53 protein-coding genes and 2 pseudogenes (1 of these 55 running past the window's edge) are annotated in these 57,671 nt (G+C 68.1%); 43 read left to right on the forward strand and 12 right to left on the reverse strand.

All coding sequences use genetic code 11. From position 1 onward, the window contains the following. From ACF08M_RS31975 to ACF08M_RS31985, 3 genes and pseudogenes are all read left to right on the forward strand, one after another. A pseudogene (locus ACF08M_RS31975) lies at window positions 1-309 on the forward strand (ISAs1 family transposase); the annotation flags it as partial. 264 nt (window positions 310-573) lie between these two features. Further along, window positions 574-651, forward strand: a pseudogene (locus ACF08M_RS31980) (IS5/IS1182 family transposase); the annotation flags it as partial. A gap of 278 nt (window positions 652-929) precedes the next feature. Beyond that, window positions 930-1,448, forward strand: a complete 519-nt coding sequence (locus tag ACF08M_RS31985) for an amidase family protein (RefSeq protein ID WP_392188755.1) — start codon at window positions 930-932, stop codon at window positions 1,446-1,448. A 302-nt stretch (window positions 1,449-1,750) separates the two neighbouring features. Here ACF08M_RS31985 and ACF08M_RS31990 read toward each other — a convergent pair whose 3' ends face one another. Further along, on the reverse strand, window positions 1,751-1,975 hold the full coding sequence (locus ACF08M_RS31990) for a DUF397 domain-containing protein (RefSeq protein WP_392188756.1): 225 nt from the start codon (window positions 1,973-1,975) through the stop codon (window positions 1,751-1,753). A gap of 138 nt (window positions 1,976-2,113) precedes the next feature. Then, window positions 2,114-2,980: a helix-turn-helix domain-containing protein gene (locus ACF08M_RS31995; protein ID WP_392188757.1), complete on the reverse strand. Its 867-nt coding sequence runs from the start codon at window positions 2,978-2,980 to the stop codon at window positions 2,114-2,116. A gap of 421 nt (window positions 2,981-3,401) precedes the next feature. Between ACF08M_RS31995 and ACF08M_RS32000 the strand changes: the two genes are divergently transcribed. Then, a complete protein-coding gene (locus ACF08M_RS32000; RefSeq protein ID WP_392188758.1) occupies window positions 3,402-3,548 on the forward strand; it encodes a hypothetical protein in 147 nt (48 codons plus the stop codon). 79 nt (window positions 3,549-3,627) lie between these two features. On the opposite strand, the gene ACF08M_RS32005 is transcribed toward ACF08M_RS32000, so the two are convergent. The 3 genes from ACF08M_RS32005 to ACF08M_RS32015 form a co-directional block, all read right to left on the reverse strand. Then, entirely contained in the window at window positions 3,628-4,122 is a 495-nt protein-coding gene (locus ACF08M_RS32005; protein WP_392188759.1) for a TrmO family methyltransferase, read from the reverse strand. Between the two features lie 351 nt (window positions 4,123-4,473). Beyond that, on the reverse strand, window positions 4,474-4,680 hold the full coding sequence (locus ACF08M_RS32010) for a hypothetical protein (RefSeq protein WP_392188760.1): 207 nt from the start codon (window positions 4,678-4,680) through the stop codon (window positions 4,474-4,476). 42 nt (window positions 4,681-4,722) lie between these two features. Continuing rightward, on the reverse strand, window positions 4,723-5,247 hold the full coding sequence (locus ACF08M_RS32015; protein WP_392188761.1) for a hypothetical protein: 525 nt from the start codon (window positions 5,245-5,247) through the stop codon (window positions 4,723-4,725). 752 nt (window positions 5,248-5,999) lie between these two features. Between ACF08M_RS32015 and ACF08M_RS32020 the strand changes: the two genes are divergently transcribed. Continuing rightward, window positions 6,000-6,452, forward strand: a complete 453-nt coding sequence (locus ACF08M_RS32020; RefSeq protein ID WP_392188762.1) for a roadblock/LC7 domain-containing protein — start codon at window positions 6,000-6,002, stop codon at window positions 6,450-6,452. A gap of 395 nt (window positions 6,453-6,847) precedes the next feature. Here ACF08M_RS32020 and ACF08M_RS32025 read toward each other — a convergent pair whose 3' ends face one another. From ACF08M_RS32025 to ACF08M_RS32040, 4 genes are all read right to left on the reverse strand, one after another. Next, complete coding sequence (locus ACF08M_RS32025) at window positions 6,848-7,369, reverse strand: NUDIX hydrolase (protein ID WP_392188763.1); 522 nt, start codon at window positions 7,367-7,369, stop codon at window positions 6,848-6,850. A 1,200-nt stretch (window positions 7,370-8,569) separates the two neighbouring features. Next, window positions 8,570-9,001 (reverse strand): NUDIX hydrolase, encoded by a 432-nt coding sequence (locus ACF08M_RS32030; protein ID WP_392188764.1) that lies wholly within the window; start codon window positions 8,999-9,001, stop codon window positions 8,570-8,572. Window positions 9,002-9,142: 141 nt separating this feature from the next. Then, window positions 9,143-10,018, reverse strand: a complete 876-nt coding sequence (locus ACF08M_RS32035) for a phosphotransferase family protein (protein WP_392188765.1) — start codon at window positions 10,016-10,018, stop codon at window positions 9,143-9,145. Next, a complete protein-coding gene (locus tag ACF08M_RS32040) occupies window positions 10,015-11,469 on the reverse strand; it encodes a helix-turn-helix domain-containing protein (protein WP_392188766.1) in 1,455 nt (484 codons plus the stop codon). Before ACF08M_RS32040 ends, ACF08M_RS32035 begins: the two co-directional genes overlap by 4 nt. A gap of 822 nt (window positions 11,470-12,291) precedes the next feature. On the opposite strand from ACF08M_RS32040, the gene ACF08M_RS32045 reads away from it, so the two are divergent. After that, window positions 12,292-12,738, forward strand: coding sequence for a DUF6415 family natural product biosynthesis protein (locus ACF08M_RS32045; protein ID WP_392188767.1), 447 nt, complete (start codon window positions 12,292-12,294; stop codon window positions 12,736-12,738). A 266-nt stretch (window positions 12,739-13,004) separates the two neighbouring features. Here ACF08M_RS32045 and ACF08M_RS32050 read toward each other — a convergent pair whose 3' ends face one another. Together ACF08M_RS32050 and ACF08M_RS32055 are read right to left on the reverse strand one after the other, a co-directional pair. Further along, window positions 13,005-14,186, reverse strand: coding sequence for an XRE family transcriptional regulator (locus ACF08M_RS32050; RefSeq protein WP_392188768.1), 1,182 nt, complete (start codon window positions 14,184-14,186; stop codon window positions 13,005-13,007). A 6-nt stretch (window positions 14,187-14,192) separates the two neighbouring features. Further along, window positions 14,193-14,630: an NUDIX domain-containing protein gene (locus ACF08M_RS32055; protein WP_392188769.1), complete on the reverse strand. Its 438-nt coding sequence runs from the start codon at window positions 14,628-14,630 to the stop codon at window positions 14,193-14,195. A 213-nt stretch (window positions 14,631-14,843) separates the two neighbouring features. On the opposite strand from ACF08M_RS32055, the gene ACF08M_RS32060 reads away from it, so the two are divergent. From ACF08M_RS32060 to ACF08M_RS32210, 31 genes are all read left to right on the forward strand, one after another. After that, window positions 14,844-15,587: a TauD/TfdA family dioxygenase gene (locus ACF08M_RS32060; RefSeq protein ID WP_392188770.1), complete on the forward strand. Its 744-nt coding sequence runs from the start codon at window positions 14,844-14,846 to the stop codon at window positions 15,585-15,587. Next, window positions 15,584-16,189 carry a hypothetical protein gene (locus ACF08M_RS32065; protein WP_392188771.1) on the forward strand — a complete coding sequence of 202 codons (606 nt, stop codon included), beginning with the start codon at window positions 15,584-15,586 and terminating at the stop codon, window positions 16,187-16,189. The genes ACF08M_RS32060 and ACF08M_RS32065 overlap by 4 nt, the downstream gene beginning before the upstream one ends. 789 nt (window positions 16,190-16,978) lie before the next feature. Further along, entirely contained in the window at window positions 16,979-18,430 is a 1,452-nt protein-coding gene (locus ACF08M_RS32070; protein ID WP_392188772.1) for an ATP-binding protein, read from the forward strand. 44 nt (window positions 18,431-18,474) lie between these two features. Then, the gene (locus tag ACF08M_RS32075) at window positions 18,475-18,930 is read left to right on the forward strand and encodes a roadblock/LC7 domain-containing protein (RefSeq protein WP_392188773.1); all 456 of its coding nucleotides are present in this window, start codon (window positions 18,475-18,477) and stop codon (window positions 18,928-18,930) included. A gap of 1 nt (window position 18,931) precedes the next feature. Next, window positions 18,932-19,300: a DUF742 domain-containing protein gene (locus ACF08M_RS32080; RefSeq protein WP_392188774.1), complete on the forward strand. Its 369-nt coding sequence runs from the start codon at window positions 18,932-18,934 to the stop codon at window positions 19,298-19,300. 28 nt (window positions 19,301-19,328) lie between these two features. Continuing rightward, window positions 19,329-19,907: an ATP/GTP-binding protein gene (locus ACF08M_RS32085; RefSeq protein ID WP_392188775.1), complete on the forward strand. Its 579-nt coding sequence runs from the start codon at window positions 19,329-19,331 to the stop codon at window positions 19,905-19,907. After that, complete coding sequence (locus tag ACF08M_RS32090; protein WP_392188776.1) at window positions 19,904-20,422, forward strand: GAF domain-containing protein; 519 nt, start codon at window positions 19,904-19,906, stop codon at window positions 20,420-20,422. The genes ACF08M_RS32085 and ACF08M_RS32090 overlap by 4 nt, the downstream gene beginning before the upstream one ends. A gap of 55 nt (window positions 20,423-20,477) precedes the next feature. Then, window positions 20,478-21,683 carry an acyl-CoA dehydrogenase family protein gene (locus ACF08M_RS32095; RefSeq protein ID WP_392188777.1) on the forward strand — a complete coding sequence of 402 codons (1,206 nt, stop codon included), beginning with the start codon at window positions 20,478-20,480 and terminating at the stop codon, window positions 21,681-21,683. Continuing rightward, the gene (locus tag ACF08M_RS32100; RefSeq protein WP_392188778.1) at window positions 21,680-22,609 is read left to right on the forward strand and encodes an SAM-dependent methyltransferase; all 930 of its coding nucleotides are present in this window, start codon (window positions 21,680-21,682) and stop codon (window positions 22,607-22,609) included. The genes ACF08M_RS32095 and ACF08M_RS32100 overlap by 4 nt, the downstream gene beginning before the upstream one ends. Before the next feature lie 121 nt (window positions 22,610-22,730). Beyond that, window positions 22,731-23,555 (forward strand): hypothetical protein, encoded by an 825-nt coding sequence (locus ACF08M_RS32105; RefSeq protein WP_392188779.1) that lies wholly within the window; start codon window positions 22,731-22,733, stop codon window positions 23,553-23,555. 305 nt (window positions 23,556-23,860) lie between these two features. Beyond that, window positions 23,861-24,427, forward strand: a complete 567-nt coding sequence (locus ACF08M_RS32110; RefSeq protein ID WP_392188780.1) for a hypothetical protein — start codon at window positions 23,861-23,863, stop codon at window positions 24,425-24,427. A 147-nt stretch (window positions 24,428-24,574) separates the two neighbouring features. Beyond that, entirely contained in the window at window positions 24,575-25,495 is a 921-nt protein-coding gene (locus ACF08M_RS32115) for a DUF3825 domain-containing protein (protein ID WP_392188781.1), read from the forward strand. A gap of 70 nt (window positions 25,496-25,565) precedes the next feature. Beyond that, window positions 25,566-27,461, forward strand: a complete 1,896-nt coding sequence (locus tag ACF08M_RS32120) for a glycoside hydrolase family 15 protein (protein WP_392188782.1) — start codon at window positions 25,566-25,568, stop codon at window positions 27,459-27,461. A 361-nt stretch (window positions 27,462-27,822) separates the two neighbouring features. Beyond that, window positions 27,823-28,854, forward strand: coding sequence for a helix-turn-helix transcriptional regulator (locus tag ACF08M_RS32125; RefSeq protein WP_392188783.1), 1,032 nt, complete (start codon window positions 27,823-27,825; stop codon window positions 28,852-28,854). A 245-nt stretch (window positions 28,855-29,099) separates the two neighbouring features. Continuing rightward, window positions 29,100-30,800, forward strand: coding sequence for a DEAD/DEAH box helicase family protein (locus ACF08M_RS32130; RefSeq protein WP_392188784.1), 1,701 nt, complete (start codon window positions 29,100-29,102; stop codon window positions 30,798-30,800). Next, window positions 30,797-32,719, forward strand: coding sequence for a type I-E CRISPR-associated protein Cse1/CasA (locus tag ACF08M_RS32135; protein ID WP_392188785.1), 1,923 nt, complete (start codon window positions 30,797-30,799; stop codon window positions 32,717-32,719). Before ACF08M_RS32130 ends, ACF08M_RS32135 begins: the two co-directional genes overlap by 4 nt. After that, on the forward strand, window positions 32,716-33,945 hold the full coding sequence (locus tag ACF08M_RS32140) for a type I-E CRISPR-associated protein Cas7/Cse4/CasC (RefSeq protein ID WP_392188786.1): 1,230 nt from the start codon (window positions 32,716-32,718) through the stop codon (window positions 33,943-33,945). The genes ACF08M_RS32135 and ACF08M_RS32140 overlap by 4 nt, the downstream gene beginning before the upstream one ends. Window position 33,946: 1 nt before the next feature. Then, entirely contained in the window at window positions 33,947-34,705 is a 759-nt protein-coding gene (gene cas5e / locus ACF08M_RS32145; RefSeq protein WP_392188787.1) for a type I-E CRISPR-associated protein Cas5/CasD, read from the forward strand. Next, window positions 34,705-35,382, forward strand: a complete 678-nt coding sequence (locus tag ACF08M_RS32150) for a type I-E CRISPR-associated protein Cas6/Cse3/CasE (protein ID WP_392188824.1) — start codon at window positions 34,705-34,707, stop codon at window positions 35,380-35,382. The genes cas5e and ACF08M_RS32150 overlap by 1 nt, the downstream gene beginning before the upstream one ends. Window positions 35,383-35,788: 406 nt before the next feature. After that, complete coding sequence (locus tag ACF08M_RS32155) at window positions 35,789-36,352, forward strand: NUDIX domain-containing protein (RefSeq protein WP_392188788.1); 564 nt, start codon at window positions 35,789-35,791, stop codon at window positions 36,350-36,352. 276 nt (window positions 36,353-36,628) lie between these two features. Continuing rightward, window positions 36,629-37,648 (forward strand): hypothetical protein, encoded by a 1,020-nt coding sequence (locus ACF08M_RS32160; RefSeq protein ID WP_392188789.1) that lies wholly within the window; start codon window positions 36,629-36,631, stop codon window positions 37,646-37,648. Window positions 37,649-38,058: 410 nt separating this feature from the next. Then, entirely contained in the window at window positions 38,059-38,370 is a 312-nt protein-coding gene (locus ACF08M_RS32165) for a hypothetical protein (protein WP_392188790.1), read from the forward strand. A 772-nt stretch (window positions 38,371-39,142) separates the two neighbouring features. Beyond that, window positions 39,143-40,381, forward strand: coding sequence for a hypothetical protein (locus ACF08M_RS32170; protein ID WP_392188791.1), 1,239 nt, complete (start codon window positions 39,143-39,145; stop codon window positions 40,379-40,381). 162 nt (window positions 40,382-40,543) lie between these two features. Beyond that, a complete protein-coding gene (locus ACF08M_RS32175) occupies window positions 40,544-42,094 on the forward strand; it encodes a condensation domain-containing protein (RefSeq protein ID WP_392188792.1) in 1,551 nt (516 codons plus the stop codon). A gap of 56 nt (window positions 42,095-42,150) precedes the next feature. Then, window positions 42,151-43,170, forward strand: a complete 1,020-nt coding sequence (locus ACF08M_RS32180; protein ID WP_392188793.1) for a sugar phosphate nucleotidyltransferase — start codon at window positions 42,151-42,153, stop codon at window positions 43,168-43,170. After that, on the forward strand, window positions 43,167-44,702 hold the full coding sequence (locus ACF08M_RS32185; RefSeq protein ID WP_392188794.1) for an AMP-binding protein: 1,536 nt from the start codon (window positions 43,167-43,169) through the stop codon (window positions 44,700-44,702). Before ACF08M_RS32180 ends, ACF08M_RS32185 begins: the two co-directional genes overlap by 4 nt. A gap of 35 nt (window positions 44,703-44,737) precedes the next feature. After that, entirely contained in the window at window positions 44,738-46,633 is a 1,896-nt protein-coding gene (locus ACF08M_RS32190) for a thiamine pyrophosphate-dependent enzyme (protein WP_392188795.1), read from the forward strand. Further along, on the forward strand, window positions 46,630-47,775 hold the full coding sequence (locus ACF08M_RS32195; protein ID WP_392188796.1) for a 3-dehydroquinate synthase family protein: 1,146 nt from the start codon (window positions 46,630-46,632) through the stop codon (window positions 47,773-47,775). The genes ACF08M_RS32190 and ACF08M_RS32195 overlap by 4 nt, the downstream gene beginning before the upstream one ends. Beyond that, entirely contained in the window at window positions 47,772-48,806 is a 1,035-nt protein-coding gene (locus tag ACF08M_RS32200) for an N-acetylglucosamine kinase (RefSeq protein WP_392188797.1), read from the forward strand. The genes ACF08M_RS32195 and ACF08M_RS32200 overlap by 4 nt, the downstream gene beginning before the upstream one ends. After that, window positions 48,803-49,615, forward strand: coding sequence for an inositol monophosphatase family protein (locus tag ACF08M_RS32205; RefSeq protein WP_392188798.1), 813 nt, complete (start codon window positions 48,803-48,805; stop codon window positions 49,613-49,615). Before ACF08M_RS32200 ends, ACF08M_RS32205 begins: the two co-directional genes overlap by 4 nt. A gap of 22 nt (window positions 49,616-49,637) precedes the next feature. Then, window positions 49,638-50,978 carry a hypothetical protein gene (locus ACF08M_RS32210; RefSeq protein ID WP_392188799.1) on the forward strand — a complete coding sequence of 447 codons (1,341 nt, stop codon included), beginning with the start codon at window positions 49,638-49,640 and terminating at the stop codon, window positions 50,976-50,978. Here ACF08M_RS32210 and ACF08M_RS32215 read toward each other — a convergent pair. Beyond that, on the reverse strand, window positions 50,962-51,516 hold the full coding sequence (locus ACF08M_RS32215) for an NUDIX hydrolase (protein WP_392188800.1): 555 nt from the start codon (window positions 51,514-51,516) through the stop codon (window positions 50,962-50,964). The two genes, ACF08M_RS32210 and ACF08M_RS32215, sit on opposite strands and share 17 nt — an antisense overlap. A 928-nt stretch (window positions 51,517-52,444) precedes the next feature. Here ACF08M_RS32215 and ACF08M_RS32220 point away from each other — a divergent pair. The 6 genes from ACF08M_RS32220 to ACF08M_RS32245 form a co-directional block, all read left to right on the forward strand. Next, window positions 52,445-53,476 (forward strand): radical SAM protein, encoded by a 1,032-nt coding sequence (locus tag ACF08M_RS32220; RefSeq protein ID WP_392188801.1) that lies wholly within the window; start codon window positions 52,445-52,447, stop codon window positions 53,474-53,476. Further along, window positions 53,473-54,879 (forward strand): B12-binding domain-containing radical SAM protein, encoded by a 1,407-nt coding sequence (locus ACF08M_RS32225; protein ID WP_391788743.1) that lies wholly within the window; start codon window positions 53,473-53,475, stop codon window positions 54,877-54,879. The genes ACF08M_RS32220 and ACF08M_RS32225 overlap by 4 nt, the downstream gene beginning before the upstream one ends. An 89-nt stretch (window positions 54,880-54,968) precedes the next feature. Continuing rightward, window positions 54,969-55,928, forward strand: a complete 960-nt coding sequence (locus tag ACF08M_RS32230) for an LD-carboxypeptidase (protein WP_392188802.1) — start codon at window positions 54,969-54,971, stop codon at window positions 55,926-55,928. Next, a complete protein-coding gene (locus ACF08M_RS32235) occupies window positions 55,925-56,929 on the forward strand; it encodes an amino acid--tRNA ligase-related protein (protein WP_392188803.1) in 1,005 nt (334 codons plus the stop codon). Before ACF08M_RS32230 ends, ACF08M_RS32235 begins: the two co-directional genes overlap by 4 nt. A 19-nt stretch (window positions 56,930-56,948) precedes the next feature. Further along, entirely contained in the window at window positions 56,949-57,359 is a 411-nt protein-coding gene (locus ACF08M_RS32240) for a hypothetical protein (protein ID WP_392188804.1), read from the forward strand. Continuing rightward, on the forward strand, window positions 57,356-57,671 hold the 5' portion of the coding sequence (locus tag ACF08M_RS32245; protein WP_391788747.1) for an SDR family NAD(P)-dependent oxidoreductase. It continues 428 nt past the right edge of the window; the window shows 316 of its 744 coding nt (coding positions 1-316); it begins with the start codon at window positions 57,356-57,358; its stop codon lies off the right edge, out of view. Before ACF08M_RS32240 ends, ACF08M_RS32245 begins: the two co-directional genes overlap by 4 nt.

Below are 57,671 nucleotides of genomic sequence, written 5' to 3' on the forward strand. Positions count from 1 at the left end.
ACATCGAAGTGGCAGACCGAGACTGTCTACGCCGTCACCGATCTCGCGGCCCACCAGGCATCTCCAGCTGAGATCGCTGCCTGGGTACGCGGGCAGCGGATCATCGAGAACACCGTCCACTGGACGAAAGACGTGACCTTCGCCGAAGATGCCAGTCAGATCCGCCGACACCGCGCCCCCGCCGTCATGAGCGCCCTGCGCGACCTCGCCCGCGCCACCCTCCACCGCTCCGGATGGGCCAACATCGCCAGCGGCCGACGAGCCCACACCCACCCCTCAGCCACCCTCGCCCTCCACGGGATTCCGTGATCAAACCGGGCGAACGCGACTCTCCCCGGGGCCCTGGGGGCAATACGCATCCGCCCCTGTGGGCCTGCCTCACACACCTGGCAGCAAAGAGGTGAGAACGACCGGCTACGGCCATCGAGTCACGCCCCTTACCCGTGGCGCCAATTATGCCGAAAGTACCTTTGCGTACTACAGACTGAATTGGGAGGTTTCGGACGGCACTCTTGGCGTGCCGATCAGCGCGCGAGGTCCGCCGCGAGCAACTGGCCGCTCTGATTGAGCTTCTTCCGCAGATCCCGGTGCAGCCCCAACCGCATGACGTCAATCGCCAAGGCCGTCCTCACCCTGGAGCGGCAACGCTGAAGAAGCTCATTGAGCGCCGGATCATCAACCGTGAGCTGTTGGATCAGCACCTCGAACACATCGCCAAGGCGAACCTGCACCTGAGCGCCGTCGTCGCTCTCGACGCCGACGGCGCCCGCGCGGCCGCCGACAAGGCCGACCCCGTCTCGCCGAGACCGGCAGACGCTCGGCTCGCTCCATGGCCTGCCGATGACGGTGAAGGACGTCCTCGGGGTCGAAGTGATGCCCGGTCCCCCGCCCTGAGCGACCACGTTCCCGACCGCAACGCTGATGTCATTGTGCTCCTGCGCAACGCCGGCGCGATCATCATCGGTCACACGGACACGCCGCCCATGTGCCAGGACATCCAGGCGTCGAACCCGGTCGTCGGTACGACCGCGAACCCCTTCGACGCCCCGCAGGCCGTCGGCGGCTCCTCCGACAGTCCGGCGGCCGTAGACCTCCCGACTCTTTGCGCCTGCCCGCAGGCGTGTCCCCGCCTGCCCGGCTGGGCCACCAGCAGTTACATGATCGCCCTCGGTCCGATCGCCCGCTCCTTCGAGGACCTCGCCCTCCTCCTGGACGTTATCGCCGCCCCTCCCTGCGGACCGGGCCTGCTGGAAGATCACCCTGGCGGCCCTGGCCAAGTCCGGCCTCGCCCCTACCGGTCCCCACCTGGGTCGTTGACGCATGCTGCCGTATCGACGGCCAGAAGCGCTCCTTCTGCGACCAGACCAGCTGGCTCAACCTCACCAGCTCCGTCGGCCTGGCCTCTCTGGTTCATCCCGCTGCCACGACTCGCACCGGCCTGGCACTGACCATCCAAGTTGTCGGCCCCAGCTGAGATGGATCGTCTTCGACGTTGCCCAACAACTCGCACAGCGACTGCCGGACTCGATTCGGCCGCCCGCATTCGCGGCCTGGCCCGCCCGGTTCACCGCATCGTCCACTGGCAGACGGAGGTGGGCAGCAAGACGGGCCCACCGCGCCGTAACGCGGGGGGAGTTGCTCTCATCGCCTTCTAGGGAGAAGGTGAATGCCGAAGCGTCCCTCCTCACTACGCTTGAGGAGGGACGCTTCTGGAACTGCTGCCACACAGATGGCGAGTCAGGCCCTGGTCCTACACGGCGCCGAACTCGCCAGCCGAAGCCGCCGTCAGGAAGCCGTTCCATGCTGCGGCAGAAAACGTAAAGCGTGGTCCGGACTTGTTCTTCGAGTCGCGAATGAGCACCTCGTCCTGCTGTGCGCTCGCCGAACTGGGCGACGAGCGCACTGCCCACTCGATACAGTCACCTCCGTTCTGGCCGCTGTAACTGCTCTTTCTCCATGTGAGCTCCTGCGTCAACGAAGCCCCTCCTAACTTTCATGACCGACGGCCTTCCGCCTGAAGGCCTCCCAGGCCGGTGCCTGGCATTTTCTCAGAGTCTCCTCTGCGTCTGTGGTTGGCCAGTGCCGGGGTGGGGACGGGGCCCTAGGGGTGGCGTCACAGGCTGGCCGCGGCCTTATCGATCATCGAAACCGAGAGCTCGGCGTCTGCAACCAGCGTGCCGAGCCGCTCGAAGGCGTCGACGAACGGGGCAACCTTCTCGGTATCCGAGTGGACCCCGCCATCCACGAGGGTCTCAAGGTACGCGAGCTCGCCGACCGTCTCATCCTCGAAGTCCCAGAGAGTGAACGGGCCGTGCATGGCGGGATGGGCGCCGGCTGCGAACGGAAGCACCCTGACTGTGATGTGCGGCTGCGCCGCGAGCTGGCTGAGGCGCAACAACTGCTGCCTCATCACCACGGTTCCGCCGACGGGACGGCGGATGATGCCTTCGTTGAGGATCACGGTGATGGTGGGAGGATTGTCGGGACGCTCTAGGATGCTCTGCCGCTTCGCCCGAACAGCAGCGTGGACGCGCTGCACGTCCTCATCTGCGTCGGAGAGGGCGAGGATGGCCCTGGCGTACTCCAGATCTTGGGTAAGACCTGGCACGAACTCGGACTGATAGATGCGGATGGTCCGCGCCGCGGCTTCAAGGCCGAGGCAGGCTTGAAACCACGGCGGGATCTTGCCCTTGTAGGGCTTCTCTTCCCACCAGTCCTTCCTGGTCTTGGTGATGAGAGCGTAGTTCTCCAGCTCGTCACGCAGTTCGCGCGAAGCTTCGTAGTAGTCACACAGCAGCCGAACGTCGCCGACCTCAACCGCGGTGTCCTTGGTCTCCAGACGTGTCATGCGCGCTGTAGACCAGCCGAAGACCTTGGCGACGGCCGAGGCGTTGAGCCCCCGGTCCTGGCGGAGCCGCCGGAGCTGCAGTCTGAGCAGGATGCGGCACAAAGCGACTGACCTGTCGTCAACAGCAGCCATCTCGACTCCTTCAGTGCGGACTTGGCCACGGAGCCTCACATAGAGGCGGGCTCCCCTGCGAAGGGGGTCGATATGACGATAGCCCTCGGCCGAAAGCCCTGCGAACGCGAAAAAGTATTCTGCGAAATTTTCGCAGCATCGCTTTACGCAAAGAAGGGGGCGCTGCCATACTCGACACGTCGCAACAGTTGGCAGCCCTCTGCGTACGCTCTGTAAGCGCGCCTGGCTGTCCTCCGCCACCCGATGAGGACCGGTCATGCCCCTCACCTCGCTTGATTCACATCCTTGCCCCGAGCGGCAAACAGCGTGCAGCCCGACAGCCGCCGCAAACGCGGCAAGAGACGCCTCCTCACCGAGCCATCCGTCGGCGCACGCGAGGATCTCCGAGAACCTGAGTGTTGGCACCACCCTGTACGACACGGTGCGGGAGCGTCGGGTACAGCTCATCGTTCCGCCCAAGGTGTACGACGTCACCAAGTGGTGGGTGCGCCCCCTGTCAGGCGGAGGCGGCTGGCTGGCGGCACCGGACGAGCTGAAGCCGCAGGAAACCGACGACCATGCCGCGTAGTCAACCCCACGCTGCTTCCCTGCATGGCCACCGCCCACAAGAGAGCATGCCGCGCGTCAGGAGGATCCACGGGAGGCAGCTATTTCGCTTCCTGGCCGGAAGTGGCCCAGTACTGGGTCAGCATCTCGTCGACCCAGCTCGGGACATGTACCTCACCCTGTGGGCCCATGACCGGGAAGTAGGGCGCGACATCGAAGACGGGCGTGCCGATGACCGCGTCGAAGTCTGTGACGTGAAGGTCTCGTCCGTCGGCCCGCAGCAGCCTCGGATGGGACACGGCGAGCTGGTTCGGACGTCGATGGTTGCGGTGGACGAAGGTGCCCGTGGTCGGCCAGGCCGGGGTGCTACGCGGACTACGGGCATGCAGCGCCACGTCCGTCGGGCTGCTCCGGTGGAAGTGCCACAGGACTTCCAGGTGAGAGAACTCCGAAAGCCCTCGGAGCGTCTCCAGGGGGAAAACCTCGTTCATTCGGTTGATCGACTCCGCGCCGCCCTGGTAGTCGTCGACGGGGTCTGCGTGCCCCGCGGCCACCTGTGCAACTGCCGTGATCTCGATCCGCGTTGGGCCGGCCATCAGCGTCCCCTTCTTCACCTGCGCATCGGCCCGTCTCGGCCTCGGCAGAGGTTCATCGGCACTTCAGCCCGGTCAGCCCATGGGGCAGCGCCCGCGCCTTCGCGGGCCAGCCGGAGCCAGAACGCCGACACCCGCGACGTGCACCGTCGTAAAGGCAGTGGAGGGCCGCTGGTCCGGGAAGGGGAACACTGCGGCTTATGCCTGGCTCAGCATGGATCGGGCGAGCACGTCCAGCTCCGCAGCCTGGCTCCCCGCCCGGTTCCTGAAAGGCGACAGCGCCCGGCGCATCTGGACGACAGTCTCCCTCGCCCGTGCCGGCTGGACGCCGGTCATCGCGTCGAGGGCCTGGCTTCAGGTGTCACAGACGGTGTCGAGATGTCCTTGCTGGGCCTGAACAGCGCCCATGTACCCGAGGGTGACGGAGTACGTCCTCACAAACTGGGCACGCCGTGTCCGCACACTGCGGTTGAACTGCTGCTCGGCGCCCTGGAGACCGCCCAGGTCGCGCAGTGCGACGGCGGTCTCGTGGGCGAGACTGGCCTCGGTATAGAAGAACACCCGGCTCGGCTCCTCGTCGCCATCGCCGGCCCGCCCGAGGTCCTACTCCGCGCGCAGGAGTGCGGCGATGGCCGCTTCCTTGTCACGGGCTGCGGCCAGGCCACGAGCGTGTACGACGCCGAGAAGCGAGCGCTCGCGCCAGCTGGCGCGCGCGTACCTGCGGCTGGACAAGGATGCTTCGGCCAGGCGAACGGCTTCCTTCGGTTGTCCGAGATCGACGGCCTGGTGGGCCATCGCCCGCAGTACGTGGCCAGCCAGCGGGGCCTCTTCGGCGAGGTTCGTGGCTGCCGTCAACCATTTCTGGGCAAGGGCGTATTCGCCGCCGTCGAAGGACATCCATCCAGCAAGGTAGGCAACCTCGGCTGCTGCGGAGGTCATCGCGCGCCGGATGCCGTCGGACAGGAACCGGCTGCTCAGAAGCTCGGCACCATCGGTGCGGAGGTACGCGGCGAGGGCAGCCCGGCCAGCACGACCCCCGCGTTTCTGGTCACGGTAGGAGAAGATGGCGGCCACCGAGTAGACCGAGTTGGGCAGCAGTCGTCGACGGGCAATGCCCAGCAAGTCCATGCTCCCGAACGTCACCAGCGTGGTCAGGGGGTCGGCGTTCCACGTCGGCGGCCCGAGCTCGATGTCCTCCGCCAGCCCGATGTCGGCGAGCGTGACGAGGCGACCGAGGCCATTCCATTGCCCTCTCGTCCTTCTCTCAGAGTGGTGCCGGGCACGTCTCCGCTTCCGCCACGGCGCGGGACGCGGCCCGAGCCAGTGCGTTGCACCATCGATCCGCTGCGGGGGCCGGGCTGGCTGGCACCACCGCGGTTTTCCTGGGCGCCTGCGGGCCGCCCGCCACCATCCTGAACGTGTCGCTCAGGCGATCCGCATACAGCGGGATCACTGCCGTGGCCATGATCGACAACGAGGCGCTTAGGCGATGAAGCGGAACGTCGTACCGCTACCCGCCTCGGGCCGACCCGCACGGCTGGCGGCGCCCACCGCGACGGCCGCGGGCGGGTCACCGTCGCGGGTGTCCTTGCCTCGTCGGCGGCGCCCCCTCGACCCTGCCGCCGCTCATGCGCAGCGGCAGGCTGAGCATCTTGGGGCCGACGCTCTTCCCGCGGCCACCGACGCCGACGCCGATCTGCTGCCCCACCGCAGCTCAGGCCAGCACCTCAACCCCACCCTATGCAGCAGCACTCACTCCCCCACCTGTTGGACGCAAGGGTGAGCCAGACCCCCAGCAAGTCGGCTCCGACTGGGCGGACTCCCAGACCGGAACACAGTAGGCCGCTCAGTACGACCCCAGATAAGGACGAGAAAGCATCATGAACCCCGAGATCCAGGAACTCCTCGACCAGCGCGTCGGCCAGATCGCTCACGTGCTCGGCGCGGTCGTCGTGACCGAGGACGGCATTTTCCGCTGCATGAGCGGCTGGATGAACATGGCCCCTTCCAAGGGCAAGTCAGCCGAGGTGGTGCGTAGGAAGCTGGGCGAGCGCCTGGCCGCGTTGGCCAGCGGCATAGCCGTCCTCGCCCAGCGGCAGGCCGACTGCGCCGACGGCGGTCAGATGCTGCGCACGACGGTGGAGATGACCAGCGGCTGGTGCGTCGCCAGCCGCGCCGGCCATCACAGCGTCATCGCTGTGCACGCGTCGAAGAAGGCCACACTCGGTCAGCTCGGGGTCGAGCTGACCAATCTCGCCAATGAGCTCGGCAGGATGTTGGACATCGAGCAGCGCGAGCTGGCGACCGGCGAGCACAGCGAGATGGTCCCGTGACGGCGGCGTCGAGCGGCTGCCGGACGCGACCGTACGCCGGAACTGGCAGCCGCCCGTCCCGCCCTGGCCGTACACAGCACGCCGATCGTCCGCCGCGGCCATGCTCCCCTGCCCGGCGCCTCCCGCTACCTTTCCGCGCGCCTGCACCGCCAGACCCAGGTGCGTCGCGCTCTGCTCACCGATCACCTCCCCTCGATGGCCGCCGACCTCCCCCACTGGTGGTGGGTCACCGCCCACGACGACGGCGACCGTCCGCACACCGAGGTGACCCTCCTCCTGCCCCGCCCGGCCGACGCGGCCGAGGTCCTGTCCCGGCTCGGGCAGGGGATCGCGCACGTGAACGACGCCGGAGTCATCAGGCGCCCACACGCCCACCCGGTCGTCGCGCAAATGCATCAGCACCTTGGTCGCAGGCGGGTCGGTGATGAAGACGAGCGCGCAGTAGCCGCGCCGACCTCTTCGGCCTGCAAGGTCAGGGTGACGGGCCCGCGGACGCGGAGCAGATAGCGGACGTCGTAGTGCACGTGGGCGGGCTCGTCCTTCTCGGGCCGGGCCTCGATCGTGTGGACGTCGATGTGCACGGGGGTGCCGTCACCGAACGACTGCAGCTCGGTGACACCGGTCTCTTCGGCGATCTCACGGCGGACGGCCTCGTCCAGCGTGCGGTCCGATGGCTCCGGATGCCCGCCAGGTTGGATTCGGCGGCCGGAAGCGAGGTGATGAATGAGCAGGACGTTGTCGGCGTCGTTGATCACAACGCCCGATGTGGTGACGTGCCCGGCGAACTGGCGGCGGTCGGTCACGTCGTGTCCGGCGGCGATGCGGTCGAGGAGCGGCTGGAGCAGCGGCTGCTCCTCGGGGTGCCTCCGCAGATATCCGGTGACGAGGTCCTGGAGGTTCGGGGCAGGGATAGTCATGGCTCTCCTCGGGACCTCGTGCGCGGCGCAACCTCACGGGGCGCAGCGGGGGATGACGCATTCGAACGTAGCGGCCGATCTGCTGGCGCGGGCACAGATCGTGAGAACACCACCCGGACGTGCGCCGACCGCGTCGAAGGTGCCGATGCTAGCCGCCGTCGCGGCCGCCCAGGGGCGTGACGCTCCGGTCACTCACCCGGCCGCGAACCAGATCGAGCCACTCTCATAAGCGCCGAATCCCGGGCCGCACCGAAGAGCAAAAGAATCCTTCTCCCCAGCATCACACCAGGTCAGAGCTTCCATCTGTGTGGCAGGCGGTCTACGGAAGGTACGGCCGGGGATGGCCGGATCACGGTGCCGACGGCTGTGGACTGTCAGTGGCGTGGGCGAGGGTCCGTCCGCGGAGCACAGCCACACCACGCCGAAGGACATGGGTGCTGTCGACGCGTCACGCAATCCGCCGCTCGGGCTACACCCCGCCGCCTTCCCCGTACGTGTGAATCGAACGAAGCGAGAGGAGCCGCCGAGGCAAACGGCGCTTGCCGTTCACGCCCCGGCATCGAACCTTCACTCAACTCGTCGCCCGCGGCTGCCCGTAGCGGCCCTGGGATCCGGTGCGTTGTCCGGGTGCTCTACCCCCGCTTTCCGCAACCGAGGAGAAACCGTGAATCCCGTCCGCGTGCTGGGCACCCTTCACCCTGTTCTTGAGAACCCTTCTGCTGCAGCCGTCGAGGCCCTCGCGTCCCGGCGGCCTGTCGACGTGCGCCGCGTCCTGTTCGCCGCAGCATCACGACCGTCATCGGGGTGGGGGGCCTGACCAACCCGACTACTCCCTCCCCCGCCCTACTGACGTGGGCCAGCCGGAGGCGAGCTTCTTCAGCAGCGCGGTGATCTCCGTGCGGGCGGGACGTTGCAGCCGGTCCATGACGTGACATCGTACGGCCGGAGCCCGCGGCAGCACGCTCCTGGTTCGACTGCCCGCATCTCCCACGTCAGATCATGCCGAGCAGTGGCAGCCGCGCGGTGGCCGGGGCGGTCGGTGTGACTAGACGAGGGCGGTCTCGTCTCGAAACCGGGCAGGACAGGGTCGGCTACGAGGGTGACGCCTTCTCGGAGCAGTGCTCACCGAGACGCCCTGCCTGCTCACTGGGCGAGCTGGACCGCCGATTGGTCACCGCGTTGTCCGGCGCCGCAGCCGGCTCATAGGCCGATAGCAGACTTGGGGCCCATGTACGAGCCGGCCCCAGGAAAGTCCTCCTGACACAGCTTCACGAACGTCTCGCTGAAGCCCAAGCCGTGCAGGTCGTCGAGCTTGACGAATGCAACCTGCCGGATCGGGCGTGCGTCCGCGCCCTCGGAGACGGCTCCGATCTGCCCGCCGATCCGGCGAGCCTCGAAAGTGACGTGAACAACATGAGCTTTGACGTTGTCGCACAGGTACAGCAACCGCCCGACCTCGACCTCGACGCCAGTCTCTTCCCGCATCTCCCGGACCAGGGCCTCGGCCAGAGTCTCGCCCTCCTCAACCTTGCCTCCCGGCAGGCTCCACGACCGTGTGCTGCTATCCGTGTCCTGGTCCAGGAGCAGGATCTCGCTGTCCTCAATGACAATGCCGGTCACACGTGTATGCATCCCCCGACGGTATCGCTCAAAGGAAGGGGAACACCAATGAATGTGCGCCCCACCGCGGTTGTCATTGCTGCCGGAGGACTCGGCACCTGCGTCCGCCAGCAGCCACGGGGTGATCATCTGCGCGCTCGTGGCGGAAAGTCATCAGGCAGCGGTCCAGGATGCTGCGGTGTCGCCTCGGAGGAGACTGTCTACTCGCCGAGCGAGTTCGTTTGCTGCCGATGCTTCTCCTGCGTCGGCCCGACGAATGTACGAACTCAGCGTGTGCATATCGCGGATGTGTGTGAGTGTAGTCAGGCCTAGCCATTTCGTGATGTCGAATCCATAGGCGAGACGGAACCGTTCGAGTTCAGCATCAGTTCGTCCGAATCTTCGGCCTTGATAGGTGTTGGCGAGGTCAACCTCCCGGGGCCCGATGGCCGCCTCATCCCAGTCGCTGAGAAGCACACGGCGGCCGTCCCAAAGGCAGTTGCCGGGGTATGCATCTCCGTGGACAAGGCCTGGAGGCAGTGCGTACTCGAGTTCGTAGAAGGCCAATGTGAGCTCGTGTGCGCGCTCGGCAAGCCAGAGTTTCTGGCTATCCGGCACGGAGTGCGCCTGTTCCAGAGTCGTTGTGAATGAGGTGAGTGGTGCCCACTTCGGCAGGGTGATGGGCGGCTGGGGAAGTTGGTGAAGTTGCTGGAGGAGGTTGCCGAGATGCTCAGTGCTGGGGTTGGACTTCGGGATGGGCTGTGGATAGTGACGCCAGAAGGTGACAACGTAGCCTTCGGCATGCACGGGCTGGTCGAGACTTGCGGGTTCTGTTACCGGTATGCCGTTGGCCGCGAGCCAGCGTGTGAGTGTAACGCTGGTGGCGAGCCTGGGCAGATGCTCGACGGAGCTTACGCGCGCAACGATTTGATCGGCCGGAAGGAGGAACACTGCCGTCGCGTGTTGGTGCAGCTTGACCAGCCGGCTGCTTTGCAAACCACTTGTTTCGACGGCCTCGCGTACTGCCTGTTCCTCTGTGCCTTGCTTCATTGCAGTGGAGCCTTTTCTTGTGAGTCCATGGTTCGGTAGCTGACTGCAGCATCTGCCAGTTCCCGGGCTGTTCGGTTTCCGTCGAACTTCTTGTGCGAGAGGAGGCCGGCCACTCTCTGCACTGCTGTTCCGAGTTGCCGGATGCGTAGTTGTGGGGGGAGTTCAAGAATTTTCCTAAGCTCCGCCGATGCGCCTTCCAACTCGCCCTTGGCAAGTCGCACAGTGACGATGTCAAGTCGGGCCAGAGCAACGTCACCATAGGAGTACGCTTCGGGCGTTCCCTGCTCGTAGAGCTTGATCGCCTCTTTGGCGTGCTGTTCAGCTCGTGAATAGTCCCCGAGGAGGGTGTACGTGCCGCCGATGTAAAATGCTTGTTTCTCCGTCGGGAAGCTCAGGAGTCCGCCGAACTGTTCGAGCCCATCGGCGTCCGGCCACTCTTCCCTGGCGTGGCGCAGGACGTTCAGTGAAGAGCGGGCTCGTTGCTCGTCGCCGATTCGGGCGGCTGCCCGGGCCTGGATGGCCGCAATCCGGATGCGCGACTCTCCGGTCGGAGCGTAGGCGAGAGCGCTCTGGGTGTGTGTAAAGGCGTCTTGTGCCTGCGGAGACCATTCGGCGATCAACGCTGCTGTGCCCCTCACCCAAGCTCGGAGGCCGTTGTGGTCTGCCCGATCAGCGCAGGTCCACGCTGTTCGGATCTGCGCCATGGCCGCCGCCTCATCTCCCAGGTTCTGGCTGGCATGGGCAAGAAGAAGGCAGGTGGTGCCTGTGAGGAAGAACAGGTTCATCGCTTCGCGCGGCTTCGGCTGTTCACGGAGCAGGGTGAAGAGCTGTTCCCGGGTGGCCAGAAGGCGCGTGAAGACGGGCTCGATGGGGCTGTGCACGTATTCCGTGGCAATCGTTGCGATCGCCCTGCGGATTTCGTCCACCTCCTCAGAAGTCGTAGTACCAGTCGAGTACTGGCTGGCAAAGTTCAGGGACTCAGCCGCAGCTATGGCAGCCAGCTGATGCAGGTCGCGCGGGGCATCGCCTGGTGCTGCCGAGGTTCCGGTTGTTGTCCGGGGGCTCACCTGTGGCAGACCTGGTCTGAGCAATACCGGAGCGCCGAGCCCTTCTAAGAAGCGCAGGACCTTCTCGTGCACCTCAAGGCGCGTCGTCCCACTCTCAAGCTTGGAGATGAAGCCCTGTGTCAGTCCGACGAGTTGCGCCAGGCTGTTCTGAGTGAGTCTGGTCTGCTGGCGGACCAGCCGGCTCAAATCTCCGAACTCTTGTGCCCCTATGGCGGACAGGACTTCAGGGCTTTGCCAGAAGTCCTGTGGGAGCTGCGGCGGATCCAGGTGCGACGAGTCCGCCGTCGTCCCCCTGCGCGCCCTGACGCATCTGGCACACGAATCGTCCTTGTTGTACCGATCTAGGAGTGTGCCGCACGCGCAGCGCTGCCGTTCCGTCGCCATGCCCCGTCGCCTCCTCGGCCCCTTGCTCACACTCAGTGTCACGGATGCTTCTCCGACATGCAGCAAAGATGGCTCGATTGCCCCCGAAGAACGTTCCATGCCGGCCGAGTGCTCGTCGGCACCCGAGCGCGATGCCTGCACGCCCTTCAATGAGCCCGGATCGTAACCGACAGCCGGACGGGGCGCTTACCGCGCCAGGGGCAGTCGGATCCTGTCATGCCAGCCGCTCCCTCGATATTCCTCCAGGAATATCTGGTATTCCTGGAGGAATATTCTTCCAGGAATTTGCGAATCCTCTACGTCCGGGGCAAACTTGCGAGCCACCGGGGCGGCCAGTAGGCGTCCGGAGAAAGAGCTGCTTAACGGCCCCATGGCAGGAACCGTCGTGTTCGGGGAGTTTTTTTATGCGCGGCGAATATGCAGTCACTTCATCCGATCCGCCTCGGACCCGGTTCCGCTAGTCAGTGGAACCGGGAATCCGGGGCCGCAATCAAGAATCAGGGATGTTCGCCTGCTTGCTGGTTTCGGGGTCAGGAACTGGCAGCCCATCACCGACTTATCTTTCCGCGCGACCGGCGCCGTCCAGCGCCCGTCATGTTTTGCTTCCAGCAGCCTTATCACCCGCAACGGCGCCGCAGTGAGGAGTGAAGCCATGCCAGTCGTTAGCTCGATGCAACTGCTTGGCGGATCTTGCATGGTTGTGCATCGCGGGCCGCAGGGTCTCACGCCCGTCACACACTGGGGTCGATTCAGTGGGCCCACTTTGGCGTCCACCGGGCGCCACCCTGCCCCCGGGACGCGGTGGCTGAGGGTGATCTTCCGGTGACTGTCACGAAGCCGCCTGCACCCACCCTTGTTCCCGCAGAGGTGACGCCTTCCGATTCCATTTCGAACGGCGTATGCGATGAGGCACGGCCTGTCCGAATGGCTCGGAAGACCATTCATGAAACCCGCACCAACGGTGCGCAAGCGATTACCTTAGACGCGGCCGAGACCATTACCATGCTGCTGCGCGGGCACATTATGGAGCTCGCTCCCCTCTTCAAACTCGCTGCAGCAGATGAGTTGGTGGATAAGCGGATCGCGACTGCTCGCGAATTGAGCGGGATGGGGACGCCCAGTGACCTCTCGGAAGCCCGGGCTCATATCGACGCCCTCGCAGAAGCCACGCGAAACCTTCTTGAGATGATCACCCCGGCGGGCATAAACGGGATGGAGCGATCCGGGAACGACGACGGTCTCACGGATCTCTCAACAGGAGGCGAATGATGACCGCCGCTCTGCTCCTCAACGTGCCACCGGGGCACAGGCGTTGTGCCCCGCCGTCGACCATTCAGGATCTGACACCTGCGAGTGGTCGCACGGGGGATGTGCGCGGGACGGTAGCGCAATCGCCACCGCTCGGCTTGTCAGACTACGCCCACCCAGACCTACGACCAGGCCGCGGGCAGCATCAAGGTTTCCACCGACGCCACTTCGAAGGCGGCGTTGTGTGTCGGGCTGTGACTGCGCACTCGCTGCCAGCCACGCGAGCGCTAGGCAGCCATCTCGGTTCGGAGTTGCGACAGAGCGTGTGCGGCTGCGTCGTTGACCTCGACAAGTTCGTGACCGCTGATTCGGTTGATGCGTTGCAGCTGGTGCGGGAGTCGCTGTGTGCGGGCCTCGTTCACGGCTTGGGTGAGCAGTTCCGCGGCGCCGCGGGTATCTCCGCCCAGGAGACGGACCTTGCCGGTGGTGATGAGTTCGATGACGCTCCACTGGGGTGCGATTGCAGTGGTCGGCACGGGCGTTGCCTGTTCGGCGCGGAGTATTGCCGCGCGGGTGCGGCCGGTGCTGATCAGGCCTCGGAGCTCGATTTCGTGGAGGGCCACGGGGTTGACGAGGCTGGTGTGGTCGACCTGGTCGAGCAGCGTTCTTGTCTCTTGGACGGCGCGGTCGAAGAGCGGAGCGTTGCTCAGGGCGCCGGCGGCGCGGGCGAGGAGCGGCAGGACCGCGGCGCGGCTTGTGGGGCTGGGTGCCATGGATGCGGCGCGGACGAGACGGTTGACTGCCGCGCCGACGAGTCCGGCCTTGCGCAGCTCATTGCCGTGCATGCGCAGTGCGGTCGTTGTCAGCGCGGGGTCGTCGAGGTGGCCTACGACGCTGAGGCTCTTGGCAGTCCAGTGTGCGGCGGTGACGAGGCGTTCTTCGGGCAGGACGTTTCCCAGGGCGGTACCGAGTCCGAGGCGGGCGTCGGCAAGCAGGCGGAGTGCCTCGCGTTCTGTGTGTCCGTCCCGGGCGCGGGCCTCCAGCCGGGCGACCAGCGGCCAGAGCTCGGCTACGGCTTCGGAGGCGTGGCCGGTCTGGCGGGCGATCTCAGCGAGACGCACGGCGGACTGACCGAATTGCAGCATGGCGCGGAAGTCGGTGTCGGCGAGGTCGGTGACACCCAGGACGTGCGGGGGCAGGGCAAGCCGGTCGGCGATGTGGCGCAGGGCAGTGACGTCGGTGAGCCGGCGTTTACCGAGCTCGATCGCGGAGACGTACGTCTTGTCGTAGCCGAGCAGGGCGCCGGTCTCCGACTGGTTCTGTCCGTTCACACGGCGGTGGAAGCGGAGGATGACCGCGAGGTCCCGGCTGGCGAGGACGGACTGGGCTTCCGGTGTGGCCCAGCGCCATGCCGCGTGCCGCTGCGACGGCCGCAGGCCTTGCATGCTGTGGCCACGGTTCGCGGTCATGCCCTGTTACCTCTTCCGGGCGGCGTACACGACGGCGATGGACCGTTTGTAGCCGTCGGGCATGTTCAGTGCGGGCACTTCGTGCTCGTCGACGAGGGCGATGCGCGAGTGCTCGTGGCTGACCACCGGGGGCTTGTCCGGCGTGAGGACCGTGCAGTCGTAGGTGAGGATCAGGACCTTGCGCTGGGGAAGGGGCTCGTAGATCCAGGCGTCGACGGGCTGACCGGCCTTCACCTCCCAGCCGGTTTCCTCCCGCAGTTCCCGTTCGACGGCCGCTTCGGGGCTGTGGTCGGCGAGGTTCGATCCGTTCGGAGGGCCGATCTCCAGGCGCCCGCCCGGCAGTTCCCACTCGCCTCGCTCGTTGTGCAGCAGGAGGACCCGAGACTTGTGGTCCAGGGCCACGGCCTTGACCGAGACCGGCCAGTACGAGGGTTGGTACGGCATGCGGATTCCCTGGGTGCAGCGGGTGGACCAGTCACCCGGACCGTAGCAGGCCGCCATGACAGCCACATGCCTCGTACCCGAATTGTCCGAGTCGACAATCTGGCGCTTTACCAGGCCCCGCGCCCTTCGGACTCTGATCACCCTGTGTCCGATTCCCTGAGGAGTGCCGCTGTGCTGACGTGTGCCCGTCCTGCCGGATCCGAGTCCCTCCGAGTGCAGCAGCCGATAGTCGCGGGCGGCAGTTCGGTCGCCGAGCAGCTGCGCGAGCACGGTCTGGTCCTGGTCAACGGACTTCACTCCCGGGAAGCCGTACTCGACTACGCCCGTCAGTTCATGACGCTGGTGCCGCACCGCGACAGCGGACCGGACAGCCTGACGACGATCCGGGACATCGGGCAGAAGGCGCAGCGGCCTGGTCTGGCGGGCCTCGGTGCCGGGGAGCTCGCTGCGCACACCGAGGGAACCAGCATCTGCGAGCCGCCGCGGCTCATGCTGCTGGTGTGCTTGCAACAGCCGGACAGCGGAGGGGAGGTGGTCCTGGCCGACGGGCGGGAGGTGCACGGCTTCCTGGCCGACAGGTATCCGGGGGCCGTGGAGGTCATGAGCCAGCCGGGGACCGCCTACTACGGCGACGGCGGAGGGCGTCCGTCGCAGATCTTCACACGTCACTCCGGCGGCCGGATCTCGATCCGGTTCCGGCAGGACGAACTGGCGCAGTTCAGCCCGGTAGTACAGCACTGCCTGCCGCATCTCCGCGAGGCGATCAAAGCCCAGCAGCACGCCATCGCCCTCTCGCCGGGGCAGGGGTACCTCATCGACAACAGCCGCTACCTCCACGCCCGTGAGGCGTTCAGCGGCCCGCGCTTTTGCGTGCGCGCGCTGGGAGAGCCGCGCTTCCCACTCCGGCCCGGGTTCGGTGCTGGTGGTGCCGGCAGCGACGGCAGGAGAACAGCATGAGTACGGTCGCGAGTTGGCCGCCCCTGGCCAAGGACACCCGGGCCGTGGTCGAGGCATACGATCGGGTGCTGGGATGGCTCTTGATCACAGATACGACGATCGTGTCGCAGGGCCAGGCCGTCCACGAGATGACGGAGCGCCCTGACACCCTGCTGAGCACTCCCTGCTCTGCCTTCGATGCCGTCAAGGTGCCGTACGAGGTGGGCATGGAGTCGATGGTCCTGTTCGGGCGACGCGACGTGGGGCCCGTGCCGTGCCTGATCGAACGCAAGAACCATGTGATTCTCCTGGTCAGGGCAGGAACGGGTCAGCCCCTGTCCGATCTGGCGGACGGCGTATCGGTCGAGGCCGGGTCCGGTGGACGGCTTGTCCTGCCCCCCTCGGCCGGCCACCGATGGGATACACCGCCCTGGGCCATCACGTCCGAGGATCCCTGCCAACTCCCTGATGGCGCAGCCCTGGTCCCGTGCCTGGTCGACGCTCTGCGGCTGTTCGGCTCGCCTCGGCCGGCAGACCCCGGCACCTCCCGCGCGTCAGCACGCTGCTCCCAGGGTTTTTCCCCACCGCCGACAATCCGCCCTGCGGGCTTGGGCTCTTCGTAGCCCCTGAGACCGGCCACCGGGGCCGATACGCAGTGGTCCGTACGCCTTTCCCCCGTAGGCTACGGCCCACTCCTCCGGCCCCGGTGGCCTCCTTTCCGTCATTCCCGCTGCTTCTCCAGCGGCTTCCATTTGCAACCTGCCCGTGCCTTTCGATGGCGAAGGCCTTGACCGGAGATCCGATGCGCCCCCTTCTGAGCACGAACCTGTCCTGGCATATCGCCACTACCGAGCAGCCTCGCCCGGCGGTGCTGGCGTCAGGCCACGACATCGTCCGTACAAGTGCGGGGATCGGGCTGCCCGCGGTCGAGAGGCTGCGGAAGGAGGGGGAGCCCGTGGGCCCGATTCTCTACTGCAGGCCGCACGATGTCCTGCTGATTCCGGTCGAGGCGGGCACTGCCGACACTTGGGGTGCTCCGCGCTCGGACTGCCTCTCACAAGGACAGTGGCAGTGGTGGTGCGTTGACCCTGAGCAGTCCTCTTCCCGTGCGCAGTGTTCTGCTCGTCTCTGGCTCTTCCCGTCCCGCAACTCTTCTGACTATGCGTCGGTCACCTCACGCTCGGCGCTACACGACGGTCTGTGCCGTGCACGTTCCCCGAGGCCCGCGGACGGGCTCTGGTCCGTTGTCGGGGGCCGCCCTCGTGAGGTGGCCTGTGTCTGAGCGAGTGTTCCGTACGCGGTCGGCTACAGGACGCCGCCGCCGCACCGCGAGCGGAGCTGGCAGGGCGCTGCGTTCCGGGAATGGGTTCCCGATTTCTCCCGCTGCCACGTCCAGTGCTCTGGCTGCGGCTGTGGTGGGTAGCGCGTGGGCGGCCGACGGTCTCGGTCTGCTGCCGATGCCGGTCGCCGTCGCGGCTGGGGCTTCGGCGGCGAGTGCCGCGACATGGCGGGTGTACCTGCGTTCCCGCAGTGCCCTCGATGCGTTCGCGCGTGCCGAGTCACGGCGTGCCGAGGCCGAGAGGCGGTTGAAGGAAGCCCAGGCCGGGCTGGGACGGGCCGAACAGGCATTGCAGGACATCCCTGATCGGATCGAAATTGGTCGGCAGCAGATTGCCTGGGCGGCCGCGGAGGTGGAGCAAGGACGCGTTCTCGCCTGCCACGCACCGCCGCCGCCGCTCCAGCAGACCGGCGACCTGTACGCCGATGCCTTGGCGGCGCTGACGCACGGCCAGACCGTGGCATGGCAGGCAGTGATTGCCGCGGCCGCCCACCAGCATCATCTGCTGAACCAGGAGGCGGAGCTGGCCGAGATCTTCCGGCCCATCTCTGCGCGCCTGCACTCGCTCATCTACCGCACCCTGGCCGTCCTGGACGAAGTGGAACGTGAGGTCGAGGACCCCGACCTGCTGAGTGACCTGTTCCGCATCGACAACCTGGTGACGCGGATGCGCCGGGGCGCGGAGAGTCTGGCGGTGCTGGGCGGAGACCTACCGACGCGCACTGTCGAGCCGGTCCTGGTCGCCGCCGTGCTCCGCATGGCGGCCGGCGAGATCGAGGACTACCCCCGTGTGCAGATTGTGCATTCGGATCAGCCCGTCGCCCTGCCCGGCTATGTGAGCCCGAGCGTCGTCCATCTGCTGGCCGAGCTGATGGAGAACGCGACGAGGTTCTCGGCGACCGATGTCGAGGTACGCACCAACCATGTGCCGGACGGACTGGCCATCGAGATCGTCGACCGCGGCCCGGGCATGACCGCCCAGAAGCGCGCCGCTCTGAACGATCTGCTGGCGCGCCCGGAAGGGGCCGACCCGCGCAGTCGCCTCAGAGAAGGGCAGATCGGTCTGCTGGTCGCCGCGCTGCTGGCCAAGCGGCACGGCGTCGTCATCGAACTGCACCCGGATGTGATGGGCGGCATACGCGCGGTTGTTGTCCTTCCCGGAAGGCTGCTCGTCACACCGGCGGAGCAGCCGGCCCCGAGCCACGCAGCGGCCCCTTCTCACACGCCGGCCGCGGTGCCCGCGCAGGGTGTTCCCATGGTGTCCGCAGGTCCGGAGCGTCCCGTGGCCGGGCTTCCCCGGCGCCTCCCGCAGACCCAGTACACCACCGGCGGGGGCGACACCGGGCATTCGCGTGGCCGTCCTGACCAGGGTGATGGCGGCGTCAGGCCCGCACTTCCGCGCCGCGAGGCCGCTCCGGCCGGCCACGTCCCGGTACCGGCCCCGGACGTGCCGCGGGAGCCGGTCGGTCCGCCCAGTCCCGATCTGATGGCGCGATTCAAACGCACACGCCCGGCCGGCGACTGATGCCTGCCCCCGTTCCCTCCACTGACGAGAACCAGGAGAGTTTCATGCCCGACACCGTTCCCACCAGCGGCACAACGCTCGACGGGCTGCTGGCCGGATTCCTGTCTCGTACTCCCCACGCCCACCACGTAGTGCTCGTCGCCCCTGACGGCCTGACGATCGCCTACGCCGACGACGGGACCGACACCTCCTACACCGACGAAGCCGACAGCGGGGCGGAGGGCAGGCTGGCCGCAGCCATCAGCGGGCTGTACTCGCTCGCTCGCGGAATCCTGCGAGGCGGCGTGCGGCAGCTCGTCATCGAGGGCGAGACCGAGACGTTGTTCCTGATGAGCGCCGGATCCGCCGGCCACACCTCAACTGTGGGCACGCGCCTGGGAGTCATCGCCGGGCAAGATGCGGATCCGGGTGCCATCGGCTGGGAAATGACCAGTCTGATCAAGAGCCTCGACGAGCACCTGAGCACCAGGGCCCGGACCGGCGTGGGGCAGGAGCGGTGACGTGGCTCCCCGCCGTAGCGCCTGGCACGACAGTGCCCTGGACGATGTGCGTCCGTACACGATCACCGCGGGCCGTACCCGCCCGAAGTACGCACTGCAGCTGACGTCCCTGCTGAGCCCGGGGCCTGTCACCGGTCTTGCCGACATCGGTTCCGAGGCCGAGGCCATGCGGCTGCTCTGCCTCATCTCGCCTCGGTCCATTGTCGAGCTCGCGGGACTGCGCAGCCAGCTTGTCCAGGTCACCAAGGTCCTGGTCTGCGACCTTCTCGACCTCGGAGCGCTGGTCCTCGCCGCTCCCGCCGATATTGCTCCGCACGAAGACACTCACCTTCTGGAGGCAGTCGTTGCCGGCCTACGACGCTTGGTCTGAGTCCGCACGCAGTCATGTAGCACCGAAGGTGCTGAAGGTCGTGGTCGCGGGCGGCTTCGGTGTCGGCAAGACCACGCTGGTGGGCACGGTCAGCGAGATCAGGCCGCTGATCACCGAAGAGTCGCTGACCATCGCGGGTCAGGACACCGATGACCTGACCGGAATCGGGGCCAAGACAACAACGACGGTCGCGATGGACTTCGGCAAGATCAGCCTTGAGGCTCTCAACACTGAAGTGTTCTTGTTCGGCACCCCAGGTCAGGAGCGGTTCTGGTTCACCTGGGACGACCTCTGCCACGGAGCTGTCGGCGCCGTGGTCCTGGCCGACACCCGCCGTCTCACGGACTCCTTCGCTGCGATCGGCTATTTCGAACAGCGGAGCACCCCCTTCGTCGTGGCCGTCAACCAGTTCGACGGCGCTCTGCGCTACAGCACGGACGAGGTCAGCGACGCCCTGCGGCTCCCGGAATCCGTCCCCGTGCTGATCTGCGACGCCCGCAACAAGGCATCCGCACTGGACGTGCTGATCTGCCTGATCGAGCTGCGGATCGAAACCCAGCTGTCCCGTACCCATGCCATCACCCCAAGCCTCGGAGCGCACGCATGACCACGCCCGCCCTACAGCCGGATCACAAGCGCAGGTCCGAGCTGCTGCACGCCCTCGGTCTCACGGGCCCCGATCCCAAGCTCGACGAATTCGCCGTGCGCCTCAGCCTTGCCGCGGCCGTCCCGTACGCGATGGTCAACATCTTCGGCACGCAGCACCAGCAGTTCTTCGGGCTGGCCACCCCTCCGGGGGGCGAGCTGCCGGTCGTGGGCCGCAGCATGCCTCTCGACCACGGCTACTGCCCCGAGGTTGCGCGGAGACGAAACGCGCTGGTCCTGCCCAGCGTCTACGTCGCCCCGCGCTTCGCGTCCAACCCGGTGGCCGACCTGATCGGCATCCGCAGCTACGCCGGCGCACCTCTGATCCATGAGGGCGTCGTGCTTGGCACGGTGTGTTTCGTCGGGCGCGAAAGTCAGCCCAAGAGCGAGGGCCAGGCGATGCTCGCGCTCATCAAGTCCCACCGGGACGCCGTCCTTGAGTTCATCCACAGGCGGGCCGGATACCTGCCGCGGTGAGGAACACCAGCGTGGCCGAACAACGAACGTCACCGAACAGGGAGGGGAGCACACGATGTCCGGGTTGTATCTGACACCGCAGCACGAACAGCTTCGCCAGGCGGTGCGCGCCTTCGCCGAGTGCGAAGTCGCTCCGCGGGTGGCGGAGATGGAAGAGAGCGGCGCCGTCGAGCGGGATCTGGTGTCCCTGATGGCCCGGCAGGGGTGGATCGGTGCCACCATTCACCCCGAGTACGGAGGAATGGGCGTCGGCCATGTCGCCAAGTCCCTGATCATCGAAGAGATCGCCCGAGTGTCCGCCGCGATGGGTGCGGCGGTGCAGGCGTCCCAGCTCGGCATGGCGAAGATCCTCCATTTCGGAAGCGATCAGCAGAAGAAGAAGTGGCTCCCGCAGATCGCCGCCGGGTCCGCCCTTCCGACCATCGCGGTGACCGAGCCGGACTCCGGCAGCCATGTCCTGGGCATGCAGGCCACAGCGCAGCGCCGGGGCAATGACTACGTGCTCAACGGCCGCAAGTGCTACATCGGTAACTCCCACGTCGGGAACCTGCACGGCATTGTGGTGCGTACCTCGAAGAAGGCGGGGCCTAGGGGCCTGTCGGCGTTCCTGGTCGAGTCCGGCCGGCCCGGCTTGTCCGTCGGCGAGCACATACCCGCCATGGGACTGCGCGGGTTCTCCTTCGGCGAGCTCATCCTGGAGAACTGCCGGGTGCCGGCGGAAAACCTGCTCGGCGCCCCTGGGGACGGCCTCAATGTCGCCTACTCCTCCAGCGTGCTCTACGGCCGGCCCAACTTAACCGCGGTGGCACTCGGAATTCACCAGGCTCTCGTGGACGAAACAATCGCCTACGCCCAGAAGCGCGTTCTCTACGGCCGTCCTCTCTCGGAACTGCCGACGGTGAGGGAGAAGCTGGGGCTGTTGACGTCACGCCTCACCACTGCCCAGAGCATCGCGTACGAGGCCGTGCGCCTCCTGGACCAGGGCAAGCCGTGCGACAAACTCCTCATCAACGCCAAGCTCGTTAACGTCGATTTGGTGCGTGAGTCAGCCCGCACTGCCATGGATGTCCACGGTGCGGCCGGTCTCATGACCAGCCGCCCGATCGAGCGGCTCTTCCGCGACGCAGAGCACACGTACGCGCCCGCCGGCACCGGAGACATCCAGATACTGCGGCTGGGACAGGAAACTCTGGGCACCGAGCACGATCAGTGGTCGCAGCGGTTCCCCTCCCCGCTGCCCGCGACCGGGGCAGCCGCATGACCACCACCAGGCACACACATGCAACCCGGACACCGGACCCGTTCCGGCAACTCGCCGACACCGCCAGGCAAGGCGCCAGCACCGGTCCCGCCGCCCTTCACCACGGTCCGGACCGTACTCACAGCTGGGCCAGCCGCCCGGCCTCGGCCCGTATCGCCAACTACCTTCTGGGCGGGCGCCACAACTACCCTGCAGACAGGCAGGTCGCCAACCGTGTGAGAGCAGTGGCACCGTGGCTGGAGACGGCCGTGCTGATCAACCGCGTCCACGGGCACCTGACCGTCGCGGCCCTCGCGTCGGAGTACGGGATCACGCAGTTCCTGGACCTGGGCTCCGGGCTGCTGCCCACCGGCACCACATCCGACGAACTGCACGAACCGGTGTGCGCTTCCGTACCGGGGGCCAGGGTCGTCCACGTCGACTCCGACATGGCGATGGCGCGTCACACGCGAACGTGCCTGACGGCGAGCCCGCGCAGTCACCCTTTCGTCCACGCGGACTTCCGGAACATCTTCAGTGTGCTCAGAGCCCCGGCCGTGCAGAGCCTGGACCCCGGGAAGCCGGTGGGCATACTCGCCCACGGCGGCGCCTTGGGTGCGACGAGCGCGGCGGAAGCCGGCTTCGTGCTCAATCAGGTGAGGGCCTGGGCGCCCCCGGGCAGCGCGATCTCCATGACCCACGTTACGGCCGACTTCTGCGAGGGCGAAGCAGCAGCCGCCGCCCTTCACTTCGCCAAGGCCGAACTCCCCTTCCATCCGCGTTCTGGGACCGAGATCGCACAGCTGCTCGCCCCATGGCCTCTGAGAAGACCGGGAGTAGTCGCTCTGTCCCGCTACCACCAGGGCAACCCGCACGCCCACCTCCCGGACCACGCCACGGGCACGTACGCGGCCATCGCCCTGCACCCGGATCACGCACACCACTGACCACCCATCGCCACACCCCAGACCGGTCGTCTCTAGGGACCTGAGTACAGGTCCCCAGAGACGACCCTTCAACGAGCCCCTGCGACCGAGCGGTCCAGGCCATCAGTACGGGAGCAGCAGCATGACGGACATCGAAGTCCTCGACGAGACGGGTACCAACGCAACCCTCCAGCACCGCGTCGACAGGATCCTCACCGAGGTCGTGCCGCTGGTGCACCCGACGACGGAACTGGAGCTGCCGCACCTGGTGATCTTCCGGATTGTCAGCCCGCAGACCTGGCAGTCCGAACAGGTGTCCCAGATGAACCAGGCCTTCACTGCACTCCGCGCGCGGCAGCCGTGGTGGAAGATGCCGGCTGTCGTGCGCAGGGAAGCGGCCGCTCGGTCTGCGTTCCGGCGAACGGCGCCGCTCCTGCGTGACCTGGTGATGGGTGCAACGCTGTCTGGGCCGGACCTGCTCTCCGAGACAATCCTGACGCCGGAGGGGCTGTTGCACAGCGGGGTGTCCACGGACGAGACGTACCTGACTCAGGTGGTTGCTCACGAACTGGTGCACCACGCACAGAACCGGGCCTCGAAGCACGGCACACGGTGGGCCGATTCACGCTCGGCCCCGCCCCGCCTTGCGATCTCGATCGTGGAGGAGGGCCACGCCCGCTGGGCCGACCGGCAGATGACCCGGAAACTCTTCGGTACTCCGGTCGACGCCGACACCGCGCCCCGCTCCGACCACTACCTCCGGGTTGCCGGAGATCCACGAGTGGCCGACATGTATGCGGCGCGGCAGATCCCGTACACGGTGGGCTGCAAGCTGGTGGAAGCGGCGGTTCAGAGCGTGGGCATCCAGCGCCTCAACCAGGTATGGCGCGACGGGCTCCTCCTTCCGAGTCAGCGCGAGATGTCCGCGCCGGAGCTATGGGCGACCCGGCTGAGGACAATGACATGAGCACTGGTCGCGCTCCTGCGCTCCCCACCCGCCCCTCTCCCAGCGGGCTGGAGGGTCTGTGTGACGTCGCATCTGACAAACAGGACGCTACGCCCACTACCCGGCAGAGCGCTCCCCGCTGGGTGGCGGTCCGCCCGAGGCCGGCCGTGGAGAACGGCACCCATGCGGTCAGCTCCGTCATCACGGGGATCCCCGCGGTGGACTGCCAACGCCCCGGTCCCTGGTCGGCCCGCATTGACGACGCCCTGAACGAGCGGGGGGCCGCCCGTCAACCCCTGTCCAGAGCGAAATTCCCAAGGAATGTTGTGTACGAGATACGCGAGATGCTGCCGGATGACCGGCCGGCGGTCGTCGCCCTGTGGAGGGCACGGGTCCGGTGGGCCGAGGACAAAGGTATCGGCCTCATCCGCTACTGCCCCCTTACTGCGGCCGAGACGGCGGCCGCAGTGCCGTTTGTTCTGACCTGTGACGGGGCGGTCGTCGCCACGGCGACATTCGTCGACCAGACACCCCATGACGGCTGGACTGCCCGCGAAGCGGCACAGCGTGCTGTTGGCCTGGTCCGGATAATCACGGATCCGGCACTGGCCGCGGACCGGCTCAGCTGGGTCATCACGTCGTGGGCCAGCGACCGGGCCGCCCGCACCGGACACGCGTGGGTCCGGATGCGGGTCGCCCCGTCCCAGCTGGCCCTGCATCTGTCGGAACATCTCGCGTGGGAACCGGTCCGCACGGTGCGGACCGCCGACGGCGGCACGGCCCATCTGCTGCAGCACGAGGCCCGTGAGATACCCGGTATCCGGGCCCTGGTCCAGGACGCGCCTGCGATGTCGGGCGTCGCTGGTACCCCGCCACCCGTCAGGAACACGTGAAGCAGAAGAAAGAGGCAGCCGGGCACTTTGCAGGCGCAGTCCGCCCCGGACCCCGTTCACACCCGTTCACCACGGCCTGACCGGTCGAGCATCCGCCCGGCAGTCCACATCGCACCCATTCCGCCTCGAAAGGCTGTTGTGTCACCCTTGCGCACCACCCCGTCGATCACCGCTACGGATTCCGGCTATCCGCACAGCCTCCCCGTCGGCAGCACGCCTCCCGGCGCTGAGAGTTCCGCGTTCGAAGGGAGGGGAAACTCGTCACTGCGCGGCCAGCTGAGCGCCTTCGCCTGGCTCGGCCACATCCGTCCCGCGGAGGAGCGGCAGGCGGGCACCGGGTCCGCGGACTCGTTCGACGAGCTCGCCCGGATGGCCGTGGATGAGCCCTGGGACAGGTTCTCGCCCGCCGAGCGGGATTCGCTCGCGGTGCTCAAGCACTACGTGACCTGGACCTTCGAGCAGTCTCTGGTCACGAGCTCGGTCGTGCCAAGCCCCGACAGCCAGACGTGCGTTTTCAACACGCGGCTCGTCACGCCACAGCACGAATTCATCTACGGCGTCTTCCAGCCGAACCGCCAGGCCGGCCGACAGGACTGGTATCTGGCCGGCTGGCGGGTGGCGGGCACCCGCCAGTTGGAGACGTACACCGAACTCCCGGAAGGGGCCTCGTACTCGCAGGACCCTCACGCCTACGTCTTCGACTGGGACCTGCCCGTGACCTTCGTCGCCCGCCAGTTCACCTCCATGGTTTCCAGTCTTTTCCCGGCCGCCCTCAGGGAGATCCCCCTCGGCCTGGAACTCGCGCTTGAAGGTGCGGTGAACCGCGCCATCGACATCGCGAAACGCAATCCTGGGACAGCGGTCCCCGCGTGGCAGCCGGGCAAGGCAGAGCTACAGCTTCTGCTGCCGCTCTACCTGGCGAACCCCGCAACACCGGACGCGGCACTGGTGATATCCCGCGGCGACATGGCCTACCGCAGCACCGCCATCGTGTCACTCGCCGACGCCTACAAGGCCGCACGGCTCGTCACCCGGCCGACCGCGCACTGGCTGAATCCCCCCATGTAGACCGGGCCCCTGTCTCATCGACACCCGCTCCCCCATGACCACACACCCACAACGAAAATCGAGGACGCACGTGGCCGGGCGCATCGAGGATTACGCACTCATCGGAGACATGCAGACCGCCGCCCTGGTCTGCCGGGACGGCACAGTGGACTGGCTGTGCCTTCCCCGCTTCGATTCGCATGCCGTTTTTGCGGGACTTCTGGGCACCGAGGAGCACGGCTTCTGGCGCCTGGGTCCGGCGCGGGAGGAGGGGGCCGAGCCGCCCTCCGCCGACCGCCGCCGCTACCGCGGGGATTCCCTGATCCTGGAATCGGAGTGGGACACCCCGCGCGGAACGGTCAGGGTGACCGATTTCATGCCGCCGCGTGACGGTGCCCCACAGGTGATCCGGATCGTGGAGGGCATCAGCGGCCGGGTGCCGATGCGCTCCGAGCTGCGCATGCGGTTCAGCTACGGCCGGGTCACCCCCTGGGTGCACAAGGTCGACGGCCGTACGGTCGCCGTCGCGGGCCCGGACTCCGTCTGGCTGGACACCCCCGCCGACACCTATGGCGAGAACCTGACGACGTACTCCGACTTCACGGTCGCACCGGGTGACCGGATCGCGTTCACGATCAGCTGGCAGCCCTCGCACCACGAGCCGCCGGCCCTGCCGGACCCGGAGGGTTCGCTGGACGCGACCGCGGACTTCTGGCGCGAATGGGTCGAGCAGTGCACGTACCACGGGCCCTACCGCGAGGCCGTGGTCCGCTCCCTGATCACCCTCAAGGCCCTGACGTACGCGCCGACCGGCGGCATCGTCGCCGCGCCGACCACCTCCCTGCCCGAGGACATCGGCGGCTCCCGGAACTGGGACTACCGCTACACCTGGCTGCGCGACGCCGCGATCACCCTCTCCTCGCTGCTGCGCACCGGCTACCGCGAGGAGGCCCGCGCCTGGCGCGAGTGGCTGCTGCGGGCCGTCGCCGGCGACCCGGAGAACCTCCAGATCATGTACGGCATCGCGGGCGAGCGCGAGCTGGGCGAGGCCGAGCTGGACTGGCTGCCCGGTTACGAGAACTCGGGCCCGGTCCGGGTCGGCAACGGTGCGGCGGGCCAGCTCCAGCTGGACGTGTACGGCGAGGTCATCGACTTCCTGTCCCTGGCCCGGCAGCCGGATCTGAAACCGCACGTCCCGTCCACCGACCTGTGGCTGCGGCTCGTCAGCCTCCTCCAAGACTGCTGGGACGAGCCGGACGAGGGCATCTGGGAGGTACGGGGGCAGCGCCGCCACTTCGTCCACTCCAAGGTGATGGCCTGGGTCGCCGTCGACCGCACCATCAAGCTCATCGAGTCCGGCGGCGCCTACGTTGCCCCCGGTGTGCTGGAGCGGTGGCGCGAACTTCGCGACGACATCCACCGCGACGTCTGCGAGCGGGGCTACGACCCGGAACGCAACACCTTCACCCAGTCCTACGGCTCGAAGGAACTGGACGCCTCGCTCCTACTGGTCCCCCAGATGGGCTTCCTGCCCCCGGACGACAAGCGCGTGATCGGCACGATCGAGGCGATCCAGCGCGAACTGTCCACCGAGGACGGCTTCGTACTGCGCTACCCCACCTCGGGCGAGGACGCGGGCGTCGACGGCCTGGAGGGCGACGAGGGCGCGTTCCTGGCCTGCTCGTTCTGGCTGGCGGACGACCTGGCGATGATCGGCCGGATCGACGAGGCCCGCCAGCTCTTCGAGCGGCTGCTGTCCCTGCGCAACGACCTGGGCCTGCTCGCGGAGGAGTGGGACTCCCGGCTCCAGCGCCAGGTGGGCAACGTCCCGCAGGCCTTCAGCCATGTGCCGCTGATCGACACGGCACTCGCGATTGCTGTCGCCGATCAACGGCAGCGGGCCGTGAAGGATGCCCTCTCCCAGATGCCGCGCCAACGTATCACTGCAGCTCCCGCAGCTGGTGAGCCGGAATCGGCTGTCCGGTGACCAGGTCGCGCACACTACGCCCCGGTGCCCTCGGCCGTGCTCGCACGAGGCGGGCAGCAACAAGGCTGCCCGAACTCCTTCGCTGGCTCGGTGGGCACGGCGTGACCGCCGTCCTGGGCCCACCACGCCCGGCCCCCTTCTGCTTGATCCAGGAACTCGAGGACCACGGCATGCAGCCACATCCTGACCCCCACCCCGGCCCCGGCCGGACTTCTCGGTACGTGGTGAACCCGCTGGAGGCGCCCGTGGGCGAGTGGGCCCCGTCGACCGCATGCGCTCCCCGGTCCGTGCGCGAACTGCCAGCTGTCACCTGCGCCGGCCCGGAGTCCGTTTCCGCCCCCGTCCGGCAGGTGGGGCTGTGATGTCCGTGCAGGCCGATCCCCCGTGTCTTTCACCTCGCCGCAGGCAAGTGGTGGCACTCACCGCCCTCGGCCTCGACCCCTATGAGATCGCTGACGAACTGGGCATATCCGCCGGCGGCGCGCGCTCCCATCTGCGGGACGCACGAATCTCTGCGGGAACGGTAACCGAGCGCGCACTCACGTACTACGTGCTGGCCGGCAAAGACGTCGATCTGTCCAGGCTGCCCAAGCCGCCGACCGGGCTGCTGGATGAGCTCACCTGCCTGGTGCTGCGCGGACTGCGCTACGACGTGGCCGACAAGGAGCTGGCCACGACCATCGCCCGGGCCAGTGACATGCCCGTAGGTGTCGTCGAGGAGGCGCTGGACAATGTCCGCAGCACCATGGGGCTCAGCGACTGCGGACTGCTCGGTCTCGCGTTCGCGGCGGGCATTCTGTGCGGCCGAGAGGGAGTCAGCCCACCGCCGGGCTCCGTACCGGTGCCTGCCGCACCCGACATCAAGTCAGGCACGTATCAGCCGATTCCGCCTGGCCGGCCCTTCCTGCAACAGTCCCGGCCGCGGCCGGCCCCCCGACCCCGGCCCCTGGTCGCCGACCCCTTGAAGCTCCTGCCCGAAGGCCTGCCGGCCCAGAAGACCGACACCAGACGTCCCTTCAGGTACCTGCGGGGAAGTACTGCCGTCGCCGGGAACGACGTACAGCCGGTGCGAGTGGGCGTTGAGGTGTGCCGGGACGTGCTTCAGCGCCTCCACGACGACAAAGTCCCTCCCCTGCAGTGGGGGCCCGTTCTCGCCAGCAGCGAGGGCCGCTACACGGTCTTCATGCTTCGGCCCGGCTCGCTTCCCGACCAGTGGCGATATGCCGGCAGCCGCGTCCTGCGGCACGGCACCGTGCTGCACCTGCCTCCGCACACCACGACAAGCGGGCCCCTGTACTGGGCGGTGCCACCTGCCGTCTGGTGGAACCCGGACACACTCATGCCACTGATCACTGGGGAAACGCCGCAGCGCACGCGACACGCCAAGGAATGATCCCCCGCAGTGCGTCTTCTGACCAGGTCATACGCCCCTGGCTGACGAACCGCAGAAGCCCCGTCTGAAGCAACCCACGCCAGCGTCCGGCCTGTTCGACACGCAGGCCGCTGAGCCCCATCGATTGATCCGTCCGAGCCGCCTGAACGGAAGACATGTCCGCAATTCCAACCCCGTCTGAGCCCGGCGGAAGGCCAATGAAACCCATGGAGGGCCCGTCCGTGATCCGGGCAGAGAAGCCCGGCATGCCGGGAGACACATACGCGTTCGTTCTGCGGCAGGGAGCGCCAACGTTTCCGGGGGTTCAGCGCGATGACACCTGGGGGTATCCGGTGTTCAGGGGGCGTCGGCTGCCCAAACCTCTGGCACCCTGGGCAGCGCAGACTTTCTCCTGGGAATGGCTGATCCAGGACGTTCTGAACGGACGTCTCGTTCCTCCTCCCGCTGTCCGGGAGCGGCCCGCGTTGCGGCCCCATCAAACCGAACCGGTTCGCCTGATGATGCAGGCGTACCAGGACCGGGCTCCCGGTTTCCTCCTCGCGTATCCGACAGGCTCGGGGAAGACTGCAATGGCCATCTGCGGAGCACTTGGTGTCTCTTCCCTGCGCACCGTCCTCGTGGTGACGAGGCTGGATGTCGTGCCGGCATGGCGCAATCTGATCCGGTACTTCGGCAGCGGCGGGAAGCGGTGGGTGGTGATCCATCCTGAACAGCTGTGGCGGCTGTTCAAGCACCCGCTACACCGTCTCGCCGCTCTGCCGGCGGAGACGGCGGCCGCCTACGCAGCCGCCTCGGGTGTTCCGCGTGTCGTGTTCGACGCGGTAATCCTGGACGAGTCGCACATGCTGGCCGACCCCATGTCTCAGCGCTCGCAGTTGGTTGACCGGCTCACCGCACCTGACCCGAAGACGAAGAGGCGTCCGTGGTGCGTGTGGACCTCCGCGACCCCGTTCTCCTCACCGGTGGAGACGGGGTATGCCAGTGCTCTCATTGCGCATGCCGCAGGAGTTGCTGCACCAGGTCGGCTGGCCAGGGGGGACTACGTGAAATGGCTGGGCCTGCTCGGATTCGAGCTCAACAAGGACAAAGGCCGCTGGACTCACGACCTCAACCGGGGAGACGTGGCGCTGCTGGACAAGTTGCTGTACTCCAGCGGAGTCGGCGCGAGTGCTTCAGCTGAAGAACTGGGACTGCCCATGCAGACAAGGGAGCTGCGGCCGGTCGAGCTGCCGCCCGGCGACCAGAAGATGTACGAGGCGGCCTGGAATGAATTCCAGGCGGCGCACGGCCTGGACACGACGCACGACAACGACCCTCGAGAAGGTGACAACGCAGCTCAGTCCGAGCCATTGCGGAATGTGCAGAAGGCATCGCTCCTCAAGGCCCCGCAGGTGGCGCAGATCGTCGCGGGTCTCGTTGAGGAAGGCTGCCAGGTAGTGGTCCCGGCCTGGTATCTCGACAGCATTTCAGCCATCGCCCGTCACACGGCAGCGGCGCTGAAGGCCCGGGGTCTGCCGGACCGGGTCGTAGAGATCACTGGTGCAGACCGCGCCAACCGGGAACTGAAGCGGCAGGCGTTCCAGGGCGGTCTGGCAACGGTGGCCGTGGTCAACGCTCTTGAAGGCATCAATCTGCAGGCCGGTGAACGCGGTGGCGCCGGTCGCGGAAGGGACGCGACGAAGACACCCAGGGCCTGTGTGATAGCCGATGTTCTGACCGGGGGGAGGCGCACACTGCACGCGGAGGGGCGGACCCAGCGAGACGGGCAGCGCTCACTCACGGTGTACGTGTACGTTCCGGGCACCACGGAGGAAGCGTGGCTGGCCCGGACTCTGCGGGCCGCGGCTGGCACCCAGGCCCTCAAGCGGGCGTCGGAGGATGCCCGTGTGCTGAACGACCTGGCGGCGCAGCTTGTCGCTCCAGATGCCCCCGAGGAGGCCCCGTGACAACAGGGACACCGTCTCCCACGAGTCTGGCGGCGCTCTCCTTCATCGACGTTGCGGACCGGTCGGGATGCGCTGAGCGGCTCTCCTTGTCGGAGGTGCTGGAGAGGGCGGGCGAGGTGCGTCTCACAGCGGCCGATCCTCTGCTGTGGGCGGCGACAGCCCGTCTTCTCGTCACAGTCGCGTATGCAGCAGGATGCAGTCCGTCGGGGTGGCAGGAGTACGGGCACCAGGCCCGCCACGGCATCGACCTGGCACCGGCGGTGCGCTGGGTCTGCGGCCATGCGGCCGACCTGGATCTGTTTCATCCGCGAACGCCACTGTTCCAGGACGGCTCACTGCATGCGGTCGTGGGGCCTGATGCCGGGGTTCCGGTCCAGTACCTGGACCCGGCTGCGGCGATCAGACGGCCTCTCCTGTCCGACCATCGACACCTGCACGTCCGTGAGCCGGTGTCTGCGGCTCGGGCGGCACAGTTGTTGCTGGTCCAGCAGATGTGGTGTCTCGGCGGTCGGATCTCAGCAAGTGAGTCGGTCTACGGGAAAGGGTGCAACTACGGACGTCCCGCGACCGCGTGCGGTGGGCTCGTGATTCAGCCGGACGGGCCGGTGGCACAGATGCTTGCCTGGCGGCTGATCCCTCTGCCCGGCGGCCGGACGGGCACTGCGCACTGGACCTATACCCCCCGCGAGGCGCCTTCGCCGTCCGCGGATGGCGCCGACGGCGAAGGCGGCCTGGTTCCCGACGGCGAGGTGGATGCTCTGACGTGGCATCACCGAAGGATTTTGTTGATACCCCGCCCGGACGGCAGCGTGGAGCGAGCGATGTTTGCCCAGGGCTGGCCGCCCATAGCTGGTGCGAAACACCTCCCGGTCGACATGGCCACAACTGAGGCCGGGCACCGGCTGCACGCAAGATCGGTCACCAGCGAGGAGGATCTGGCGCCCCTGCTGCACAGCTGGTGGACGGCGCCCGAAGGAAGCTGGACACACGCGGCTCGCCAGGCGGCGGCCGCCGGCAGTCCGATACCGGATGTGCGTGTCACTGGGCTGAACGTCCACACGAAAAAGAAGATCGAGAACCTCCGGCACGTCTTCCTGCCCGGCTCCCTGCTCTCAGATCCCCGGGGAAAGCGGGCAGCCGCCACCATCATGCGCGTCCGCCAGCGAACCAAGACAGCTGCTCCCGGCTTCGGTTCCACGCACCTGTCCCAGGAGACCTTCATGAACGCAACAGACCAGGCCCAAGAGCACATGCTGGTCACCAGATCACTGCCTGACCCGACACGCCTGCCCGACCTGCTCGACGAAAGCCTGTTCACCACCGCGGACAGCCCGTTCGACGAACCTGCGGAGAAACTGGATGACCGCGACGATCCGGCCTTCGAACTGACCAGAAAATTTGGTGCCTGGGCCCGTAGCAGTCACACCCGCGATCTCATGGAACATCTGCGCCGCTGGGCCGTCCAGCCATCCCCAAGCAACCCCGCCTACCCGCGAGTGACCAGGCTCGTCCCTGACGAATGGCACTACGCCGGAATGCTGACCGCGAGTCTCTTCGCCACCCACCAACGGCTCCAGCGTTCCGCCGCCACATACGGGCAAGCACCCCTGCCCAGGCTGATGCGCGCCTTTGGCACGCAGAAACGCCTCGGGTCACGGCACCGCCCGACCCGCGCGGCCATGACGCTGATGCTGCGCACCCGCCGCGCCGAGGACCTGAGGCCACTGCTGCTGGGCCAGATCCGCTACGCAGCGGCCCAGCAGATGACTCCGCGCTGGAACAGCCTCATGCACGACTTGGCCGGCTGGGGCCCGGAAATTCAAGAACGGTGGCACGCACAGTTCTACTGCCGGCAGCCGCTCCCGACCTCCCCCGCGAAGCGCTCAAGCCCCACGCGGAACGGAGCCGGCACCGCATGACAGCCCACACCACCGACCTCAGCAGCTGCACCACAGCCGCCGACCAGGACATCACCGATGTCACACGATCCCCCGGCCCCTTCGTCGTGGTGCACTCTCTCACCACCCTGGCAGGAGTAAATCTCAACCGGGACATGAACGATCTGCCGAAAATGATCCCCTACGGCGGCGTCGACCGCATGCGGGTCTCCTCCCAGTCCCTCGTGAGAGCCGCCCGCGAATTTATGCGCACCGACGGAACTCACGACGCCCACAACGCCCTCTCCACACGGCTGTTGCCCACGAAGATCGCCCAGCACCTTGAGGAGGACCATGGCAAAGACCCCGCAGACGCCGTACCCGCCGCAGCGCTCATCGTCACCGCAACCGGCCTGGGTATCAACCTCACCGATCCGGGGAGAACCAGGGCGCTGACCTACGTCCCGGATGACACCGCACTTCGTCTCAGCCGCCTGGTGGCGTCCCACTGGGACAAAATCCGCAACGCTCGGGAGCAGATGGAAGAGCTCATCGCCGACGCGATCTCTCCCCCAGCCACTGCTCAAGACACCCCGGCAAAGAAGGACAGTCCCGCCGCCGCCCTTCCCGGCTCTCTCGTCTCCGCCGCACGGGCAACCCTCGCACCCGGCACCGTGGAGGAGCTGGCGGTCTTCGGCCGCTTCCTCCCCGAAATCCCCTACGGCAGAGTCGACTCCGCCACAGATGTCGCCCACGGTTTCAGCGTCGACCCGCTCCAGTTGTTCAGCGACGACTTCACGGCGAAGGACGACTACCAGGACGGCGGGGTCTTTTCCGGAGCCGGAATGCTCGGCCAGCAGTACCTCGTCTCGGGAACTCTCTACCGGCAGGCAGCGCTCGACCGACGCCAACTGCGGAAAACGTTGGCCCACTCGGGGGAGGACGGCGCAACGGTGGAAGCCCTCGCCCAACGCGCCGAGCGTCGCTGGACCAACGCGGTCGTCCGCAGTCTGCCCTCGTCCAAACGGTCCCGCACCGGATCCCCGCCGCGCCCGATCCTCGCAGTCATCGCGACCTGCGACCAAGCACTCACCGCTGCTCCAGCATTCGAATCGCCGATATCACCGCCGGCTGGCATCGAAGCCGCCCAACGGCTCGCCACTCGCCTTCGTAACGCAGGGCTCCGCGGTGGCGTCGCCCTGTGGAGCGCGCCGGCCGGGGAGCATCCGCCACCACTCCCCGAAGAACTGACAGTGGAGGACTGGTGACATGCCAACTGTGCTGCTTCGCCTGTCCGGCCCCATGCAGGCATACGGGACAAGTTCTCACTGGGAAGAACGCGCCACCCGGTCACGCCCTACCAAGAGCGCAACTGTCGGGCTGATCGCCAACGCCCTCGGCCTCGACCTCAACGCCCCGCTCAACGAACTGGCACAGCTTGTTTTCACCGTGCGCGCGGATCGCCCCGGCATGCAGATGACCGACCAGCAGACCGCCGGCGGCGGCACGTTCCCCGCCAACGCGCCCGGACTGCCAGCACCTGACACGAGCGCCCTGTACGGCGCGCCCCGGGACCCGGTCGCAGCGCGCGACGGTTCACTGCGCACGTCAAGTAAGAAAGGCAGCCGCGGAGCGGTCCTGATCACCAAGCACTACCTGGCGGACGCCGCCTTCCTCGCCGGGCTGAGCTCCGCGAACGAGCAGCTCCTGCGATCCATCGATCACGCGCTTCACCGGCCCGCCCGGCTCCTCTTCCTGGGCCGCCGCTCCTGCCCGCCCGCGTTCCCGGTCGCCCACGGCACCACCCCGCACGGCCCTGACCAGTGGCCCAGCCACGTCCCCCTGCTTCCAGAAGCGACCACGACACGACCCACCGTATGGACAGAGACCCTGCCGTCGGCCGGCGCAGTCCCCAGCCCTGAACAGCCGCCTGCCACCTTCGCACACCGCATGCACGCAACCATGTTCCTACGCACATCGGCTGTCCAGCCTCCCCCGCACCACGCCCTCGACACGGAATGCCCATGATGAACTCAAGCCCTCACGCGTTCACAAGCTGGAGATCTGCCCTGACCCTCGCGCCCAGCCAGCAAGAGGCTTGCGACGATGTGCACCGACTCCACTCCTTGGTTGCCTCCGGCTTCCGGACACCACACCCCTCAACGACCGAACCAATCGTGCGCCCGCCCCATGTCCTGTACGCCGCGCAACGCGGCGCCCCCGTGCGCTACGCGGGCTACCGGACAGCCGCACTGCCCGAACGTGTTCTCGTCCAGTCCCCCACGGTTCCCAACTGGGAACCCCTCGTCATGAAAGGGCACCTCGCCGAGGCACGTACTTTCCCCGTGCACCACGTCCTCGACGTCGATGACGTCATAGACGTCCAGGTGGTAGCCAACCCCATCGTCAGACGCGCCGGACGGCGCGTCGCTCTTGCCACTCCTGAAGAAGGTTCAGCCTGGCTGCGCAGGCACCTCGCCCGCAGCGGCCTGGAAACACATCCTCACCAGGTCGATCCGGGCCAAGGAGTGCGCCTCGCCGGAAAGCACAGACAGACAGGGGGGACGATCACCGCCGTCTACCGGGACATGGCTGCCCGCTGCCGAGTTGTTGCCCCTGACCGCCTTGCCCAGGCACTGTTGCAAGGTATCGGGCCGGCCAAGGCCTACGGGTGCGGACTGCTACGCATCCGGCAGGTAAAATGATCAGCGCTTCGCCAAGGACCCTGGCCTGGGGCAACGGCCCGCGACTATCCCCACACCAGTGGGGTTGCACCGTTCTCCGCGTTAGCCGGCTTTCAGTGGCCTTGGTTTCCTCACAACACGTGGGGCTATGCACACATCAAGTGCCCATGCCGATCTGACCTGACGACCATATCGACCCATCAGATCGGCACGGCACGGTTTTCGCGAACACCACCTACGTGGGCGTCCGACGCAGAAGAGGCTGAAGGTAGTCACCTGCCGAGGCCGCGTCGGCATGGGGCATTCCCGCGCCAGGAACACGACCCCCACTTGCCGTCAGGTTCTTCGCCCCCTAACGCGCCCCCAACCAGCGTTTCAGCGGCGGTATCCGATCAACGATCCCGAACCCAACAAGAGACCGGACCTCATGCAGAACACGACCACGCCGATCCCACCGAGCTCACAACTCGCCACCCAGCACTCGCACACGCCTGAGGCGGCCCCAGAGCTGGTCGCCTTTCTGGCCACGCATCCGGGGCCTCTGGCCGCGGCCGACGCCATCGTCCGCACCACCGACGGGCGCATGCTCATTATCGACCCGCCATACAAAGCCGGATGGGACCTGCCTGGCGGGATGAACGACGACGAGGATCCGGAGGATGGCCTGCTGCGCGAACTCTGTGAAGAGCTCGGGGTGACGGGCGTGCCGCTCGGCCGCCTCCTGGCCGTGGACACGACTCCGGCCTCGGTCTACGGCCGGCCGCTGATCACCTTCATCTACCAATTCACGCTGCCTGAGAACGTACGGACGACGGACGATCTTGCGCTTCAGACTGACGAGATCGATGGTGCTGCCCTTGTCGCGGACGAGGAGGCCCTCGCTCGGTTTCCCGAGCGCCTGCGCAGGCGCGTGGAAGCGGCCCTGGCCGCGGAGGCTGGCTCCTACATCGCCTATCTGCGCGATGGGCGCCGGACCACTCCGTGTAGATGAGTCAGCTCAGACTCCAGCCGCTGGCCCTACGGGCCGGAGTGCTGAACCGTCATCGACGGACACGAAACCCGGCTTGACACCGCCTTCTGAAGCCGCAGGTGACCACGCATTGCACACGTACCGTCTGACGCTGTCCCAAGCCCGCTCGCGACTTTGTCGGCGCGGCAATCTCGGCAGCCTGACACCCCATCTTCAAAGCCTCACCACGCTTCTCCGCATCGCCAACGCGATGGGCGTCAAGTTGAACGTCACTCTCGAAAAGGATCAGAAAACTCTGTGAACGGGATCTACTTCGCAACGACCAATCGCTTCGTCGGATGGCTCGCGTGCCGCGGGCTGTTCCTCATCGCATTATTGCTGCCAGTGGTCGTGGAGATGACGTCACTCAATGACATGCACTGGTTGTTCAGCGTAGGCCAGTGGGGACTTCTGGGGGTGAGTGTGATCCTCCTGACCCTCCATATTGGAGGACACGGCATCGAGCCCACCTGCCCGCGTGCAACGAGGAACCCCGATGTCCTGAAGAAACGCCGCTACAGGCTCGTCCTCGCCTACGCCCGCATTTGGCCCCTCGTCGTCGGCTTTCTCATTCTCTTCATCATTGCCACCCCTGTGTTCATGCCGTACAGGGGAGAGCAGCCAAACAACGCAATCTCGCTCCGCAGGGCCACCATGACCGCGGGTGTGGCGTGGATCAGTCTCAGCCTCCTGGCCGCATACCTCTTCAAAGCCCGGCACGCCGAATTCCTTCCACCCCGTGAGACCTCTGCACGCCCACTGCGCCTCGCACGGCGACTGCGCCTGATCTGCCACCGCAGCCACTGGTTCGTCGTCGGCGCCATCGTCGCCATGGCCTGCGCGGTCGTCTTCGTCCCAGAGCCCAGCCGCTGGAGCAGCATCACCATCTTCGCGTTCTTCCTAGTACTGGCGGCCTTCATCGCGGATTGCCGGCACAGCGGCACCCTGTGCGAGCCGTGCGTCGCTGAGTTCCGGGTCGACGCCCCCGAGTACGCAGCCGCAAAGAGCTGGGTCTTCGCGGTGTGGCACAAGGGCCAACGCTTCGACTGGATCGCCGCTCTCGTCTTTGCCACGGTTCTGTTGTCCTACAGAGGTACACCCATCGCCCCGGCGATCATTCTCGTCATGAACGCACTCTCCGTGGCGCAGACGTTCGTCAACCGTTTCCACCGCATGTACTACCCCTGGTGCCCGTACTGCCACCCGGGTAACGGCGGACACGAGGGAACACAGGCCCCTGACCCCACCGGCGGCCATGGCCAGCCTGTGCCAGCCTGAAGGCGATGGCGCCATTGACCGCCCGAATGAGCGAGGAACCGGGCCTCCATGTGCGGGCCAGACCGCCCTTCCAGCCCCCGGGCCCTTTGTGACGGCAGACGCCGTATCCCACACAGGTCATGTCGCTTTACGCGAGGGTCGAGAACTATGCAGCTGTCCCGTCAACGCGGACGGGCGGAGGGAGGCTGCGCAGGCGCGCGGCCAGTTCGGTCCCCGGACCGTCTGCACCAAGCGCCCGTTCGAGGCGGGTGAGGCGGGTGCGGGCCGTGACCCTGAGCCGCTCGGGTGGGATGAGGTCAAGGACACCCAGTGCACGGTCAGCGGCTTGCCCGGGGGCGTCGCAAGCTTCGGCGAGGGCGAGGACGAGAGTGGCAGCCACCCATCCCGGCGTGTGCTCAGGAGCTGCCGCGATGGACGCGTGGGCGACATCGGCGGCTGGGCCGGATGAGATCCTCACCGGCGGCACCCGCCCGGTCTTCACCGACCTTGGCCTGCACACCGGCACCATCCTCGACCAGCCCGGTGCGCTCGCGGCGACGGCGAGCCTGCGGCGCACCGACCAGGGACCCGCCCAGCGCATCGACCGGATGCACTGGACGCCCGACCTCGCGCTGGCCCTCCTCGGCATCGACGCGCTTGCTCCGGGGTGGGCCGTGAAGCAGACCCCGGTCGGCAAGCAGATCACCTGCACCCTGCCCGCCCCGAACCTCTTGAACGTCTGACATATCTTCCGGCCTGCACAGCGGCCGCCCTCCTCGGGCCGCGCGCCGGGTCGGGGCCGCACGACCGCCCCCGGCGCCCCGGGGATGCACGTGCGGCGGGCACCCCCTCCCCTGAGGGCGGTGCCGTTCGCGGTCCGGCCGTTGCCGCCCCGTTGTCGGCGGCCGGACCGCCCCTCGGAACCATGGCACGACCGGCACCGCCTTCACCCCTGACTGTGCTTGTCCCGGAGGTTTTTGATGGAACCTGCTCCCACCCGCACGACTGGTGTCGATGCCGTCAGCATCCGGACCGGTCACCCGCTGGTCGACACGGTCTCGATGAACACCGACTTGCCAATGCTGGATGCCACCGCGTCCCTTGGCCTCAGCAGAGGACTGTCCGACGTCCGCGCCAGGGCAGACGTCCAGGCGATGCTTGACCTGCTTCAGCAGTGCGGCTACCGCATCGCCTACCCGGTCGCCGCCCCCGGAAGCTGGGGTCGTGCTGCCTCAGGACGCACTGACGGGTCGGGGCCAGCACGATGACAAGCAGAGTCCTCCTCCGGCGCGCCCCGATAATGCCCGCGGTCTCAACGGCCAAGCGGAGGAGACACGACGTACCTGCCCCCGTCACCACATCCCGTCGGAGTCTGTAATGGTCGGTCGCACATTCGAACAGCCGCCAACGCCCTTACCTCTTTCGGTTCGCGTGAGCCCGTCCGCCGCGGGGTCCGTGCCTGCCGTTGTCCCGCCCCGGGGTGGCAGGCGCCGGACGAGCAAGCGGCCCAACCGCTTGCTGGAGGAGGCCGTCCGGCGTTCAGGTTTGCCATACAACGAATTGGCGGCAGCGGTCCGGGAGATGGCGGCGGCTGAGGGCCAGTCCCAGATAGCAACTGATCGGAGCCGAGTGGGGCATTGGATCAACGACGGCGGTCGGCCTCAAGACCCCATCCCCCGATATCTGGCGGCGATTCTCACCAAGGCACTGTCCCTCACCAATCCTCTGACGCCTGCGGATCTCGGCTTCAAGGAACCAGTTCTCACTCAGTTGGGGGCCACGCCCGAGGAGGCACACGCCTACGCTCTGACGGCAACCACCACGGATCTGAGGCCCGGAGACATTGAGGATCTCGATCTGGTCGTGCATCAGTTTGGCGCGCTCTACTCCACCAAAGCCCTGGGCGAGCTATGGGGGGAGGTCGACCGATGCCGCAAGCGTGCCCACAGTCTCCTCACCCACCACCGACACACCCTTCGAGAAGGCCGGGAGCTGACCCGGCTCGCCGGGATGCTTTCGGTCATCCTTGCCTGGATCGCACATGACCTGGGCGAAGACGAACTGACGCGGGCTTACTGCGACGACGCGTGGGCCCAGGGAATCGAGGCCGAGGCACTCGACGTGTGTGCCTGGTCAGAGGACGTACGGTGCACACACGCGCTGTACGCCGGACGCCCCTACGATGCCCTTGCCGCAGCAACGCGAGGGCTGTCCGTGGCGCCGGCGGGGAACCGCGTCGCGCTGCGGCTCACTGCGCAACTGGCTCGCCTCAACGCCCGGCTGAAGAACCGCTCAGCCTTCACCGATGTCATGGCACAAGTCCGCACGCACAGCGACCGGCTGCCGCTGCATCGCAGCGGACTCTTTGATCTCGATGCCGCCGTTCTCGCCTCCTACGAAGCGTCCTCGCTCATATGGCTCGGTGACCACCGGGAAGCGGTCGTCGCCGCCGAGGTGGCGATCGGTCACTACCGGGCGATGCCGCAGCCCCAACTGGCACCGACACGGCTGGCCATCGCCCAACTCGACCTGGCGCTTGCACACACAGCACTCGGCATCCCGGAACAGGCCGTGTCCGCCGCTCGCGAGGCCCTTGGCGGAGGCCGCATCGTGGATTCCGTTCGCCGTCGCAGCGAGCACCTGGAGTACCGGCTGCGCCTGCGCTACCCCGAGCTGCGCGCCGTACGCGATTTCGGTGAAGAACTCCGGGACCAGCTGTCTCGTGACGTGCTGGCGCCCCCTCGCCCCGCATGAGTGGCGCAGCGTGTGGCGCGAGGATCGCCACGCCGTACCCACTGGTGGCGCTGCATCCTCCTGGGGTCAGCTGCTCACGACGTTGGCGCCGAGGAGTCCGGCGCTTTACCTGGCCTTGGTCGATCCGACCGCCGTTCCATGTTCCTAAACCGGGGGATGATCATGGTGGAAAGCAGCTCTGCCGCACCGAGTGAGAGATGGCTCGCGACCGTAGTAAGGCGGGCGTGGGAACACAGCCTGAAAGCTGGCTTCTTCGCCGACGGTGACGACTTCTTTGCTTGTGGCGGGGATTCACTCACAGCTCTCGCAGTGGTGAGTGAGGTCGCCATGGCGACCGGCCTCGACGTGCCCGCGATGTGGCTCTACGAGAACCCCCGACTTGACGACGCTGTGCGGACCCTGGCGGCCGCCGCGGATCGCGGCCTGGCCCGGATCGTTCCGCAGGAGCGGGAGGGGGAACACCCGCTGTCCTTCCAGCAGGAGGGGCTGCTGCGGGTGATGGACCACATCTGCGTCGGCCACCGCTACCAGGTCGCCTATGCCGTCGAGCTCCCGGACGGCATCGACGAAGTACGGCTCGTCGCGGCAGCCACCCGTCTCGCGGGCCGGCACCCGGCCCTGACGTCCCGAATCAGCGGCCGAGGCGTGCTCGCCCGACAGAAAACCGCCGGCACTGCAGGGCTGGAACTGGAGCGGGTCCGTATCTCGCACCCGAACGACGTGGCGGCAGCGACGAGCTGGTGGGCGGCGCCCACGATCGAGCTGGACGGGTCGCTCGCCCGGCTCGGGCTGATCGGTGCTCAGCCTCGGCGTGTTCTGGCGCTGTCCGCACACCAGATGGTCATGGACCCGTGGTCGTGGGGCCTGATCCTGCGCGACCTGGCCGTCCTCTACAACAACCCGGATGCCGAGAGTGCTTCCGCCCTGGCGTACTCCGACTACGCGCGCTGGCAACGTCAGCACCTGTCGGCTGCCGCGCACGAGCACCACCTCGGCTACTGGCGTCGTGCAGCAGATGGATACCCGCCCGGCGGCGTACCGCTGTCCGGCCCGCAAGGCGAAGCCCCTCCCGCAGGGCCGGCCGCGCGATTTCCTCTCGAAGTGCCCGCGCAGGACGCCCGGGCGCTGCACGCCGCCGGGCAGGCGATGAGCGCCTCCCTCTTCGAGATGCTCCTGGCCTTGTTCCATCTCGCCGTCGGGCGGTGGGCAGGAACACGGGACGTCCTGGTGGCGAGCGCTACGGCCAGCCGGACCCGTCCCGGTACCGAGGACGTCGCGGGGTTCTTCGTCAACGGCCGGTTCACGCGCAGCGACCTGACCGGCGCACGGACCCTCGGAGAGCTCACCGAGCACGTCCGGGACCGCTGGCGGGCGGGTGACGCGCACCGCGAGCTGCACCTGGAGAAGGTGCTGTTCGACCTGGGCGTGCCGGACGTGGCGAACGTGAAGTTCTCCCTGAACGCTATCCCGACGCTGACGGCCCCGACGCTGGGCGGTGAGCGGCTGTCCCCCGTCCCGGTGGCGGGGGCGCCCAGTGCCCGGCGGCACGTCAGCGTTGGTCTGTCCCCGGCTGCCGGGGGCGGTCTTACCGGGGCCCTGACGTACCGCACGGACCTGCTCTTCCCCACCCAGGTCCGGACGCTGGCGGAGGAGTTCTTGACGCTGTGCCGCTCCGCCGCCACTGCGCCGTCGAGCGCCCGGATCGCCAGGTAATGCACCGAGCCGCGTCCTCGTGGCGCGCGGCGCTGCTCATAGAGGAGGAAATCAGGATGAAGGCGCTGGTACTGGCTGCCGGACTGGGCAGCCGGCTGAGCCGGTGGACGCCCGCACTCCCCAAACCGTTTGCTCCGGTGGCGAACCGGCCGGTGCTCGCCTGGGTGCTGGACCACCTGGACACGGCGGGTGTCGAGGGCATCGGCGTCGTCGTGCCGAGCGGCTCGCTGGCGCTGTACGAGAAGGCTTTCGGGACGCGCACCATGGCGGGCACGCCGGTGACCTGGCTTGCTGAGTACACCGCGCTGGGTACCGGCGGCAGCCTGCGGGATCAATCGGCTTTCTTCGCCGGGGCACCGGCCGTGGTCGTGCCCGCGGACATTGTCTCCGGAGTCGACCTGGCAGCCCTCATCGGTCATCACGCCCGGGCGGGCGCGGCCGTGACGGTGGCGGCGGTGCCCCGGGACGGGGAGATGTGGGAGGGGGATGTCCTGATCCCCGATCCGGACATGCTCGGCCGAGCTGCGGCGTACGCGTTCAAGCCCCATCCGCGTGCCGGTACGCGGATGGGGTCCACCGGGGCGTGGGTCGTCGATCCGGCGGTCTTGCCCTACATATCCGAGGGGTTCTGCGACTTTTCCAGCGAGGTGCTGCCCCGGTTGACGGGGCTCGGTCTGACGCTCGGCTTATTCGCTGCCGGCGAGGGGGTGTACCTGCGGGACATTGGCACCCCTGCGAAGCTCCTGACCGGCAATCAAGAAGCCGTACGCGGGTTCACGCCTGCCGCACCGCTGCCGCTGTCCGGTCCTGCCCCGCGGGTGGGTGACGGGGCCAGGGTTGGTGCCCACGTGGTGATCGGGCCGGGGGCCCGGGTCGGCCCCGGGGCGAGCATCGTTGGTCCTTCTGTCATCGGTGCGAACGCCGAACTCGGCGCTGGGGCGGTCGTGACGGCGTCCGTCCTGCTGCCTGGCGCCCGGGTTCCGGCCGGGGCGCGCATCGATTCGGACGTCGTCGGAACGGGCGAACAGGCTCTCGAGGCGCTGTTGGCCTACGCGCCCTTCGGAGGCACGGAGTGACCGCGAGGGGACATCTGGCGGGCCAGCCGTGGCCGGGTGTCGCCGAGCAGATAGCCCGCTGGTGTGCCGAGACGCCCACGGCAGCGGCCGTCGTGCAGGGCAGCCGGACGTGGAGCTACCAGGAGCTGGAGGCGGCGGCCTGCGGCATCGCCGCCGCCCTGAGTGAGGCGCTGCCCGGCGTCGGCCGGGTGGTCGCTGTGACGGGGCACCGGGGATTCGCGGCTGTTGCGGCCTGGGTGGCCGTGCTGGCGCAGCGGTGCGTGCTCCTTCCTCTCGAGCCTGGGCTGTCGCCCCAGCAGAGCGCGAGGATGGTGAGCCGGGCGGGGGCCGAGCTTGTCCTGGCTCTCGATGACGTGTCCGTACCCGCGACGGTCGGCGTGGACGTTCTGCAGCTGGACAGCGGTCAACTCAGCTCCTGCGGACGCCTCGTCGACGGTGTGCCGCCGCAGCCCGAGGAGCCGGGCTATGTGTTCTTCACCTCCGGCAGCACCGGTCGGCCCAAGGCCATCCTCGGCCGCCACCGCAGCCTTGCGCACTTCCTTACCTGGCTTCGCACCGCCCTCCATGTGCAGCCCGGTGACCGGATCGGGCACTTGGCGGGCGTCGGATTCGACGTGTCGCTGAGGGAAGTGCTGCTGCCGCTGACCGCAGGCGCCACACTGTGCCTCCCCCCGCCCGCGCCCATGCCGCCTGGTCAGGCCCTGGCGTGGCTGGCCGATAGCAGGGTCACGCTGCTGCACGCGGTCCCCACCGTCGCTCGCGCCTGGCTCCGTGCGACCGACGGTGGCGTCCGGCTGCCGCTCCTGCGGGCCGTGCTGTTCAGCGGCGAGCCTCTCACCGACACCCTGGTCACACGGTGGCGGGAGCAACTGGACTACCGGGGCGAAATCATCAACCAGTACGGGCCCACCGAGACCACGCTCATCCGGTGCTGGCACCGCGTGGACGAGCCGGTGGCGGGCATCCAGCCGCTGGGCCGGCCGATCCCCGGCAGTGAGGCCTGGGTGGAGGACCCGCCGGGCGTACGAGTGCCTGCCGGTACAACCGGCGAGATCGTGCTGCGCACCGTGTATGGCACCAGCGGCTACCTCGGCGCCAGCGCGGAAGAGGACGGCCGGTTCGCCTTCGGCTCCGACGGCGAAGTCGTCTACCGCACCGGAGACCTCGGGCACCTGGACGAGGACAGCATCGTGCACTTCCTCGGCCGCCTGGACGACCAGGTCAAGATCTACGGCGTCCGCGTCCACCTGCACGCCGTCGAAGCCGTCCTGGAAGCGCAGTCCGGTATCGACCAGGCGGCCGTGACCGCCCAGGCGGACGCCGATGGCGGCGCGCCGCAGCTGATCGCCCACCTCGTCCTCGCTCCTGGATGCGATGCCGTCCCTACCGGGCTGCGCGCCGCTCTCCTCCAGCACCTCCCGGCGGCTGCCGTTCCGGCCCGCTTCCTCACGGTCGACGCCCTGCCCGGCACGAACGGCAGCGGCAAGCTCGACCGCTCCCGACTTACCGACCCTTCCCCGTCCGGCCAGTGACCGGACCCCTCTACAAAGAAGAGGAATGACCCTCCATGAATCGACCTGTTGACGCGCCGACCGCCACCGACCTGAGCACCATCGCGAAGGGACTGCGGGCCTTCGTCTTCGCCGCGAACAAGCACCCCGGCGGCGCCTCGTCCGCAACGGAGGCCATCACCGCGCTGTTCTTCTCCGGGGCAACCACCCTCGCCGACGCCGACCAGACCAAGGACCGCCTGATCTACTCCAAGGGGCACGCCGCCGCGCCCTGGTACGGGGCGCTGTGGGCGCTCGGCGCGATGCCCGGCACAACCTGGGAGCAGGCGGTCGGCTTCGGCCAGGTCGGGCACCCGGTGCCGCGGATGCCGGTGCGCGGCGCGGTCCCGGAGATGGAAATGAGTACCGGGGCGCTGGGCCAGGGACTGTCCTACGGGGTGGGGCTGGCCCTGGCCGACCGTCGCACGGGCCGCGGCACACGGACCTTCGTTTTGCTGGGCGACGGGGAGTGCACCGAAGGCCAGGTGTGGGAGGCGGCGATGACCGCCTCCCGGCTGGGGCTGCGCAACCTTGTCGCGCTCGTCGACGCCAACGGCTCGGGAAGCGTCATCAAGCTGCCGCGCGAGGAGTGGGCGGCCCGGTGGGAAGGGTTCGGCTGGCGCACGGTCGACATCGACGGCCACGACGCCGGCGCGATCACCGCCGCTTTGCGCGAGGAGGCCGACCGGCCCACCGCCCTCATCCTGCACACCATCAAGGGCTACGGTCTGGCGGCAGCCGTCGAGGGATCCAACACCCTCAGCGCCGACGTGGCACCCGAATACCTGCCCGACTGGGACACCGGCGCGCTGATCGATGCCGCGGTGGAGAGCATCGACCGGCACTTCCCCCACGCACCGGCGCGCCGGCGCGGACCATCCCGCCCGGCGGCCGCCCTGCCTGCCCGTCCCAGCCGGGCGGAGCTGCTGTCCAGGGTGCGCGGCCATGAGGTCGGTGCCTGCGTGGTGGCGAAGAAGACGCTGGGTGCGGAGCTGGCCGCCGAGCTCTCCGACGGGCCGATGCTGTGGATGGCGCCCGATGCCATCCGCAACTCCGGTCTCCTCGCGCGGATGGAGGACGTCGGGTCGTGGGACTGGCAGACACCGGGCGCGGACGTCCTGCAGTGCGCGATCGCCGAACAGGACGCCGCGTCCCTCACGGCCGGTGCCGCCAGCGCAGGACTCTGGCCGGTGCTGTTCTCCATGGAGGGCTTCTACTGGCGGATGCTCGACCAGATCCGCGAGTCAATCGCCTTCCCCCAGGTGCCGGTTCTGCTGGTCGGCACCTCTGGCGGTCTCGGAGACCCGCTGGGCCCGATGGTCCAGTCCGACGGCTGCCTTGCCGCGCTCATGGCCATTGGCGGTCTGGAGATCTTCGAAGCCGCCGACATCAACTCCGCCAAGATCCTGGCCGCCGAGGCCCTGTCCTTGGGCCGTCCCGCCTACCTGCGCCTGCCCCACGAGGCGGTGCCCGTGCGTCACACCCTGACGGAGCTGGCCGGAAGGCCGCTGCACGAAGGTGCGTGGACGCTCGCCGACGCACCCGACCCCGACCTTGTCATCCTGACCGCTGGTGCCCTGCGCGAACGCGCCGTCGAGGCCGCGCAGACACTGGCCAGCCGGGACAAACGGCGCGTGCGCGTGCTGGAGATCATCAGCCCCACCCGCTTCGCCGCTCTCACCCCTGGGCGCCTGCTGGAACTGATACCCGCTCACGCCTGCGCGGTCAGCATCCACAACGCGCCGTCCTCCGTGCTCGGCAACCTCCTGCCCAACGCCCGGACCGGGATGAGCGAGACACGCATCGGCGTCGACACCTACGGAATCGCCGGGTGGCCGCAGAAAGCCCTGTACGAGGCGGCTGGCCTGACCACCGACGCCATCGTCGGCCGCATCAGCAAGGAGTACGCGTGAGCGCCTCGTCGTCCTCGTCCCGGCTGACCGTGCTCGCCGATGACGACAGCTTCGCCGTCCGCGCGCACCGTGTCGACGCCTACCGCATCCACCTGGCAGAAGGGCTCGCCACCTCCGGCCTCGACGCGCACCTGGGCTCTCTCACCGCACAGTTGGAGGCGCCGGAGATCGTCATCGTGATCGACACCGGCGCTGCCGAGCACCACCTTCGAACCGTCACCGTAGCCGTGGAGCACACCGGGCTGCCGTTCAGCACTGTCCCGGTCTCGGCCGGGGAGAGCAGCAAGACCCCCGAGGGCCTGACCAACCTGATCAGTGCGCTGCACCAGAACGGAGCGACCCGCCGCACGCTGCTCCTGGGGGTCGGGGGCGGCATGGTGTGCGACCTGGTCACAGCCGCCGCGGCCACCTACATGCGGGGCGTGCCCTACGCGCTGGTGCCCACCACGGTCCTGGCCCAGGTCGACGCCGCGATCGGCGGCAAGGGAGGCGTCGACTACGGCACGGCGAAGAACCTGCTCGGCGCCTTCCACCACCCGGCGGGCGTCTACGTCGACCCTGCGCTGACCTCCACCCTCCCGGAGCGGCACGTCCGGGCCGGCCTCGCCGAAGTGGTCAAGGTTGCGCTGATCGCCAACCCCGTGCTGTTCGCAGCTCTGGAGAAGACGGCCCACACCCTGCTGACCGGCCAGGAGCTGACCGCGATTGTGCGTGACGCCATCGAGGCCAAGCTTCTACTGCTCGCCCCGGATCCGTTCGAGCAGAAGGACCTGCGGCGGCTGCTGAACCTCGGGCACTGCATCGGACACCCCTACGAGGCGGCCACCGGATACCGGATCCTTCACGGCGAAGCCGTGGCCGCCGGCACCGCCGTCGCAGCCTCGCACGCCTACCTCAGCGGCAAGACCTCCCTGGAGGAGCGGGATCGCATTCTCAATGTGCTGGCCGCCTACCAGCTTCCCATCACCATTCCGCAGGACCTGCGAGAGACGGTGTGGGAAGGCGTGTCCACGGTGCGCCGGATCCGAAACGGCCCCCTTCACCTCGTCCTGCCGCACCATCCCGGCCATTGCACCATCACCGACGACATCGACCGCCCCGCCTTCGATAAGGCCCTCAGCGATCTGGCGACACGCTCATGACCCGGCCGCCACAGCCGTCGGCCTGGCTGCTCCTCGAAGGCGGCGGCAGCCGCACCTGGGCGGCCACCGCGACCGGCGACACGGTCCTGGCCATCGCCGAGGGGCCATCCACCAATCCGCGATCGGTCGGCGAGGACCACGCCGTGCACACGCTCGTCGGCCTCTTCGACCGGCTATGGGATTCCCCGGGTACGGCCCCGCTGGGAATCGTCGCCGCCCACGGCGCCGCCTCCACCGGTGCGGCAGCCGGAGACTTTGCCGCGCTGGTGCGTCGCGCTCTGGCCCGTTCCGGTCCGCCGGCCGCGCCGGTGCTGGTCACCAACGACATCGCCCCACTCCTGCTGGCGGCGGAAGGGCCGGTGTGCGTGGGTATCTGCGGCACGGGAACCGGGTTCGCCGCACGCAACGGCGAGCGGTGGGCGCGGGCTTCGGGCCTGGAGTGGCTGCTCTCCGACGAAGGCGGAGGCCATGACCTGGCCACCGCGGGTCTGCGCGCCGCCATCCGGTCGCTGGACGGGCGAGGGCCCGCCACCACACTCACCGGCCTGGCACGCCAATGGTGTTCCGATGCGTCCGGCATCGGCGACTTGGGAGAGGCCCTCTTCTTCCACGTGTACGACACCCCGGACACCAAGCCGCTCGTTGCCTCCTTCGCCCGCCACGTCCTGGACGCCGCCGAGGCCGGCGACGGAGTCGCTGGCCGGCTTGTGGAGAACGCTGCAGCTGAACTCGCCGGTGGCGTTGCCGCGGTGTGCCGCGCCACCGGAATCTCCGCCCACACGGCATACACCCTGATGCTGTCCGGGTCACTGCTCACGGAGTCCGCCCTTCTGCGCAGGCACTTCCTGACCCGGGTGCAGGAACAGCTGCCGCCCATCGCTGTCCTGCGACGCACCCCCCGGGAGCGGCCACAGGAGCTGCTGAGCCTGCGGGATTTATGGCTGAAGCCCGGCGATCTGTCGTCGCTCGCCGCAGCGCTGCCCACCCATGCGGACCCCGCTCCAGCGGCATCCGAAGGAGCCCTCCCGTGACCGGCGACGACCCGCTACCGGCGAGGGACCCGTCTCTGGAGGCCGTACTCGGCCCGGTGCTGGACGAGGCGACGGCTGAAATCGAAGCCTTCCGCAAAGGTCCGGCGCTCATCCGGTTCAAGCCCAGCATCCACGGCGGCATGGAGCCCGTCACCGAGCTCGACCTACGCTTGCAGGACCTGATTACCGCTGCGCTGGGGCAGGCATGGCCCGGCCTCCCGGTCATCGCCGAGGAAAGGCGCCGCCACCTCGGGCCCCTTCCCGATGACTGTCTTCTGGTGGACCCGCTTGACGGCACCGCTCCCTTCCTGGAGGGCAGTTCGTGCTTCGCGATCGCCGTCTGCCTGGTCCGATCGGGTGTGCCCGTCCAAGGGATCGTGGACCTGCCTGCCTTCAACGTCCGCGTGAGTGCCGCCGCCGGGTCTGCGCCGGCCGTCACCGGAGACGTGGAGCGTCTTCCCGCATTCGCTTCGGACACCGTGGTGACCAGCCCCCGCCACACCGAGCTGGCCACCCGGCTGCTCCCTGGCCTCCCAGTGGTCGGCGTGCCCACGGCCAGCGTCAAGATGACGCTCGTGGCGCTCGGCCGCGCCCGGGCCGCCGCCTACCTCCCCGCGGCCCGCGGCACCGCGGCGCCGTGGGACTACGCCGCCGCCGCGCTGGCTGTCCACGCCGCTGGAGGAGAGGTCCGCGACCCGACCGGGCGCGACCTCGCCCGAACCCTGCCCACTCGCCTTGACGGATGGCTGGCCACCTCCACCGCCCAGTTCCCGGCAGACCTCCAGCCCCTGATGCACACGCACAGCTGAGACAAGCAGGAGACCACATCGCATGCGCTCCACACCCACCACCACCGACGGCTGGCGCGGCCTGCCCGGCCCCGACTTCGCCGAGCCGCAGCTGCTGGCCGTCCTCAACCACTGCGCCGCCCAGGACGTCCTGGGCGAAGACGTCCTGGTCGGCTACGACGGGCGCGCGGGAGCCCCTGAACTCGCGCAGCTCGCCGCTGACCTCCTGGCCGAACACGGCATCACCGCGCACCTCGCCACCGGACCGGCGCCCACCCCCGCCTGCGGAGTTCTGGTTCACCAGGACACCGGCCTGAGCGCGGCCGTCATCATCACCGCCAGCCACAACCCTCCCGGCTACACCGGCATGAAAATCCGGGACAGCGCCGGTCACGGCATCGTGTGGCCGCAGCCCCCGCCCGGCGCAATGCTCGACCCGGGGCGACTGGCCCGGCACGCGCACCCGGCCGTCGATGTCCTCGCCCCGTACTCCGCATCCACCGGCGCTGCCCTCGATCAGGCCGCCGAGCACTTCGACGCTGGCGTGCTCCTGGACGCCGTGCACGGCGCCGTCGGAGCACTTGACGGGCACCTGGGCGCAGTAAAGATCTGCCGGGCCCGCCCGCTGCCGTTCTTCGCCGGCCACACGCCCGACCCCGTCCCCCGAACCCAGGCCGAACAGACCGCGCGCGCGATCCTGGAACAGACGCCCGGCCCGACGCTCCTGGCAATGACGGACGGCGACGGCGACCGGCTCGTGCTCTTCACCCGGCGCTCGGGCTACATCGGCAGCCCCGAGCAAGCCGCCGCACTGATGTACGCAGGCCTACCAGTAGACCGGCTGATCACCACAGCGGTAGCGCCCCGGATGGCGGTGCGGGCCGCCAAGCGCGCACAGCCCGGGCTGCGCGTCACCGAAACCCCAGTCGGCTTCAAGCACATCGTCACCGCCTGGCAGAACAACCCGACCCCGACACTCGGCCTGGAACCCAACGGCGCTCTCGCCCACGCAGCCGACAACAACGGCTACTTCGAACGGGACAGCCTCGCTGCCCTGACCGCCGTGTTGCACACGTTCCCCACCCTGGACAGTCTCGACGAAGCGATCGCCGAGCTGCGCCGGCTGCACCCGCACACCCAGCTCGTCCACACCGTGCCCCAGCCGCTGACAGCCGTACTGCACCAACTACCGGGGCTCCTGCCGGGCTGGAGAGCCGACCACTCCGGCGACCCGGTCGTCTACGACGACGGCGCGCACGGCCGGATCGCCGTGCGCGCCTCTAGAACCGAACCTGCCACCCGCCTCTACATCGAGGCGCCAGCCCCCGTGGTCGAACGTCTCACCGGCGCTCTGGGCGGCCCGGCGTTCAACCTGCCTGCTTGAGCAGGCCCGCCGCCACGAGCCCAGCAAGGCCCATGTCCGCATCGGTGTATTCACCGGCCAGGAGGTGGGCCACATATTCGTCCTGCGGAAGGGTGACCGGCTCGACGAACTCCTCCGGATCCGGGGTCGGTTCGGCAACCTTGCGGCAATCCCGGGCCAGCACCGCGTAACGGACGTGCGTGGCGTAAGACGCCAGGTAGGTCCGCATGACGACCTCGGCCGTTCCCGCCTGGTATCCGGTCTCTTCAAGGAGTTCACGGAGCGCGGCGTTCACTACGTCCTCCTCGGGCCCGACGAGGCCACCAGGAAGCTCGGCCAGGACCTTGCCCGGACCGGGACGGTACTGACGGACGAGGATGCCTCGGTCGTCTTCCGTGAACGCCACCAGGGCCACCGTCCGGGAGCCCTGCAAGATGTCCCAGTCCGACTCTCTGCCGTTGGGCTGCACGTAGGTCCGGCAGCGCACCTTTAAGTAGCCAGCGGGCTCCGGACGCTCACTCTTCAGCGCCCACACCAACGGATCACGTTCTTCAGTCACGCTTCGTACCCTATCTAACTCTTAGTGTTGCCAAGGGGCTGGTTGGTTACCGTTGCGCACGCAGGCATCGACTACGTCCGGGTGTTGCGCCGTGCGCGCAACACCGGAAAGAGACCGATCAGTTGGTGAAGATTCCCTGCGACACCGGCCGCTGCCCGCGGGCATGCTCGGGCTTGCCTTACTCGGGTGTCTTGGGGCCATTCGTCGGCGGCCGGCAGCACGTCTACCGCGGCGTTGGGCCGCGCCTTGGCGCAAGGACCGCGGGTGCAGCACGAAAACCCGGGCGCTCAATGGTGATGAGGCCCGGCTGGAGGTCGCCCGCGGTGAACCTGCCCTCCCCCGTGTCGGTCCGCCTGCGCCAGACGCGCATGTAGGGACCAGCCAGAATCGACGTGGGCGCCCCGTGGTGCCCGAGCGACCAGTGGACCACCCCCGGGCGTTGCGCCACCAGCCAGGCAAGTGTGGCGATACACGCGCCACACCGACGGCTTTGGGGCTACCGCATGGCGCGTACGACCAGGTCGTTCACGGCTACGCCACCCGGCCGGGTGACGGCGTAGACGATCGCGTCCGCTCGTCACCAGCGGCGAGCGCGGCGCTGGCGTCGGCTCCGAGGCCCCGCGCCAGGGCGTATCGACGGAGGCGGGCTGTACGGGGCCCACGCGTACGGCGGAGGGAGCTGGTTCCCGCCGAAAGGTGAGTCGACCGAGCCCGCCAGCTGTGGCGCGCACATCGCCACATGAACGCTGTAGCGGCGCCACGCCCAGGGCGGGTGGACTGTCCGTTGCGACCAAGTGCCGGTGTCAGGGTTCGGGATCGCCCAGGCAGCAAACCCTGACATCGGTTCTGTCCAATGTTGTTGCTGGCCAGGGAAGGGGACCGGAAGGCTGTGAGTGTGAATGTCAGCGATGTGCGAGGGAGGGGTGACATGCGGAAACCGCAGGTCCGGGTGACGGTGAACTCCCGCTGCAAGAGGAGCTGCTACTACTGCCGGCCATCGGGGGAGGCCGTGGCTACCGAGTCCGGCACCGACCTGGTGCCCGATCAGCTGGTTGCCGTCGCGGCGGCCGTACGGGCCCAGGGCGTCGACAGCATCAAGCTGACCGGCGGGGATCCCGCCCTGTACGAGCCGCTCGTGGAGGTCGTGCACCGGCTGCGCCACGACGTCGGCATGAGCGAGGTCGAGGTGATCTCTCGGCATCCGAGGATCGGTGATCTCGCGCCCGCGCTCGCCGAAGCCGGCGTGACCCTGTTCAACGTCTCCCTGGACACCCTGGACGCAGGCCTGCACCACGAGATCTGCGGCGTGAACGACCACGCCGAAGTCTTAGCCGCGATCAAGGCGTGCGTGGCCACCGGTGTCCCGGTGAAGGTCAACGTCGTGGCGATGGCAGGGATCAACACCCCGGAGATCGAACCGCTGATCGCGTGGTGCGAGGACGCCGGAGTCGACAGCGTCAAGCTTCTGGACATCATCAAGGACCTCGGCGAGGGCAGCGAGAGCTTCGCCCGGCGCCTGGAGATCAAGCGCAAGCGGCAGCTGCCCGATCTGTACGTGTCCATGGAGGACCTGGCGGGCGACCTGCGGGGCCGGGCGATCGACGAGCAGACGGTGCAGCAGGGTGGCCTCGGCCACCCGATGACGGTGCTCACCATGCCTTCGGGCACCAAGGTGGTTCTCAAGGACTCCACTGCGGGCGCCTGGTACGGATCCGTATGCCGGGGCTGTCCGCTCTTCCCCTGCCACGACGCGCTGATGGCGCTGCGTCTGACTGCGGACGCCCGGCTTCAGTTCTGCCTCCTGCGGGAGGACGTCACCGTCGAGCTTGCCCCGCTGCTGGAGAAGGGAGACCAGGACGGATTGGCCGCCCAGGTGGAGGCAGCGTTCGAGATGTACGCCGATGCCTACTTCCGGCCCGGCGACGCCACTCCCCAAGAACTACTGGAGGCACACCGGTGAGCGGCGTGTTCATGGGGCTTCCCGGCGGTCTCACGACAGCTCAGTCCGCGTCGGTCCCCGAGCCCCGCTCGGGCCTGCCGACGGTCATCATGGTCTATCCGAAGATCGACCATGAGAAGGACTACGTCTACTTCTGGATGCCGTTCTCGTTGCTGACGATCGCGAAGCCGCTCATGGAGAGCGGTCTGGTGAACGTGGTGCTGTTCGACGGCAACCAGCAGGACGCCGCGGCCTGGGACCGGCTGCTGGACGAGCACATCGAGCGGACGGTGTGCATCGGCGTGAGCATCATGACCGGCGGCGGGCAGATCGGGCACGCGCTGGAGATGGTGCGGACCGCGAAGCAGCGCAGCTTCTGCCCGCCGGTCGTCTTCGGCGGTCCGCACGTCAACGTGCAGCCGGAGCAGACCGCGGCGCACCCGCTCGTGGACGCGGTGCTGCAGGGGCCGGGGCAGAACTCGATGCTCGACTTCGTGAAGTCCCTGCTGGGCCGGGTGCCCCGGCGTCTGGTCCCTGGTCTGCGGATGGACAGCTGCGGACATGTGCTGACCGGCAGGGTTAACCCGCCGCGGACCGGGAATCTGGGCGCGTACCCGTGGGCCCTGCTGGACGTCGCGCAGTACATCCGCGACGATCCCACGGTGGCGTCCCGCACGCTGAATTACGTCTCCAGCCAGGGCTGCGTCTACAAGTGCGAGTTCTGCTTCGAACTCACCTACCAGCGCAAGTACTCCGCGATGGCCGCCGCCGATCTCCTGGACGACGTCACTGACCTCAAGGCCCGGTACGGCATCAACGGGGTGAAGTTCTACGACGCCGACTGGTTCGTGAACTTGCGCCGCTCGATCGGGTTCTGCGACGGCCTCATTGAGCGCCAACTGGATCTCCGGTGGGCGGCGAGCATCAACCCCAACGACATCCTCAAGGCCCGGCGCGCGAAACTTCCGCTGCTGGAACGGATCGCCGAGAGCGGCTGCTCCCGTCTGCTGATGGGCGTGGAGTCCGGCAACGACCGGGTGCTGTCCGACGTCGTACGTAAGGAGGTCACCCGGGCGCAGATTCTCGACGTCGCCGCCGACATCGCAGCCCACGGAATCCTGGGCTCCTACACCTTCATCGTCGGATTCCCCGGCGAGAGCGAGGCCGAGCAGGAGGACACCTACTCGCTCATCGCCGAGCTGCGGGAGTTGACCCCCACACCGGAGACCCGCGTTCATCTGTTCGCCCCGTACCCGGGCACCCCGCTGTGGGAGAAGGCCCTGGCGGCCGGGTTCACCCCGCCCGCCTCTCTGGAGGACTGGTCGAGCTTCGACTACTACACCTCCCTGACGCCCTGGACGAGTGACGCCACCGCCGCCCGGGCCCGAGAAGCGACCCAGATGCGGCTGGCCCCCGCTCGCTGACACCCTCTAACGTCACGCTGTGCGCCGGGAACATCACCAGACGGGAAGTCCCGGCGCGCGGCGGCCGGCCCCAGTCAAAGGAGACCTCGTTGAGTACCGCACGTGTTCTGCCCGCACCGCTCGCCAAGGGCGGCCGCATCGGCATCGTCACGGTGTCCGCGCCCGAACCGGCCCGAAACCTCGACCAGTTCGACCATGGGGTGGATGTCTTGCGCAGCCGCGGGTTCGAGCCGGTCACCGCCGCCCACGCCCTGGGCGAGCATGGCTACCGGGCCGGCAGCGAGACCGCTCTCCTGGAAGACTTCCACACCTTCATCGCCGACCCCGAAATCGCAGCCGTGGTGTGTGCCGGGGGCGGCAAGAACGCCAACCGGCTCCTGCGCGGGATCGACTACGCGCTGATCGCCGCTCACCCGAAGCCGATCGTCGGGGTGAGCGACCCGACCGTGCTGCTGAACGCGATCACCGCCCGCACCGGCATGCCGACCTTCCACGGGCCCGCTGTCCTGTGGGACTTCGGCTCGGCCGACGCCCCCGCCGCCACCATCGACCACTTCGCCGCCGTCCTCGCCGGGGAGGCCCACTCCGCCCGGGTCGGTGCTCCGCTCGGGTGGGCCCGCCCCGGTACGGCACAGGGCCACCTGGTCGCCGGGTGCCTGTCCTCGCTGCGCTGCCTGCTCGGCACCGTGTGGGAGCCGGACTGGAGGGGCGCTGTCCTCGCGTGGGAGGACGCGTTCAAGCCGGTCGAGCAGCTGGACCAGACCCTCACCCACTTCCGGGACCGCGGCGTCCTCGACCAGATCTCCGGCATGGTCGTCGGTGAACTGCTCGGCTGCGAGCCCTCCGGCGAAATGGGTGCGCAGGAGATGGTCATGGACCTGTGCGCCGAGTACGGCTTTCCCATTGCCTTCGGCCTGCCCTTCGGGCACACCCCCCTTAAGCACACGCTGCCCATCGGTGCGGAGGTCCTGCTTGACTCCACCGCCGAGCACGGCCTCACGATCACCTCTCCCTGGACCGCAACCGTCGCCGAAGGGGAACAGCAGTGACTGTCACACCGGAGGACCGGCGTCTGTACGGCACGTTGCTCAAGTGGAATCCCGCCGAGCGGAACCTGCTGCTGACCAAGGCAGACTTGGTACGCGCGATGCGCGGTTGGCTGCACGAGGCCGGCTACACGGAGGTCGCCACCCCCGTGCTGTGCCAGGACCGCGAGAGCGCCCCGATTCCCCAGTTCGCCACCCGTCACCCGCTGACCGGACAGTCTTTCCACCTCAAGCACTCCGCCGAGGAGCACCTTCGGCGCGTGGTCGTCAGCATCGACCGTGTCTTCGACCTGTCCAAGGCGATCCGGGCCGAGCAGGCTGACGACAGCCACGCGATCGAGTTCACCATGCTGCAGACAGCCGCCCGCGACATCGGGCTCGAGGACGGCATCGGCCTGGTCACCGACCTGGTTCAGAGCACGGTCCAGGCTGCGTTCGCCACCCTGGCCACTCCCGGTGCCGACTTCACGACCATCCGCACGCGGCCCGTGGACGATGCGATCGCCGAGGCTCTCGCCGTCCCCAAGGCCCCCGTCGGCGCGGACCTGGTCGCAGCCGCGCGCGGCTGGCTCAAGGACCGCGACCTGGCGGCGGGCGGCACCGATTGGGCGGTGATGGAGGACTTCGTCAAGCACGCCGTGGAGAAGCCGGTCACTCACCCCACCGTTCTGCACGGGTTCCCGTGGGAGCTGCGGCACAACTCCCGCGTGGACGACATGACCGGCCGGGCGCAGCGGTTCTCCCTGATAGCGGGCGGCATCGAGATCTGCGACGGCGGCGTGAAACTGCGCACCGCCGCCGACTACCGGCCGATGGTTGAGGCGAACATCTCCCTGCGCACGCAGCTGCACGGCATCCCGGCCGACCGCGGGCCCGTCGACTTCTTCACCGACATCGACTGTGACCCCGCCGACGTGTTCACGTTCGGCCTGGGCGTCGAACGGCTGCTGGCGCTGTGCACCGGCCGCACCGTGTTCGAAGCCCTGACCTTCCCCTACCACTGACCGAGAGGACCCCTTCCGCGTGACCAGCATGCGCGCCGTCGTCATCACCGAAAGCCTCACCGGCGGTGACCTCCCCGCAGTCCTCTCCGGGATGGAGGACCGCCGCTACCCGCATCTGCTCGACGAGCGCACCCCCATCGAGATCACCGAGCTGACCGTGCCGGCCGGCCAGGCGCCCGCCGCGGCGCTGGCTCTGTCCGCCGTGCTGAAGCCCCGGCTGTACTACGCCCACCTGATCGACGAGAAGCGGATGCTCGTGGCCTTCCCGCACACCGTGGTCGACATCCCCCGCGGCGACAAGGACGTCATCGCCCACGCCCGGTCCGTCGGCGCCCTGTTCGGCATCCCCAACGAGCAGATGCGCTTCGCTGAGATGTGGGACACCGACCATCCCGACGCCCCGGCCCAGCCAGAGGCCGACGCCCGATGACCGCTCCCCCGTCCGGTTCCGCCCCGCTGGCCGTCGTGACCGGCGCCAGCGGGGCCCTCGGCACCGCGATCCGCAACCGACTGGTCAGCGAGGGCTGGCAGGTCGTGGCCACCTACCGCACCCGTCCACCCGCCGACCACGACCGCAACGGCGACATCAGCTGGGTACGCTTCGACGCCGCCGAGAACCGCTCGACCACCGACCTGGGGGGAGCTGTTGACGCCTGTACGGGCCGGCTGCGCGCGGTGTTCGCCTGCATCGGGGCGCCGTCAACCAAGAAGACCGTCACCGACACCGGAATCAGCGAGTTCG

The organism is Streptomyces sp. NPDC015032 (assembly GCF_043080425.1).
GTDB lineage: Bacteria > Actinomycetota > Actinomycetes > Streptomycetales > Streptomycetaceae > Streptomyces.

Coding starts and splice junctions, on each gene's coding strand:
- ACF08M_RS31995 (WP_392188757.1), bottom strand. CDS start 2,980: ATGGCTGCTGTTGACGACAGGTCAGTCGCTTTGTGCCGCATCCTGCTC.
- ACF08M_RS32005 (WP_392188759.1), bottom strand. CDS start 4,122: ATGGCCGGCCCAACGCGGATCGAGATCACGGCAGTTGCACAGGTGGCC.
- ACF08M_RS32015 (WP_392188761.1), bottom strand. CDS start 5,247: ATGGACTTGCTGGGCATTGCCCGTCGACGACTGCTGCCCAACTCGGTC.
- ACF08M_RS32020 (WP_392188762.1), top strand. CDS start 6,000: ATGAACCCCGAGATCCAGGAACTCCTCGACCAGCGCGTCGGCCAGATC.
- ACF08M_RS32025 (WP_392188763.1), bottom strand. CDS start 7,369: ATGACTATCCCTGCCCCGAACCTCCAGGACCTCGTCACCGGATATCTG.
- ACF08M_RS32030 (WP_392188764.1), bottom strand. CDS start 9,001: ATGCATACACGTGTGACCGGCATTGTCATTGAGGACAGCGAGATCCTG.
- ACF08M_RS32035 (WP_392188765.1), bottom strand. CDS start 10,018: ATGAAGCAAGGCACAGAGGAACAGGCAGTACGCGAGGCCGTCGAAACA.
- ACF08M_RS32040 (WP_392188766.1), bottom strand. CDS start 11,469: ATGGCGACGGAACGGCAGCGCTGCGCGTGCGGCACACTCCTAGATCGG.
- ACF08M_RS32050 (WP_392188768.1), bottom strand. CDS start 14,186: ATGACCGCGAACCGTGGCCACAGCATGCAAGGCCTGCGGCCGTCGCAG.
- ACF08M_RS32055 (WP_392188769.1), bottom strand. CDS start 14,630: ATGCCGTACCAACCCTCGTACTGGCCGGTCTCGGTCAAGGCCGTGGCC.
- ACF08M_RS32065 (WP_392188771.1), top strand. CDS start 15,584: ATGAGTACGGTCGCGAGTTGGCCGCCCCTGGCCAAGGACACCCGGGCC.
- ACF08M_RS32075 (WP_392188773.1), top strand. CDS start 18,475: ATGCCCGACACCGTTCCCACCAGCGGCACAACGCTCGACGGGCTGCTG.
- ACF08M_RS32090 (WP_392188776.1), top strand. CDS start 19,904: ATGACCACGCCCGCCCTACAGCCGGATCACAAGCGCAGGTCCGAGCTG.
- ACF08M_RS32095 (WP_392188777.1), top strand. CDS start 20,478: ATGTCCGGGTTGTATCTGACACCGCAGCACGAACAGCTTCGCCAGGCG.
- ACF08M_RS32100 (WP_392188778.1), top strand. CDS start 21,680: ATGACCACCACCAGGCACACACATGCAACCCGGACACCGGACCCGTTC.
- ACF08M_RS32105 (WP_392188779.1), top strand. CDS start 22,731: ATGACGGACATCGAAGTCCTCGACGAGACGGGTACCAACGCAACCCTC.
- ACF08M_RS32125 (WP_392188783.1), top strand. CDS start 27,823: ATGTCCGTGCAGGCCGATCCCCCGTGTCTTTCACCTCGCCGCAGGCAA.
- ACF08M_RS32130 (WP_392188784.1), top strand. CDS start 29,100: ATGCCGGGAGACACATACGCGTTCGTTCTGCGGCAGGGAGCGCCAACG.
- ACF08M_RS32140 (WP_392188786.1), top strand. CDS start 32,716: ATGACAGCCCACACCACCGACCTCAGCAGCTGCACCACAGCCGCCGAC.
- cas5e (WP_392188787.1), top strand. CDS start 33,947: ATGCCAACTGTGCTGCTTCGCCTGTCCGGCCCCATGCAGGCATACGGG.
- ACF08M_RS32150 (WP_392188824.1), top strand. CDS start 34,705: ATGAACTCAAGCCCTCACGCGTTCACAAGCTGGAGATCTGCCCTGACC.
- ACF08M_RS32155 (WP_392188788.1), top strand. CDS start 35,789: ATGCAGAACACGACCACGCCGATCCCACCGAGCTCACAACTCGCCACC.
- ACF08M_RS32165 (WP_392188790.1), top strand. CDS start 38,059: ATGGACGCGTGGGCGACATCGGCGGCTGGGCCGGATGAGATCCTCACC.
- ACF08M_RS32175 (WP_392188792.1), top strand. CDS start 40,544: ATGGTGGAAAGCAGCTCTGCCGCACCGAGTGAGAGATGGCTCGCGACC.
- ACF08M_RS32180 (WP_392188793.1), top strand. CDS start 42,151: ATGAAGGCGCTGGTACTGGCTGCCGGACTGGGCAGCCGGCTGAGCCGG.
- ACF08M_RS32190 (WP_392188795.1), top strand. CDS start 44,738: ATGAATCGACCTGTTGACGCGCCGACCGCCACCGACCTGAGCACCATC.
- ACF08M_RS32200 (WP_392188797.1), top strand. CDS start 47,772: ATGACCCGGCCGCCACAGCCGTCGGCCTGGCTGCTCCTCGAAGGCGGC.
- ACF08M_RS32210 (WP_392188799.1), top strand. CDS start 49,638: ATGCGCTCCACACCCACCACCACCGACGGCTGGCGCGGCCTGCCCGGC.
- ACF08M_RS32220 (WP_392188801.1), top strand. CDS start 52,445: ATGCGGAAACCGCAGGTCCGGGTGACGGTGAACTCCCGCTGCAAGAGG.